This is a genomic window from Aerococcus agrisoli, assembly GCF_003797145.1.
GTDB lineage: Bacteria > Bacillota > Bacilli > Lactobacillales > Aerococcaceae > Aerococcus > Aerococcus agrisoli.
Genome location: NZ_RKMG01000013.1, coordinates 1 through 55,321, shown reverse-complemented (window position 1 = coordinate 55,321; position 55,321 = coordinate 1). Strand labels below are relative to the sequence as shown.

The following is a 55,321-nucleotide window of genomic DNA, read 5'->3' as shown; positions in this document are numbered from 1 at the left end:
ATATATAAAGCTTGTGTGATTTCTTGATAAAGATTAGGAGAACGCCATTCGCGTTCATATGCTAGTGAATTGCTGATGAAGTGGCTGCCGTTTTTATCTATCTGATGGCGGATATGTACGTGGCCCATAATGCTATGGCTGATTGGATATGCTTCATAGAATGGTAGAAAATCATCAGTTGCGATATAAGCATTAAAGAAATCAAAAACGCGATTAGGCATGGGAATGGTAAATTCTGGGATCGTGATGACGTGGGTCATCAGCAGAATGTTTTTTGCGTGAAGATCTTCTAAGGCATGGCTGAGTGTTGCCTGAGTTTCTTGGGCAAAGTATTGGGATACTTCCTTATCAGATGCTTGCCAGTCTAATCGATTCTTATCTTGCCAAGTCACTAATTTGTATCGACCCTTGTCTAATTGGTTTTCGGTAAAGTTCGGCGCATGATAGGCATGGTTATACCATCCGCTATGGCCAACGATTGCTGTATCTTTATTTAGCATGAGTGCTTTATTTTGCAGGCTTTGAGGATGATTTTTGAAGATGTCGTTAATGGCCAGTGTGGTTTTCTTGGCATGTTGATCTTGCCAAAAATCATGGTTGCCCGGAATAAAGTAAATTTTACTATGCGATAATTCTTGCAAGTTTTCGACAAAGTTCAGGGTGTCCTGATAGTGGTTGGAAATATCGCCACCAATGTAGAGCTGGTTTAATTCCTTATCCTGAATGATCTGTGTTAATGTTTGAATGAAGTCTTTGGTTTGATAGTGTTTACTTCGATCAATATGTAAGTCTGATATAAAACCTATATTCATTTTTTTCTCCTCGGTATAGTATCTATCTTATTCTACCAGTATTTGCCTAAAATGCATATTTGTTGAATTCTAGGGCGTAAACGCTTAGTATGAAGGTATTAATACAATACAAGGAGGCATTACCATGACTGAAAATATTCAACCAGTTAGCCAAGAAGAATTTGAGGATTTAATCAAAGAATTTAAGGAAGTTTCACCTAATGTTGCCAATAGCATGTTAGATGAAGAAGAACCAAAATTATTGTTTATTGGTCGTTCTACTTGCCAATATTCTCGTAAATATTTACCTAAGTTGATTGCTGCTTTAGGTGAAGATGTTGAAAATACTTACTTCTTAAATTCTGAAAATACTGCTACTGATGATGCTTTAGCTGATTTCCGTTTTGAAGTTGGTGCGAAGACTGTTCCTTCATTAGTATATGTTGGTGGCGATGGTCGCTTCACGAATTTAGCTGCTGATTCTTCAAACTCTGTTGAAGATATCAAAGCTTCTATTGAACGCTAAATATAGTGCTAAAATTTAACTGACCCTTGCGAAAGGATTAAGAAAGCTTTAAGGTCCCTTGAATCGTTTGAATCTACTATCTTTTTTCTTTAGACTTATAAGTAAGGAAAGGTGTGATAGTAATGAAAACGCCAAAAGTAGTAATGGGATTACTGACAGCAACGGTCTTAGTTGCTGGATACACTATTAGCCAAGTTCAAGCAGATGAGCAAGCAAATGCAATCTATGAAACAAGTCAAGTTGCTGCTTCAAGTGAAGCAAGTAGCGAAAGTGCTGTAGCAGTGAGTGAAACAGCTAGCCAAGCCTCAACTCAAGCGAGTGATGTAAGTGCATCAGCAGAAGTTGAGACGAGTGAAGTTGCTGAAACTGAGACAACTACAACTGAAGCGTCAGCTGAGAGTGAAGCTGTTATAACAGAAGCTCAAGCAAGCGCTGAGACGCCAGTAGCTGAAACAACTACTGATGTGGAAGACACTGCAACGGAGGTCGCACCGACCACAGACAGTCAAGCGACTGAAGCGAGTCTGCCGGACCAAAGTGAAAACCGACAAATCATTATTGACCGTTTAGGTTTAGCAAGTGATGCTTTAGATGCGTATAGTGATGCGCAAATTGCCCAATCACGTGCAGAAGCAGAAGCATTGGGTTCTGACCCCGGCTATTCTTATAGTTGGCTATTGAGTCAAACACCAGCAAATGCGAGCACACAATCAATGTAATCATTAATATCAGCCTACTAGGTGAGTGTTACAACTTGCTAGTAGGTTGTTTTTTTATCCAAATTGACAACGCTATCAGTTTATTAGATAATGAATGAAATATCGGGGAATGAATGTCTCCCACAGTTCTTGCTGAAACGGCATTTTTGCTGATGACTTCTACCACTTGATTTTGTGTGTAGGGGTCTTTTTTATTTAAAATCAACTGCTTATCAATTTTTATGGCATAATGAATTGATGGGTTTAAAAAATTTCATAAAAAGGAGGAGAGCTTGTATGAACATTAATATCAGTATGAAGCATATGGCACAAGTGGCCTATCTTATCGCAATGAGTATCTTTATTGGGATAGCCGTGGGTGCTTTTGAAACACTATTTGGTAAAGTAATTGTAGAATTATCGGCCTTTCGTTTAACGCATTTTTATTACTTGGTGCCATTCTTACCAGTTGCAGGTATGATATTTGTTTACTTTTTATATAAGTATGGCAAAACAAGTAATAAGGGAATAGCCTTACTTTTCTTGGTAGACCAGGGTAAAGAAGACAAAATTCCCTTGCGCTTGGTGCCTTTTGCACTTTTGGGCACATGGATGACGCATTTATTTGGTGGTAGTGCGGGTCGTGAAGGTGTGGCTGTTCAAATCGGTGGTACGATTGCTAACTGGTTTGACCGTACTTTTAAATTAGCCCAAAATGCAGGGGATATCATTGTGATTGGGGTAGCTGCTGGGTTTGCAGGTTTGTTTGGTACACCGATTGCTGCAACCTTTTTCGCAATGGAAATGCTAGAAAAAGGGAAATTACGTTACCAAGTCATGGTGCCGACCTTTATTGCTGCATTTGTGTCTAGTAGTACCTCTGAGTATTTAGGGTTGAAAACCTTCAAAATGCCTTTGCATTTACATGTTGAATTAGACTACATCCTACTATTAAAACTATGTGTAATCGGGATTATATTTGGTTTTGTGGGTGCAAGTTTTGGCCGTATCTTAGTGAAAAGTAAACACTACTTTGCGGAAAAAATCCCTAACCCAGTCATTCGTATTGGTCTTGGTGGGATTGCTGTAGCACTTTGTATCATTTTGCTTCATGAAGGACGCTATGCAGGTACGGGGAGTAATTTGATTTTAGCAAGTTTTGGTAGTGAAAAGGTTTATATTTATGACTGGTTGCTAAAAATGTCCCTAACAATTTTAACCGTAGGTGTAGGCTTCTGGGGTGGTGAGGTAACACCACTATTCTCAATTGGGGCATCACTAGGTGCAGTGATCGCGCATGTTGTAGGATTGCCAATTCCTTTTGCTGCAGCATTAGGTTACACGAGTGTATTTGGTTCAGCAACTAACACTTTGATTGCACCGATTTTCATTGGTGGTGAAATCTTTGGTTTTGAATACACACCTTACTTTGTGATTACGAGTGCGGTGGCTTATGTATTTAGTCGACACCATTCAATTTATCCACTGCAAATTATCGACAATCGAAATTTATAAGCATGTAAAATCAGGGCTGCTATGAAAAATAGCGGCCCTGTTCTTTTTATTTTTTATCTAAAAATGCTTCCATACGTTGAATGAAGTCTTTAAGGACGGCAATGCGCGCATGGCGTTTGTCGACACCGGAAATCAATTTCCACGGTGCTTCAGGTGTAGATGTTTTCAGCACCATGTCATTCATGGCTTGGACATATTCATCGAATTTGTCACGGTTACGCCAATCTTCTTCGGTGATCTTATATTGTTTGTCAGGGTCTTTTTCCCGACCCATGAAACGGTCATATTGGGTGTCCTTATCAATCACAATCAAGTATTTTAAGAGTAAATAATTTTGCTCGGTTAAGTTGTGTTCCATTTGGTTGATCTCATCGTAGGCTTCTTGCCAACGATAGGTCGGGGTGAAGTTTTCTATGCGCTCAACTAAAACCCGGCCGTACCAGGTTCTGTCAAAAATAGTCATGCGACCTAGGCTAGGGAAGTCACGGTAGAAACGCCATAGGTAATGATGGCTTGTTTCTTCGGCATTGGGCGCAGAAACAGTCGACACGTCATAGCCACGGGGATCCATGAGACGTGTTAGTCGTTGATAGTTGCCACCCTTACCAGCAGCATCGCTACCCTCGTAGGCCACGATGACTCCTTTGTTCATTTTGTATGCTTTGTATAAAAGGTCAGCTGCTTGTTGTTGCAGATCCTCTTTTTCCAATTCATAGTCAGTTTCCGATAAAGTGACGCTATGATTGATTTGACTCAGGGGCGCTACGGATGTCTCTAAACCGGATAGGAAGTCTTTTTGTGCCGGACGGGTTAAGTCAGCTGCCAACCATTGTTCAAGTTTATCAATAGAAATTTTTAAGGCTTCCCTAGATTGGTCTTTTTGGCCATCCACGTATAAGATATGCCATGGGATATCTTCGGAATTCGTTTTTTCTAGGATGTTTGAAAAATGCTTGCGATAGGCTTTATAGTTTTCTAGTTGATGTTGATCATCTTTGGTTGCTAGAGCATCGTAGTCTGGTTTGTCGCTCAGGTCTTTAATGCGGTCTGCCATTTCGTCTTTGGTTTGATGGATGAAGAATTTTAAGACTAGAGTGTCATCGTCATGAAGCGCTTTTTCGACGAATGAAATGTCATGCAACAAATGGTCTAGGCGTTTTTCTTTGATGTCTAAATTATGGAAGAGTTCATAATAGAATGAACGGTCGAAGAAAACGATTTGGCCACGTTTAGGTGAGCGCATGAAAAAGCGGTATAAGTAAGGTCGTTTCTCATCTTGGAGTACGGTTTCATTGAAGACGGCTACTTCATAGTGTTTGGGGTCTAGTTCACGGGTCAGGTCTTTCAGTAAGAAGCCTTTGCCACTAGATTCCCAACCATCGATAATGACCAACATGCTTTTATCGGTTTCTTGGAGTTGGCGGTGGAGTTCAGCAAATTTCTCGCCAAGTACCGTGCGACTAGTGTTTTGCAATTCTTTGGGGATACTTGTTCGTTTGATAGATTTGTTTGGTAACATGTGTCCACTTCCTTTTTATGTGTGAAAAATACGTGCGAATGATTAACATACATTATAAATCATAAATACAAATTTACATAGCGATTGTGCTATTTTCACATAAACAGTAGTTATTTTAGAAAAGGACTAGATTTTTATGATAAAATAATTAGGATATTTCAATAAGGGAAGGAATCGTTAAATGAAAGATTTTAAAAAAGCAATCCAACTATTTCATGACACTGATTTTCAAACACACCGAGAAACTTATGAAGCCTTGGCACAAAAACATGCACCACATACCATGGTGATCACCTGTGGGGATTCACGTATTAATGTTGAAAGTTTGTTACAGGCTGGTCCAGGGGAAGTGTTCCAAATGAGAAACATTGCGAATATCGTACCTGCCTATGATGATCCAGATCCACTACCATCAATTCAAGCAGGGTTAGATTTTACGGTAACTTCTCTACAAGTAGAGGATATTATTCTTTTAGGTCATATTAACTGTGGTGGCTGCAATACTTGCTTACACCCACCAGTAAATATTGACGATATGCCTCATTTGAAAAATTGGGTGAGTCGTTTGAACCCAGTGAAGGAATCAATTGCAGATCAATTGGCAGACCTTGAACATGATCCAGTTGCGCAAAGTGACTTAATGGAAAAAACAAATATCATCGCCCAATATGAACACTTATTGACACATCCAGTAGTAGCGAATCGCATTGCTGAAGGAAAATTACGTGTACACGGTTGGCATCTCCATACAGATAAAGGCTTTGTTGAAGCTTATGACCCTGAGACAAAGACATTTGTCAGAATTTAATGTAAAATAGCATTACCAGAACGTCCTTTTGACTAAAAGGGCGTTTTATGTTGAGTAGGAAATGAGGAAGATTTCATGAGCAATCAAAAGACGCCCCAACAAATACTAGAATTATTGAAAAAACCAAAGAGTCGCGCAGGTTTAGTGATTGTTGTGTTAGGTTTGGTCGCCACACAAGATCCTATGCAATTGTTTGAAAGTTTTACAAATCCCGACCAAGCGACAAGCCAAAGCAGTCAACAGGTATCGAGTAGCCAAACCACAGTATCAAGTGCGAGTGGACAAAGTGAAACGAGCAATTCGACTTCAACCAACAGCAGTGATGTGGTCGTTGAGGAAGGCCAAGCTTATTCGAGTCCAGAAGAAGTGGCTGCCTATATCGACCAATATGATGAATTGCCAGTGAATTATATTACCAAAGATGAGGCCGAGGAATTGGGCTGGGTGTCTAACCAAGGGAATCTTTGGGAAGTGACGGACCAAATGTCAATCGGTGGCGATTATTTTGGTAACTATGAAGAAGTGTTGCCAACGGATGATGAATACCGTGAAGCCGATGTCAATTATGAGGGTGGTTTCCGTGGTTCAGAACGTTTGATTTATTCGGATGATGGCGACATCTATTATACCGACGATCATTACGAAAGCTTTGAACAGTTATATTAAGCAAATGGGAAAACGAGGAAGGAGCTAGCCAATGTACAGAATTTCGATTGATGGACAAGATATTTTTGACCGTACAGATTTACACGATTACCTGGCCTATGCCTTAGATTTTCCAGAGTATTATGGGCGCAATCTTGATGCCCTACATGATTTACTTATGGCTCACCAAGACAGACTTGAGATTCAAATCGTTCATTTTGATGAATTACATGATCATTTGGGCCATTATGCTGACCGCTTCCTAAAATTACTATTAGATGTTGCAGAAAAGAATGCATTTGTGACCGTTCTTCGGTAAGATGAAAGTAACATTTGCACAACATAATGACATAAATATATGAAAAAGGAGGGAAGATATGGGCGTAATGCTAACAACAGCTTATCAAGTAGATGGCGCTGACCAAGAATTAGCTGTTGAAATTATTAACCAAGCGCATGGCATGATACAAGGGAAGTTTGAACCATCTTTGCTATCAGATTATCAAGCCCTTGATCAATTGGTACACAAGCAATCCATTTTATTTCGCGATGCCATGACAGCCGTATTGTATTATCGACTATTACAAGAGGCAATTTATCCGATTCAAATCAATGGTGGTTTGGGTCTATCGGAGGATATTGCACAATCCTTAACCTTCTCCGATGCAGCCTTATCTCAAGCAAGCGACTTAGGTCCGGGCTATGTGCTCTATAATGCAAATTTTATGGAGGACAACCTGTTAAATATGCATCTGATTAATTGGCAACGTACGGTTCAAGACCAAAACCCTGTCGCACGTGTCGTAGCGTTTTTATATGAAATCCAAGCCCCATTGTGGATTAAAGGTGCCATGGTAGCAGAGGATTTCCTTGGGGATGACTTGATGGCCATTAATGCGGTGAAACAAGTTTTATATGCCAAGGAAGAAAAGCTATTATCGATGACGGATATTACTTTTTCAGCCCGTAAACCGACCAAATGGGTGGATATTTTCCAAGAGCTAGATAGCAAGAAATTTTATGTGACAGGTTTGTTTAAACGCGGATACGCAACAGCTATCGCGGATATGACCTATATGACCCGTCAAAATATCGATTATCATTTTAAATCAGGTCGCTTTGCCTTTGAACGCGATATGTTTGCAACGATTGTCTTACAGATGGATCGTGAGCAAGCAGCCTTAGGTGGTTAATTGCATCTTAATGATATCAAAAGTACAAGGTTTAGATCGGATATGTGCCGGTGCTAAGCCTTTTTGATTGTAAATTTCCTGTAAAAACAAACTTTACGAAAACGAAACGTTTCCAAGGTGCTTCTGGCTTGTGAAGCGCCGAAAAATTTCGTAAGATAAGGAAGGAAAAGACGTAGAAAAATGGGATTGAAAGTATTATGGTGGAATTATTCATGGAATCAATGGAAAAAAATGCCAGTCGCAAGGCAAAATGGCAGGCTTTGAAAGAAAAACTTTATGTAAACTGTGTAAGTATCGATGCACCCTTTATTAATGCATTTTCTACAGCCCATATTTTATACTTGGCGGCATTCTTTGCCATCCTGATTGCAATGTTTGTCTTCAGTGATTTCATCGAAGCCAATCAAGTCATAATTGGGCGTGTATTATTTGTCATCAGTATCTTACAACAAATCCTTCTATATTCTTGGTATTACTTTGAAACGAAGTTTGATTTAAAACAGGCCTTGCCACTTCATATTTGTCGTTTATCTACTATTATGGGGCTGATTTATTTAGTCACAGGGGATCAAATGATTATGCAAGTACTATTCTACTTTGGCCTTTATGCTTACTTCTCTTTCTTTATGCCAAGTCGTATTAATAAAATTTATCATGTATCTGGTTTGAGCTATTTCTTAAACCACGTGATCACAATTCTAATTCCATTCTTTGCCTACTTCACAACAGGATGGACACCTAGTCTTGAAGGTTTAGCAATTTCTTTTGTAGCCTTTATCGTATACTGGTTTGTTGCTTTGTATGTAAACCGTGCGACAGGCGGTAACTACTTCTACATGAAACATCGTCCGTTAGCGATTTTGGAAAAAGTACCGGCTGCAACATATGCGATTGGTAACTTTGTGTTTACCTTGCTTTTATTCTTCTTAGGCTATGGTTTGTTTAACCTATTCGCTTAATCATATTAGAATATGAACATCACCTGGATCCAGGCTGCTTGCTTGGCTCTGGGTATTTTTTTGCCTTAGCACAAAAGCATAGTGAGGAAGTTGATTAAGGAACCGCGAATTTCTTGAATGCAAAATATATATCCAATAAAATATAGACAGACAAAGGAAGGAATGAACAATGGGCATACTAACAACAGTTGGTCGACAAAGACGACCGAAAATCCAGCCAGACATTCGTTACTGGGAACAAGTTGAAGCGATGAAACATCGTTGTACAAAGAAGGAATTTCCAAATGGGGAGTTCATTATTAAAAAATTGCCCAATTCAGATGTCGGGGGGCAATTGGATGAACGCTTATTAGGTTCGATTAAAATTCGTCGTGACCCAACGCCAATGCTTCAATATTTGAACGATATTATTGAAAAACAATATAACCCCTTCCTCTTCTTATATCGCCGGTTGGTAGGGACAACGCTAAATCGGGATATTTCAAATGGCCGGATAACCATTCGTGAGTTTGACTTTCCGATTGAGGAACGTATGATGCATGCGCGTGTCTTTTATCCGGATGAAGTGTTTCGTGCGAAAAAGCCTGCCCCTGTGATTGTCTACTTACATGGCGGTGGTTTTATTGGCACGACCTTTGATACAATCACGAATACATGCCGAGGGATAGCCTACAAGACGGGTTCTATAGTAGTTGCTTTCCCCTACAGTTTGGCACCGGAACATCCTTTCCCACATGCCATTATTGACGGTCTGGCTATGCTAGGTTGGGTGAGAGATAATGCCACATTATTAGGTGTAGACCCAGACAGAATGGCCATCATGGGTGACTCGTCCGGCGCAAATATCGCAGCAGCCTTAACAATTTATGATATTCAAGAAGGTAATCATTGGATTAAAGAACAGATATTGTTATATCCAATTGTAAATATGGCTATGAAGGAAACGGGTAATTATAAATGGTCAATCGATGAATATGACATTAATGAGAATGATGAAATCATTACCTTTATCGTGAAATCACTTGGTATTGGTGTGCATTACATTAATAAATTGTATGCCCAAGATGCGGATTTGAAGGATCCCTTGGTGTCACCATTATTTGCACCGGATGCGATTATCAAGCAGATGCCACCAACCATTATCGTAACAGCAGAGTATGATTTCCTACGTTTGGAGTCTGAAGCCTATGCCAAACGCTTGATGACCAATGGCGTGCAGACATCGTTTTTCCGCTATCGAGGCTTGGATCATGGCTTTGTAGATAAAATTGGTATATACCCTCAATCTGAGGATGCTTTAAATGAAATTGGTATGCGTGTTAGAGAAAGATTTCATTTACCCAAAATGACAAATTAATCCCAATTCGCAAGACTTATGATTTAAGAAACGATGACTCTATCATGTATAATGAAGGCATATGATTGAATTTAGGCATGTCTAGAGGAAAGTTTCGTTGAAATTGGGTACATGGTTAACAATTTATCAAAATAAAAGGGAGTGTATTTATGAGTTATAAAATTTCAAGAACGGCTTCTAGTATTAATCAAGAAGCCAAAGCAATTCAGAAGGGAAACACCCTTCCAATTTTAGGTGCTATGATTGTCACCGGCTTAATTACAGGTTTAATTACTTGGTTAGTTAGTGTGGTAACAGGTACAGCAAATACGGATACAGCACCAACATTTATGGTTACAATCGCAAGTTTAATTTCATTCCTTGTAGCAATTTTCATTTCACAACCATTAGAATTAGGTTTAACTTGGGCGACTTTACGTCTAGTAGACGAAGATAAATTTAGATTAGGTAACATTTTTGAACCGTTCAAACGTCAATATATGCGTAATGTTTGGAACCAATTCTTATACAACTTAGTAATTACGTTATGGCAATTACTATTGGCGGCTGTTATTGGTGGTATTGGCTTCTTCTTATTCAGTGTAACAACTGATTTTGCAGCCTTATCTACTTTATTCTCAGGTACAACCATTGATGCAAGTGTTGCGACTGGTTTATTAGCAGGTAGCTTCCTTACATATGCCTTTATTGGTGGATTAATCTTTATCGTAGCCTTAACATTCATTACACTACGTTTAGTAATGAACAACTACTTAATTTACGATAATGATCGTCTATCTGGTGCTAAACCATTGAAAGTTTCTAAAACAATGATGAAAGGTAATGTTGGTAAATTATTTGTTATCGGTTTACAAAACGTTATCGTACCATTTTTAATTAGTGCAGTCCTTTCTGCAGTAGCTGGTCTAGCGTTATTTGTATTAAATTCTGACGTTTTAGCAGGTATTTTAACAGTGATTGCTGCCATTGCTACAATCGTATTGGCCGTTGTATTTACTGTTCGTCAACAAATTGCAACAGCTTTATTCTACCGTTTATTAACGGATGAGCATGGTGCTGAATTAGATGCACAATTCTCAGAATTAGATTTAACACCGGATACACCAGCAAATGAATACCATACTGAAGCTCGTCCAGCTTTCACTGAAGATGCAACTGCTATTCATCCTGCTGAAACAGTGGCAACAGGCGTTGCGGCAAATCAAGCTGTGAATGCTGAAGATGCAAATGCAGAAGCATTAACGGCTGATGAAGTAACAAATGATGAAGAAGTATTCTCTTTAGCAGATGAAGATAATGCCGGTTCAACAGATGCAGCAACAAATGCTTCATCAGCACTTCGTGGTTCTTATGTCGTAGGTCAAGGTGCTGCAAACATTTCACAACCAGCTGTTTTAACATTTGCAGCAGGTGAAGCAGTATCATCAATTAAAGAAAGCTTCACTGTAGAAGCTAATGACTACAACCAAGCAGGTGCACCAGCGCCAGCTGAACGTATCCAATTAGATGCGAAACCAGGTTCAGAAAGTTCAGCAGTACGTGACAACTTTGTGATTGGTGCAGAAGATGCGGCAACAAGTGAAGCTGACGAAAATGCTAATGAAGAGGCATCAGCAACTTCATCAGCATTACGTGGTTCATATGTAGTTGGACAAGATGAAGCAAACATTGCACAACCAGCTGTATTAACATTTGCAGCAGGCGAAGCAGTATCAGCAATCAAAGAAAGCTTTACTGTAGAAGCTAACGACTACAACCAAGCAGGTGCACCAACGCCAGCTGAACGTATCCAATTAGATGCGAAACCAGCTTCAGAAAGTTCAGCAGTGCGCGATAGCTTTGTAATCGGTGGTAATGATGCAGCGGAATCAACTGAAGCATCAGCAACTTCATCAGCATTACGTGGTTCATATATAGTTGGACAAGACGAAGCAAACATTGCACAACCAGCTGTATTAACATTTGCAGCAGGCGAAGCAGTATCAGCAATCAAAGAAAGCTTTACTGTAGAAGCTAACGACTACAACCAAGCAGGTGCACCAACGCCAGCTGAACGTATCCAATTAGATGCGAAACCAGCTTCAGAAAGTTCAGCAGTGCGCGATAGCTTTGTAATCGGTGGTAATGATGCAGCGGAATCAACTGAAGCATCAGCAACTTCATCAGCATTACGTGGTTCATATATAGTTGGACAAGACGAAGCCAACATTGCACAACCAGCTGTATTAACATTTGCAGCAGGCGAAGCAGTATCAGCAATCAAAGAAAGCTTTACTGTAGAAGCAAACGACTACAACCAAGCAGGTGCACCAGCGCCAGCTGAACGTATCCAATTAGATGCGAAACCAGGTTCAGAAAGTTCAGCAGTACGTAACAGTTTTGTAATTGGTGGTACACAGGAGGCAGAAGTTGACCCCGAAACGGGAAAGCAAGATAAGAAACCTTACAGCATTTCAGGTTATAATACACCTGATCGCACAGATTTCGGTAAGGTGGAAAATGCGAAAGATGTTATCTTAGCAGCTGACCGTGTAGGCAATGAAGAAGCCGGTATGTTAAATCCGGATGACTTTGATGCCGAAGTCAACTATGACCCAGAAATTGATCCAAACAACAAATAATCAATAAATGTAAGATGGTAAAACGGCGAAACTTGTCGTTTTACCATCTTTTTTCGTTCTTCTTTCTAAGGAGGTGACGAAGATGGATACCATGGATGTTTGGATGCAACTGATTGGAAACGTTGGTTTTCCTATTTTTGTGTCAGTCTATTTGATGACGCGCACAGAAAAGAAAATTGATGATCTCATCGCAGCTGTCGAAAAATTAGCCCAGTAATCTTTTCACGTTTAAATTCGTAGTCAGTTAACGCGCCATTGCTGATTACAATTATGGTCACAAAAAAGCACTTAGGACATGCTTTCACGTCCTAAGTGCTTTTCTTATGCTATGTTATTCAGTCTCTTGATTCATAGCATCAGCATCTAATACCGTTTGCGCAGTATCAGCTTCCGCTTGTTCATAAGGATTATCTTTTTGCCCATCCCAAGCGACCTTGTGGATCTCAATCGCTACTTTTTCTGGAATGGATAGGGCTTGAATATCGGCGATGCTAGCATCACGGACGGCCTTCATGGTCTTAAAGTGACGTAGAACCTTCGTTCTTGTTTTAGGACCTACACCTTCGATGGCATCCATTTTAGATGTAAAGGATTGCTTACTCCGTGTTTTACGGTGGAAGGTAATGGCAAAACGGTGGACCTCATCTTGAATACGTTGTAATAGATGGAAGGCTTGTGACCTTGGATCCAAAGGCACGATTTCTAATGGGTCACCAAAAATCATATTAGCCGTTCTATGCTTATCATCTTTGACCATACCAGCCACAGGAATGTCTAAACCGAGTTCATCTTCCAAGACTTCACGGGCAGCATTGACCTCAATTGCACCACCATCCATTAGTATTAAATCAGGCATTTGCCCATTTTCTTTTAATAGACGCCCGTAACGACGACGAATGACTTCTTGGGTGGTCGCAAATTCATTGGCCCCTTCAACAGTCTTAATCTTGAATTTACGATACATAGACTTGTTGGGGCGACCATCTTCATAAACCACCATGGCTGAAACCGGGTTGGTCCCTTGGATGTTCGAGTGGTCAAAACTTTCGATGATTTTTAAGTAAGGTAGATTTAAAGCTTCACTCAATTGTTCAATGGCACCGGTTGTTTTTTGTTGCTTCATCGCCAACAAGCGGAATTTATCCAGATGGGCGATTTTCGCATTACGTTGTGCCATTTCTAAGACCTTGTGTTTTGAACCACGCTTAGGCGTTGTCGCTTTGACTTCAATTGTCTCTGACAGCAATTTATTATCCAAACCAGCTGGCACCAAAATTTCTTTAGGTTTCGTATGGTTGGCTTGTTGATAGAATTGCACGATGTAAGAAGTCAATTCCTCCAAGGGTTCTGTATAAACAGGGAATAAGGCCGAATCACGTTTGATAATCGAAAATTGTCGCAACATGAAGACTTGGATAGATATCCAACCTTTATCGAAGTAGTAAGCAAAAACGTCACGATCATTGTATTCCTTACTCATGATATTTTGTGGTTCAACCGTTTGCTCAATATAGTTGATTTGGTCGCGATATTCAGCGGCACGTTCAAATTGCAAGTCTTCTGATGCAGCGACCATTTTTTCTTTCAAGACATTCTTGATGCTACGTACATTCCCGTTCAAGAAACTACGAATCTTGGTTTTTTGTGCTTCGTATTCCTCTAGTGACACTTCATGGTCACAGCAACCGATACATTGGCCGAGATGGTAGTAAAAGCAGGCGCGTTTTTCATTTTTCCCACACTTACGCAATGGATAGGTCTTCTGCAACAAATCCAATGTGCCAGTAGCCGCATAGACATTAGGATAGGGACCAAAATATTCACCACCATCATTCTCAACGATTGATGTAATAATAATTTGCGGGTCGCGTTCATTGGTAATCTTGATATAAGGATACATGGTCCCATGCTTCAACTTGATATTGTAGTGGGGTTGGTGCTTTTGAATCAAATTGATTTCAAGCAACAAACTTTCCTTATCCGTCTGGGTCACAATATAGTCGAAATGATGAATTTCACTAACTAATTGCGCTGTTTTCCCCGTATGCGACGATTTAAAGTAAGACCGGACCCGATTCTTCAAATTCTTAGCCTTACCGATATAAATAATATCATCATTGGCATTCTTCATAATATAACAACCTGGTTGGTCGGGCAGCAGCGTTAAGGCATTCTCAATACGTTCACTGGCCATTTCTTGATCTCCTTTCTCCAAAATTTACTAGGACAAATAGTCCCTTCACAATAGGCTATTATACCACGCACCTCCCAATTTTGGCACTAATAAGCCAGCTGTAAAAAGGACAGTCGCACCTTAAGACTAGCAAAGGTCGAAAAAATAGGGAAATGACGGGAATTATTGCCTTTGTGTTATAAGGATTAGCCCCAATATGTTAGAATAGAGAACAAAGCAAGCGATCGTCAGTCAAGACCAGTTTGCCCATTTTTCACCAACACAGAAGACAGGGACAAGCTGGGGAAGAACTATTCAGCAAACAAGGAGGATCATAATGGCAAAAAAAGGAGCTTTCAATACATTACTAGGTATGGGGACAATAGTCTTAGGGGCGGCCTATGTTTATGGACAGAATTTTTCAGTAGGGACAACGGATTATTTTGTAGAAAATCCGCGATTTGATAATGCCTTGAATGGCTTTACCATCGCCCATCTATCTGATATTCATCTACCCAACCAAATGGTGGATGTGAATGCGATTGTGAAACAAGTAGCTGAGATTCAACCAGATATCATTGCCTTATCTGGGGACATGATTGAAACGGATGCAACTGGGCTAGAAGAAGCTGAGCTATACACCTTCTTACGTGCCTTAACAGACATTGCACCAACTTTTGCGACCTTTGGCAACCATGATGCCGTATCCCTACATCAAAACATGTTGATTCGTGCCATGGCCAAAGCCGGTGTGGTACATTTAAACGACCGTGCCATCACCTATACCTATAAAGGACAAGCAATTACCTTGATGGGACTAGATGACAAAGCAAATCGACACTTCTTAAACGGCGATGCTTTACGCACAGTTTCATTAACAACTGAGCAAAAAATGCAGCCAAAGATTTTATTAGCGCACCACCCAGAAGCTTTCTTGCGTTATCATGAAAATATTGATAAATCACCAGATTTAGTCCTTTCAGGACATGCGCACGGAGGTCAAATTCGCCTACCATTTATTGGCGGACTATTTGCACCTGGTCAAGGACGTTTACCGAAGTATACATCCGGTGTGTTCTACTTACCAGGTAATCCAGCCAAACAAATGGTTGTTTCACGCGGTATTGGCGCGTCTTCATTCCCAATCCGTTTGAATAACCGTCCCGAAATCGTGGCCGTACATTTGACAACAGATATTGACCGCGCGGTTTCAGGATTAACCGAAGCGATTGATTATGTCGCTGAACAAGAAGGTGCCGTAACAAGCAATACAATCAGAGAAAATCATGCAGCTAAGCAAGCAGAACGCGCCCAAGCGCATGGCTACTTTAGCGAAAAAGAGGATCTTGATCTAGCAGAAGTCTCAGCAAGTAATCAGGCTACTGCCGCTACAACGAGTGCTTCAATTGATGCAACAGCAGACGTCATCATTTCAGAATTGAATCATAGAAAAGGTGTCGATGGCTTGCAAACAACACCAGTTCCACCAGCTCCAGTAGCAGAATACGATGACGATGTTGTAGACCGTACGAGCATTGATTTACCAAAATATGAAGTAGCTGAAGAAAAAGTAACCCATGCATCTGACCTAACAGAATCATATATTCTATTAGACCCAGAAACAAAAGAACGCACGGTCGTCGCAGAACGCGTCGATGCAGAGCAAATCTTTTCGGACAATTTGAACGAAGAGATGTTTATTGTGGCAGATCCTAAGAAAAAATAGGCGCCACAAAGCACAAGAGAGAAATTGAGGAACAAGATGAACGAAAATGAAACACAAGTAAGTGGTATTAGTGGTATTGTGGAAAAATTCCCGAAAGCCTTACAAGAAAAATGGTTAGCCAATGGTTTTGACCAAGCAACTGACATTCAAACCAATACATTTGAAGCTATGTACAATAAAGAAGCAGTGATTGGTTCAGCGCCAACTGGATCTGGAAAAACACTTGCCTACCTTTTACCAGTTTTAAGCCGAATGGCCGATGAACGTAGTACTACAGGTAATTTCCGTGGCGGCCTAAAATTAGTTGTTTTAGTGCCATCACAAGAGCTTGCTAGCCAAGTGGGTGATGTAGTCCAAGATTGGGCACGTGCCTTAAACTTTAAATCTACTAAAATTATCGGTGGGGCGAATGTGAAACGCCAAATCGAAAAATTGAAAGACCATCCAGATATTGTCGTAGGGACACCTGGTCGTATGATTGAATTAATTGATCAACGTAAGATGAAAGTCCATGAAGTGGAAACCATCATCATTGATGAAGCCGATGCTTTATTAGACGAAGAACATATTAAACAAACCAAATCATTAGTAAGAAAGATGCCTGGTAAAGCACAAGTTGCCTTATTCTCAGCAACCGTACCGGATACCTTAGCTGGGTTAGCCCAAGATATGTTGAACGGACCGGCTGTTGAAATCTCAGCGGATGCCATTGGTGACGCTTTTGAAAAACAACGTGTAGATGGTTACATTACTGTGCCAGTCCGTAAACGTGATGACATGTTGCGTCGTTTAGCCCAAGTCAAAGGCATGCAAGCCTTAGTCTTTGTACGTACCATGGCTGAAATTGAACAATTGCAACAAAAATTACAATTTAACCATATTGAAACAGCTTATTTACATTCGAAAATGGCTGCACAAAATCGTCAACAAGCAATTAATAAATTTGCGAAAGGCGAGTATACCTACCTGTTCACCACAGATGTGGCAGCACGTGGGTTAGATATCGACGAGCTACCAATGGTTATCCAATACGATTTACCGGCAACACCTGAACAGTACTTACATCGTGCTGGTCGTACGGGTCGTATGGGTAAATATGGTTTAGTGATCACTTTTGTGAATGAACGTTCATTACGTGAATTGAAGAAAAATACAGGTGAAAACATTGAATTGAAAGCCTTCTATACCTATGGCGGTCAATTAACGGATGTCTCACCAGAAGATCAACCACGTGAAGACATTGAAGGCAATGACCCGAATCATGAAGGGGAAGCGCCACGTCAACACAAACCAAAAGCCAAACCAAGCGTCCAACAAAAAGGACCAAAACCAAAAGTACGTAAGAAAAACCGTAGTCGTGATAGTAAAAATAAGGGTTACCGCAAACATAGTGGCCCTAAAACGAACCAAGAGTAATTAGACTAGTCTAGTCAGCTAATCTTGGGTTACAATGAATAAGAAAATAGAAGTTATCAAGAATGTTGAGGAGTGAAGGAAAAAGATGAGCGACCGTTATGCAGTGATTCTAGCAGCAGGAAAAGGGACTCGTATGAAGTCTAAATTATACAAAGTCTTACATCCAGTTGCAGGTAAAGCGATGGTAGACCATGTGTTAACAAGTGTAAATAATGCAGGTATTGATGAAGTGGTGACAATTGTAGGTCACGGTGCTGAAGCAGTCCAAGAATTATTAGGGGACCGTACAAGCTATACTGTACAAACTGAGCAATTGGGTACAGGTCATGCAGTACAACAAGCTGCAGATCAATTAGCTGCCAAAGAAGGTACTACTTTAGTGATTTGTGGAGACACACCTTTATTTACAGCAGAAACAATTACCCGTTTAATCGATGCCCATGAACAATCAGGTTATAAAGCAACTATCCTAACTGCACCAGCTGATGTACCAACTGGATACGGCCGTATCGTTCGTGATAAAGACGACCACGTAATGAAAATTGTGGAAGAAAAAGACGCCAACGATGCTGAAAAACTAATCACAGAAATCAACACAGGTACGTATGTCTTTGATAATGCCTTATTATTTGAAGCCTTAAACAAAGTTGGTAACGACAATGCCCAAGGTGAATACTACCTACCAGACGTAATTGAAATCTTGAAAGAAGATGGCCATGCTGTTGGTGCCTTCCAAATGGATAACTTAGACGAATCATTAGGTGTAAATGACCGCGTAGCCTTAGCGCAAGCCAACAAAACAGCTTTCAAACGTATCAACGAAAAACATATGCGTAACGGTGTAACAATCGTTGATCTGGATGCTACATACATCGAAGCTGATGTTGTCATCGGTGCAGATACGGTAATTGAACCAAATGTTTACATCAAAGGTAAAACCGTTATTGGTGAAGACAACCATATCTATGCGGGTACAACAATTCGCGATTCAATTATCGGTAACAATGTCAAAGTGCGTTCTTCAGAAATCGAAGAAAGTGAAGTCAAAGATGGCGTAGACATCGGACCTAACGCACACTTACGTCCAAACTCTATCATTGACGAAAATGCGCATATTGGTAACTTTGTAGAAATTAAAAAAGCGCATATTGGTGCTGGGACAAAAGTAGGACACCTAACTTACATCGGTGATGCTACATTAGGTAAGAATATCAACGTTTCATGCGGCGTTATTTTCGCCAACTACGACGGCGTTAACAAACACCACTCAACTGTCGGTGATAACTCATTCATCGGTTCAGATGTAACCATCGTATCACCAGTAAATATTGCTGAAAATGCCTTCCTAGCAGCAGGTTCAACCATTACAAAAGATGTACCTAGCAAAGCTTTGGGTATTGCACGATCTCGTCAAGAAAACAAAGAAGGTTTCTGGAATCACCTAGCAATATCTAAAAAAGATTAAGTTTCACAAGTTTTGTCATTGAATTCACATATTACCCTTAATTATTTCACTAACAAAGTAGGGGTTTATATGGTAGAATGGGTACGATAAAGAGTGTCTGATTATATCAGTATAGTGGAGGTAAAAATAATGTCAGTAGCAGAAGCCGATTATGGGCTAAAAATCTTTTCGCTAAGTTCAAATCAAGAACTAGCTGGGAAAATTGCAAGTTCTATGGGTGTACCTTTAGGACAAATTTCAGTATCACATTTCAGCGATGGTGAAATTAAAATTGCGATTGAGGAATCAATTCGTGGGGACAATGTTTACATTATTCAATCAACATCAGATCCTGTAAACGACAACTTAATGGAATTGTTAATTATGATTGATGCTTGTCGTCGTGCAAGTGCCAAAACAATTAACATTGTAATTCCTTACTTTGGTTATGCACGTCAAGACCGTAAAGCACAACCACGTGAACCGATTACAGCTAAATTAGTAGCACGTATGATTGAAAATGCGGGTGCAACTCGTATCTTAGCTTTAGACTTACATGCAGCTCAAATCCAAGGTTTCTTCGAAGTGCCAGTGGACCACTTATACGGTGCGCCATTATTAGCAGAATACTTCTTAAATAATGAGAAATATACTGATTCAGATGTTGTTGTTGTTTCACCAGACCACGGTGGGGTAACACGTGCACGTAAACTTGCTGAATTCTTAAAAGCGCCTATCGCTATCATCGATAAACGTCGTCCTAAAGCAAATGTTGCTGAAGTGATGAACATCGTTGGTAACGTAGAAGGTCGCCATGCGATCATCATCGATGATATGATTGATACTGCCGGTACAATTACACTTGCAGCGAAAGCAATCAAAGATGCTGGTGCCTTATCAGTTGTTGCTTGTTGTACACACCCTGTACTTTCAGGCCCAGCTATCCAACGTTTGGATGATTCTGTCTTAGACGAAGTGATCGTTTCTGACTCAATCTTCTTATCTGAAGATAAAAAAATTGATAAGATCAAACAAGTAACGGTTTCAGAATTGATTGCAGAAGCAATCGTTCGTATCCACGAAAACCGTTCAGTTTCACCATTATTCAACGAAAAATTCAAAGGTGTTCACCACGAAATCGATCGTATTGGTGAATAATCATTATTGAAACAAACTGAAAAGACCAAAGTCATATATTTTGTGGCTTTGGTCTTTTTCCTTTGCCCACGCCTTTTGTGAATATGCTACAATTGATGCAATGTTAAGAAAATATACGGATAACGTGGGGGAATTTTATGTTTGGTTATTTAATGATTGGGTTTAACGCCGTTATGCCCATGGTTATGTACATGTTGATGGGGCAAACATTTGCCAGATCAGGTATGATTCAGCAATCATCATTTAAAGAGTTTAATAAGGCAATTTTCTCGATTCTATTGCCTATCAATTTATTTACTAATATTTATATATCTGATTTTAAGCAAACCTTTAACGCATCAGCTTTGGCGTTTATTTTAATTACTGCAGGAACTTTGTATGCCATTTTAGCTTTTGTGATTCCAAAATTTGAGTCAGAGCAAAAACGCTACGGGGTAATGTTGCAAGGTTCTGTTCGGTCAAACGCCATTTTGTTTGGGTTACCCTTGGGAACAGCCTTGTTAGGTGAAAGTAATATGGGTATGGTGACCATCACGATTGCCATTATTGTGCCTTTTTGGAATATCATGTCTGTGGTAGGTTTCTCACTTTACTCAGATAGCAAAGTTTCCTTTAAACAAATGGGTAAAACGGTGATTACCAACCCAATGGTCATTGCAACGATTATTGGTATCCTAGTGGTATTATTTAATATTCAATTTCCAACATTTATCAATACGACCTTAACCAACATTAATCGTATGGTATCGCCATTAGCCTTGATGGTCATGGGTGGTACATTCTCCTTTAAAGATATTCGTAATTCAGGTAAGTCATTGATTTTCACCCTAAGCAACAAGTTGATTATCTTACCATTAATTGCCATTACTTTAGGTGCCCTTGTAGGCTTTAGAGATGATGCCATTATCTCAATTCTGATTGCCTTTGCGGGACCAACGGCAGTATCTTCATATGCCCAAGCTGTGGCAGCTGGTGGAGATGGTAAGTTAGCCAACCAAGTGGTGGTATTCTCTACAATCTTATCTATGTTCACCTTGGTAGTATGGATTACCTTGATGAAAGTATTCGGTTTGTTCTAAGGCTTTATCTTATGAATCAGTCATTTAAAGATCAAGTGATGCGTTTAGCGCGAGGTTTGATCTTTTTTTGCGGATTTTCCTAGACCTGCGCATACGTGTGCTACAATAAATGCGTTATGAAAATTTCAATTGGAGGCGTATTATGTTTGCTTATTTAATGATTGGCTTTAATGCCGTTATGCCTATGCTTGTGTATATGTTGATTGGTCTTCTGTTGGCGAAGACGGGTTTGATGAAACAGTCAACATTTCGTGATTTAAATAAAGCACTTTTTGCAATCTTATTACCCATAAATTTATTTACCAATATCTATAAATCCGACTTTCAGCAAGCTTTCAACGGGTTCGCGCTAGCCTATATTCTCATTATTGCCCTAGTGGTATTCTTTATTTTGGCCATGCTCATTCCGCGTATCGAAACAGATAAATCGCGCTACGGCCTCATGTTACAAGGTTCGGTTCGTTCCAATGCTATCCTGTTTGGTTTACCTTTGGGGACAGCCCTACTAGGGGAGAATAACATGGGTATGGTAACCATTATTATTGCCATCATCGTGCCGTTCTGGAGTATTATGTCTGTCATTGGTTTCTCTTTGTATTCAGACACCAAACTTTCGGTTAAGGATATGGCGAAAACAGTCTTCACCAATCCAATGGTGATTGCGACCATTATTGGGGTTATCGCAGTGTTATTGCATATTCAGTTTCCCGTATTTCTTGATACTTCTTTAACCAATGTGACGCGCATGGTTGCACCACTTGCCTTAATGGTTTTAGGTGGTACCTTCTCTATTGACAATATTAAAGCATCCAAGGGTGCCTTGATTTTTACCTTAACCATCAAATTAATCATCTTCCCATTAATTGCACTCACTTTGGGTGCATTACTCGGTTTTAGAAACGATGCCATTATTTCTATTTTGATTGCCTTTGCTGGACCAACAGAAGTTTCGTCATATGCCCAAGCAGTTGCAGCAGGGGCAGATGGTAAACTTGCCAACCAAATCGTCGTGATCTCAACTATCCTATCCATCATTACTTTAGTCATTTGGATTTCGTTATTAAAAGCGTTTGGCTTGTTCTAACTAGCGGCGATACTGATAATAATATATATGTAGCAAAAAAAGAAGCGTCTGGATTTGATATCCAGGCGCTTCTGTTGTTATTAAGTTTTATATGTTCTTAGATGTCTAAGTTAGCAAATGCTGTATCTAAAGTATCTTTTAATTTACCTGCAGATAGGTCCATTTGTTGTTGTTCGTGGTCGCTTAAGTCAGCTTCAATAACTGAACGAACACCTTCGCGGTTGATGATAGCTGGCGCACCAATGTAGATGTCTTTTTGGTTGTATTCGCCATCTAAATATACAGATACTGGTAAAATCGCATCTTCATCATTTAAGATTGCTTTTAAAATACGAACTAGAGAAACACCGATACCGTAGTAAGTAGCACCTTTTTTGCCGATAATCTTGTAAGCTTTGTCACGTACTTCGTAGAAGATGTTTACTAAAGTTTCTTCATCAACAGCAGATGTATTTTTCACCCATTCATGAATTGATTGGCCACCGATGTTTGCATGAGACCATACAGGGAATTCAGTATCACCGTGTTCACCCATGATGTATGCATGCACGTTACGTGCGTCAACGTTTAAGTTGTGTGCTAATTCTTGACGGAAACGAGCAGAGTCTAATGAAGTACCTGAACCGATAACACGGTTAGCAGGGAAGCCAGAGAATTTCCAAGTTGCGTAAGTCAAGATATCTACTGGGTTTGTTGCGATTAAGAAGATACCATCAAAACCTGATGCTACAATTTGATCTACCATAGATTTGAAGATACGTAGGTTTTTGTCTACTAAATCTAAACGTGTTTCACCTGGTTTTTGTGCCGCTCCAGCTGTGATGACTACAACATCTGCGTCAGCACAGTCAGCGTAAGTTGCTTTATAAATCTTTTTAGGTGCTGTATAAGCTAGGGCATCGATTAAATCTAGCACATCACCTTCAACGCGATCTTCTGCTAAATCGATAATACCTAATTCTCTACCTACACCTTGAATTGTTGCTGCGTATGCAAATGCAGAACCTACAGCGCCGTCCCCGATTAAAATAACTTTTTGACCATTTTTTGACATGATACATGCTCCTTATCTTTTTGTCCTTTTGTGATAAAGCAAACCATATGGTAAATCTTTCAATAACTCGTGCAAGCTAATGTTGTCACAACCAGAATTGATTGTGTTTTTAGTTAGTGAAATATTTAACATAATAATACCTTTAATGATTCTAAAAAGCAACAGTTTTTCGATTTATTTTTAAAATATTTTGGATGTTTTTGAAACAATAAATATTAGTAAGCTAAAAACCCTTATATTACAGTGATTTTATATTTTTAAAAATACACACGTTGTTACACTTGTTATAATCGTTCTGTTACATATTACAGCATCAGTAATTTGTGAAAAGTAACACAATATCCCAACAGAAAAATCCAAAAAAAGCGACGTAGCAACAAAGTAAACGCATACAAGAATCAAGCAAACTGTATTAGGCACTTACTTATCCTTATTATGACAAAAATGTAGGCGTTTTCCAATTGAAACGATAGCAGCTTTTCCAAAATGATAAAAATTGATAAAAGAAGCTCGAGTAAAAGGCATAGCTGTCCAGTTTTTAATCGCAAATATGATATAATAAGCCCTGTTATATAGAAAAAATGCTGTACGGGGCGCGACCAAAATGGAGGTTGTCTGCCTGTACAGGTTTTTGTGTGTTGCCAAACTTGTCAACACGACTTAGATCATCGAAAAAATGAAATAAACAGAAATAAAGGAGAACTATTGAAATGAAATTAATCGTCGGCTTGGGTAACCCAGGTAAGAAATATGAAGGTACACGTCACAATATTGGTTTTATCGCCTTAGATGAATGGGCAGCGCGTCATAATGAAGCATTCAATAAGACAGGATTTAAAGCCGATTACTTTGAAACATTTGTGAATGGCGAAAAAGTCATCTTCCTGAAACCCACAACATTTATGAATAATTCAGGGGAAGCAGTCATTGCTGTTGCCAACTACTGTGACATCGCATTAGAAGATATTGTCGTTGTATACGATGATATGGACATGGATCCAGGCCGTATTCGTTTGCGCCAAAAAGGATCTGCCGGTGGACACAATGGTGTGAAGTCCATGATTGCCTATCTAGGCACAGATAAAATTCGCCGCATCAAATTAGGTATCGGTCATCCAGGTACCAGTGGTTCAGTCGTTGACCACGTGTTAACCCGTTTTAGCACAAGTGAAAAACCAGCTATGCAAGAAGCAGTAGCTGCAGCCGTTGAAGCAATCGATTTTTGGTTAGCTGGCCACACATTTGAAGATACCATGACCAACTTTAACAACTAATCTGACAAAAAGGAGGTGGCAAGCTTGGATTTACAAAGCTTTTTCTTAAATGAAGCCCACAACAAAGAACTCAAACAGCAAGCCAAAAATGGGCGTTCTGTTCTATATTTAGGCTTACAAGGACCTAGTCGGGCATATGTAGCCAAAACCTTGCTGAACCTAGCAACAGAGCAAAAAGTAGTCATCGTCACCAATAATTTATTACAGGCCGATCATTTCTATAGTGATTTGCAAAACTATTTCGATGACGACCAGTTACATCTATACAATGTACCTGAATCAGTAGCAGCAGACTGGGCCATTGCCAGTCCCGAAGCCCTAGCAGACCGTCTAACCGTCTTGAACTGGGCACGCGACCCTAAAGCATCCGGTGTTTTAATCACACCAATGTTTGGTTTAAAACGCCTACTCGCACCAACAGATATCTGGGATCAAACCCGTATTCGTCTAAAACTAGGTGATGAAATCGAGCCCATCACGCTGGTACAAAAACTGGTTTACCAAGGCTATCACCAAGCAGAAATCGTCATGACACCAGGTGAAATGAGTCATCGTGGGGATATCGTTGACTTCTACCCATTGAACGCCGAATACCCAATTCGTGTATCACTCGGTTTCGATGAAGTCGAACGGATTTCAACCTTCGACCCCAACACGCAAAAATCACTCAAAGACCAGCCAAACATTCAAATTCAACCAGCCGAAGAATTCATCGTCTTACCGCAACAACTGCAAATTCAAGCCGATGCCTTCGAAAAGCAAATGAAAAAACAAGTCGCCAAAATCAAAGACGACACCATTCGTGACATGGTAGAAGCCGTCGTAGCGGATGAGGTTTTCGCTTGGAAAAATGGCGAGACCACAAACAACTCAAGATTCTTCACCGGTTACATGTATCCACAAGCAACCACTTTATTGGATTATCTAGGAGACCAAGCCTTCCTGATTTTGGATGATTATGCACGTCTCGTTCAAGAAGAAGCCACTTGGACCAGCAACACAGAAATGTATCTTCAATCCATGGTTGAAATGGGGCAATTACCCCCTCAAGTTGACGTCTATGCCGATTTCAAAGCGGTCGCACAAGCCTTTGAAGGCCGCAAATTCTACTTTTCTATCTGGCAACAAGGCTTAAACAACTTGAAATTTGATGGCCTATATCAATTCCAAACACGTTTGATTACACAATTCTATGATCAAATGGATGCCTTAAAAGTAGAGTTAGATGCTTGGACACGGACAGGGCGTACCGTCGTCATCATGTTGAAAGACAAAGACCGTGTCAAACAAGTGCAAGCCATGTTACGGGATATTGATGTCGCAACTGAAGCGACGGATGAAGGCAACATTTTTGCCAATAAAATTAACCTGATTGCCGGTGGCTTAGCGGGTAGTGTGGAATTTGTCCAAGAACGCTTAGTCTTATTAGCGGAAGCCGATATTTTCCATACCCAAAAGAAACGCCGTAATACTAAGAAACCACTGATTTCAAATGCTGAACGAATTCAAAATTACCAACAACTAGAGGTTGGTGATTATGTCGTGCATGTTAATCACGGGATTGGTCGTTATACAGGGATTGAAACCATTGAATTTGCTGGTGTTCACCAAGACTACTTAACCGTCGTTTTTGCGGACCAAGCGGCAATCCATGTACCGATTGATCAAATTGACTTAGTCCAAAAATATGTATCTGCAGAAGGTCGCGAACCCAAGTTAAATAAAATGGGTGGTAGTGAATGGACCAAGACCAAGCAAAAAGTTTCAAGCAAGATTGAAGATATTGCGGATGAATTGATTGATTTATATGCCTCACGTGAAGCCCAAAAAGGCTTGGCTTTTGGACCGGATACACCGGAACAAGCAGAATTTGAAGCAGCCTTTCCATATACGGAAACAGATGACCAAATCCGGTCAATTGAAGAAATCAAGAAAGATATGGAGTCTGAAAAACCAATGGACCGTCTCTTAGTCGGGGATGTTGGTTTTGGGAAAACAGAAGTGGCTATGCGTGCCGTATTTAAAGCACTTATGGAAGGTAAACAAGTGGCCTTCTTGGTGCCAACGACAGTCCTTGCCCAACAACATTATGAAACATTTACGGAACGTTTTGCTGACTGGCCATTTGAAATCGGCCTCTTATCACGTTTTCGTTCTAAGGCCCAACAAAATGAGACCATCGATGGTTTGAAAAAAGGGAAAGTGGATATCGTGATTGGTACCCACCGTATTTTATCCAAAGATGTCGTGTTCCTAGATTTAGGTCTCTTAGTGGTCGATGAAGAGCAACGTTTTGGGGTAAAGGCCAAGGAGAAACTAAAAGCATTGAAAGCCAATGTGGATGTTTTAACCCTAACAGCTACGCCAATTCCACGTACCTTGAATATGTCAATGCTGGGTGTACGTGATTTATCTGTGATTGAAACCCCACCTGCCAACCGTTATCCGGTTCAAACCTTTGTGATGGAACGGAATTTTGGTGCGGTGAAAGATGCCATTGAACGAGAAATCGCGCGTGACGGTCAGGTATTCTACTTGTTTAATAATGTCGCCCAAATTGAAGAGAAGGCTGCTTTTATTAATGAATTGGTACCTGAAGCCCGTGTCGCAATTGCCCACGGCCAAATGACTGTTGTGCAATTGGAAAACGTCATGATGGACTTTATTCTAGGTGAGTTTGATGTTTTGGTGACCACGACAATCATCGAAACAGGTGTGGATATTCCAAACGCCAATACCCTAATCGTTGAGGGGGCAGACCGCATGGGGCTATCGACCTTATATCAATTACGTGGCCGTGTAGGGCGTTCAACCCGTATTGCCTATGCCTACTTCATGTATCGTCCAGACAAGATGTTGTCAGAAGTTTCTGAGAAACGCTTGATGGCCTTACGTGACTTTACGGAATTGGGTTCAGGTTTTAAAATCGCCATGCGTGATTTATCGATTCGTGGTGCCGGTAACCTATTAGGTAAGCAGCAACATGGTTTCGTGAACTCAGTCGGTTTCGATCTGTATTCACAAATGCTGCGTGAAGCCGTCCAACGTAAACGTGGTATTTTACCTGCTAAGAAAGCCGAACCAGTGGAAATCACCCTGGGTATCGATGCCTACATCCCACAATCTTATATCAAGGATGAACGTCAAAAAGTGGAAATCTATAAACGTGTCAATGCCTTGGCAAATGTCGATGCTATGTGGGACTTAGATGATGAATTAATGGACCGCTACGGTGAACCACCAGTAGAAACGCAAATGTTACTACAAGTGGGTGCCATTAAATCAGCGGCCGACAGTATTGGTGTCAGCAAAATCAAACGTAATGCCAATGATAAGACTATTGAAGTCGTCTTCCATGATGACTTGGATCAAAAAGTCATGACCCCAGCGATTTTTAAAGCCTTGGAAGACAATCCATTCCGTCTAGCCATTAAACAATCTGGTAAGGCACTGGTTGTAACCCTAGGCTTAGGCAAATTAACCACTGAAGAATGGTTGGATTACCTATTACAATTCATGACTAAACTTGCTACGGATGAAACGGTTGAACAAATGAAAGCTGATCAGTTGGCGCGTGAAAAAGAAGCCTATGAACAAGCTCAAGCCCGTCAACAAGCAGCGGAAGCCGCAGCCAATGAAGCAGCCGTTGACGCTCAAGTTAAAGCAGCACAAGCGCAAGCGGACGAAGCTGACCAAACGGAAGCATAATAGGTGGTGGAAACATGTCTAAGAAAAAAACGCATGTAACGAACAAGCAAAATACCTCGACCACCCAGAAAGCCATGCAAGGTGCGGCTATCCTGACTTTAGCAGCCTTTATCGCTAAGATTCTGTCAGCGATTTACCGCGTGCCCTTGCAAAACCTGGTAGGCAATACTGGTTTCTATGTTTATCAACAAGTCTATCCCATTTATGGGATTGGTATGACCTTTGCTTTAAATGGCTTGCCATCTTTTATCGGCAAACAAGTGGCTTTGGCGCCGGATGCTTATAGTCAAAAACGGGTCATGCAACGCTATAGTGTGATTGTATCTATTTTTGCGGCAATCTGCTTTGCCATCGTCTATTTTGGTGCCGGACAAATTGCGACCATGATGGGTGATGCTTTACTGGCACCGGTTGTGCAAAGTGTTTCCTATATGTTCTTGCTGATGCCCATTTTGTTATTAAGTCGTGGTTATTTGCAAGGACTGAATGACATGGTGCCAACAGCGATTTCGCAAGTGGTGGAGCAATTGGTGCGTGTGGCCGTTATTTTGACGGTTGCTTACTTATTTGCCCAAACACAACTTGATGGCTTACATCCAAATGTCTATACGATGGGCTTTTGGGCCATGCAGTCGGCATGGGTTGCAGCAGCGGCAGCATCTGTAGTCATGGTCTATTACTGGTTGAAAGCCCGTGAAAAAAATATGTATCAAGATTTCTTGGCTGGCCATTATGGTCTAGAACAAGCTAGCACTGGTGGTAAAAATTATCCTGGTCATGCTTGGGGGCACTTGACCAAAGCCTTTGTGACGGAAGGTTTTGTGATTTGCTTCTTCTCGGCCTTGTTGGTTTTCTATCAATTGGTCGATGCTTTTACGGTCTATGATCAATTGGTGGCCAATGGTATGCCGGATGATTTAGCTAAGAATGTCAAAGGGATTTATGACCGAGGGCAACCCATCGTCCAACTAGGCATGGTTGTAGCAACAGCTTTGGCCACTTCATTCTTGCCAACCTTAGCCAAGACCAAACAATTCGACCTTAAAGGGAGTCAACACTTCGAAGCGGTGGCCCGTCAATATTTACGGGTAACATTGGTTTTCTCTATTATTATTACCGGTGGGCTAGTGGCTATTATGCCGCAACTCAACCATTTCCTATTCGCCAGTCGTGAAGGGTCTGGCGTGCTCATGGTCTATGTATTGATGGTGGTAATGGCGAGTTATGTCTTAGCCCAAAACAATGTCTTACAGGCTATGAATCGCTGGTATGTGCCAGGGATAGCCTTTGTGATTGGTATGGTTGTGAAAATGATACTGACACCTATTTTGGTGACGGTCTGGTCTACCATGGGGGCAGCCTGGGCGACCAATATTGGCCTTTTGGTGATGGTTGTCTACTTAGAAGGTCATTTGCCAATGTCATTGCGCTTGCATACTTGGACTAAGGCCATATTGTCAGCAAGTGCCCTAGCAGTTGTTATGGTGGTGGTCACAGCCATCTTGGCCTACTTGTGGCACGGAGTCTTGGGTATGGCAGCCACTCGATTTTTGGACACTGTCTTGATGGCAGTTCAAATATTTGCGGGTGTTTTGACAGCCTGGGTCTTTTTGCGAAAAGTACCGATACTGACCCAAGAGGAGTGGTTGGCTTTGCCTAAGGGTGATTTGATTTGGCGCGTAATGCAAGGGTCGACCTTATCGAGATAATTGTGTTGCGTGTCATGGTATAATAGGATTAGAATAGATGACAATTCAAATTGAAGTAAAAAGGAGCGCGAATTTTTGCGATTAGATAAATTTTTAAAGGTTTCTCGAATTATTAAACGTCGTAGCGTTGCGAAGGAAGTTGCGGACAAGGGCCGTATTTCGATTAATGGTCGTCCGGCTAAGTCTGGTACTGATGTGAAAATCGGTGACGAGTTGTTGATTGCTTTTGGTAGCAAGGATTTGACGATTCGTGTGGATGATATCAAGGAAACAACGCGAAAAGATGAGGCAGATGATATGTTCACGGTGATTTCAGAAAACTACCGTGAAGATAAGGAAAAAGATAATTTATAATCCTGATTTTTGATGGCATAGGGTCTGAATTATTGTTATACTAAAAAGGTATAAGTGAGTCGGATTCAAAAGTATGTCAAAAGGAGGATTTTGCTATGCGGGAAACAAGTCGTCCAGATAGTGAAAATAAGAATGTAACATCATTAGCAGACCACCGCAAAGCGAAGGGCAAGAAGAAAGCAAAGCGTGTGAATTTTGGTGGCAAGGTTATGCGCGTTTTTATAGCTGCATTCGCTGTTGTGATTGCGTATTGCGGTTATGGTATGTATGACGCTAGCCAAGAGCAACAAGCTTTGCAGGAACAGATTGCCTTAACTCAAGATGAGATTACTGGTGAACAAAATGCCATTGATACATTATCACAACAAGCAACTTTGCTAAAAGATGATGAATATGTGGCAAAGTTAGCCCGTTCTCGGTATTATTTAAGTAAAGAGGGCGAAATCATCTTCAGCGTACCTGAGGATAATGCCTCTAAACAAGCTGAAATTTTGAACAAGGCATACTTGCAACAAGATACAGAAACAGATAGTGAGTAATAAACGACTCGTGTTCGATCTTTCGAGGTCACACAAAATGATTGATTGATCATTGGTTCAATCGTAACCAAGCAATTCAAGGAGGATATTTGGAATTCATGGCAATTGAAGTAGGAAATAAAATTACTGGTAAAGTAACCGGTATTACAAAATTTGGTGCATTTATTGATTTAGGCGAAGGTAAGAATGGTTTAGTCCACATTTCTGAAATTGCTGAAGGTTACGTAAAAGACATTAACGATGTACTTTCTGTTGGTGACGAGGTAACAGTTTTAGTAACATCTGTTGCAGATGATGGCAAAATTGCCTTATCTATTCGTCGTTTAAACGCTGATGGTACAGTCAAAGCTGAAGCACCAAAACGTGAATTCAGTAAACCACGTGAACGTTCAAACAATAACAACCACGGTGGTTACAACAAAGATAAAGATGACGACCGCGGTGGACACAATGGTGGTGGCTACCAAGGTAAACCGAAATCAAATTACAGCGCTGGTCGTTCGAATAATGATCGCGGGAATAGCTTCAAATCAAATGCTGGATCACAAGCGGGTACCAAAGATTTCGATAGCTTAATGAGTTCATTCCTAAAAGACAGTGATGACCGTTTGACTTCATTGAAACGCAACACTGAAGGTAAGCGTGGCGGACGTGGCGGACGTCGCAACTAATATAAACGTCAACCAAGGTCGGAGAAATCCGGCCTTATTTTAGTTGTTTGTTTTTGCGAAAAGTTGTCATCATCAAAGAAAGGAGGCGCAGATTATGGGACAAGATACGCAACTGACCAAGCATTTACTAGAATGGTTGGACCAATATGAACCGGGTCTTCGGCGCAAAATCCCACAGGCTTATCAAACACCAGTCGGTCGGCCACGTTTTTTACTGGCGGTATCTGGTGGGGTAGATTCAATGGTTTTGTTGGCGACCTTTGCTGACTTGGCCAAGCAAATTGATTTACAATTTTCCGTCATTCATATTAACCACCATTTGCGCCAGCAGTCGGACGATGAGCAAGCGATGGTCATCGACTTCTGCGAAAGTCAGGCTATCGACTTGCAAGTGGTGGAATGGTCGCATCCGGATCCAACAAATCCGGAACGATCGGAACTGGCGGCGCGCGAATTCCGTTATGCGGTTTTCGAAAAAATTATGGTCATGCGCCAAGCACCTTATTTGGTGACGGCCCATCATTTGAATGACCAGGCCGAAACAGTGCTGATGCGACTGGTGCATGGCGGTCGGATTACCAGCGTGGCGGGCATTCATCCCACACGCCCCATCGGCCTTGATAGCACTAGCAAAAGTGGCTTTGTCTTGCGCCCCTTACTGAATGTGCCAAAAGCCGACTTGTATGACTATGCAGCAAGCCATAAGATTCCTTATATGGAAGACGCCAGCAATCATGACCTAGCCTTTACCAGAAATCGCTTCAGACAGACCATCATCCCGGTACTGACAGCTGAAGATGACAATCTCTTAGACCACCTGGGTCACTTTGCTGAGGCTAGTCAGGCCAGTCAGGACTTCGCCCAAGCCTATATGGCCCAAATCTTGAAAGACATGGCAATGAAACGTGACGAGACTTGGAAAATTGATTTGGGGAAAATGACGGCCTTTAGCCAAGCACAACAAATCCTTTTATGGCAGAGTCTTTTTGATAAGATTGATGCGTCTCTGGTCAGTTTTACACAGGTGGGCTTCGAGCGGATGGTCAACTTCCTTAACCAAGATACAGGTCAGGGGGAATGGCAATTGCCTGGAGATTTCCGTCTGGTCAAGGTTTACGATACGGCCTATATCCTACCCAAAACACAAGTAGATTTTTTTGAGGGTAACCTAAATCAACATGACTATCACCACCAAAGACTGCTATTGAACACTTGGGTCCAACTTGGGAATGACGTCCAGCTTGGTCGCTTTGACCAGGAAATCGCGGTTGGTTCGGATGTACAGGTCATTACCCAGGTGCCTGCAGGGGTTGATCTGGTGGTGAGAGGGCGACAAACAGGTGATTTTATCCAGCTATCCAATGGCCATAGTCAAAAGCTAAATCGTTTTTTTATCAATGAAAAGATTCCGGCGGGTGTACGAGATCAGCTGGTGGTGGTTGCGGACGCGGACCAAGTGGTTTGGGCGGTCCTTGATGGCGATACTGTTTTGTACGCGAATCCGAGTCAGACCGGAGATAAAGTATTGGTAAAATTTTGATTGAATTTAACGCAAATGTTGGCTAATAATGTTAAGATTGATATAATACTTTCCTAATTAATGAAATAGTGAGTGAGATTGACAGCATTTTGTGCTTTTCAATCGTTATAATTGCTATTAAATCAAGTTGTTTGCTAAAATAACTTAGAATTATGAGAAATGAAATGTGGAGGACTATCGAATGCATAACGATGTAGAAGAAATATTATATTCAGCGGAGGACATTGCCGCTCGTATTAAAGAGCTAGGGCAAGAGCTTACGGCTGAGTATCAAGATAAAAACCCAATTGTTGTTGGGATTTTGAAAGGGTCAGTTTTATTCATGTCAGACCTTGTACGTGAAATGGATGTGAAGTTGCAATTAGACTTTATGGATGTTTCTAGCTACGGTTCTGGTGTTGAATCTTCTGGTCATGTAAAAATTATCAAAGATTTAGATGCTGATGTGGCTGACCGTCATGTCATTATTATTGAAGACATTGTTGATACTGGTAATACTTTGGCAAAAATTTACGACTTATTCCAACACCGTAACGCGGCGAGTGTAAAAGTGGTTGCTTTGTTAAATAAACCAGAACGTCGTGTTGCAAATGTGCAAGTGGACTACACAGGTTTTGAAATTCCTGACAAGTTTGTCATTGGTTACGGTATGGACTTCGATGAAGATTACCGTCAATTGCCATACATTGGGATCTTAAAACCAAGTGTTTACGCACATTTATTACATTAAGAACAGTCTTCCAATTGTACGCTACTCAAGAATAAATAGTTAGAACGGGGAAAACGAATGCAACAAAAGAGACCTAACAGACCGAATAGAAATACCTTCATCCGAAGTGGTTTGCTATGGCTGATTATGTTCTTTGCGTTGATGGCACTAGTTAGAACGCTTACCAGCGATTCATCAAGCGGCACGACCGAAGAGTTGACACAATCAGAATTCATCCAAACGCTTTCTGATGGAGAAGTAGAATCATTTTCAATGCAATCGAATGCTGGTGCTTACCAAATTCGTGGTAGCTACAAGACTTCTGATGCAAGTTCAAGTGAAGCTTCTTCTTCAACAAGTGATGGCATCCCTATTTTCCAAGATTTACAAGCCGCAACAGCTTCTGAATTCGTGGTAAATGTTTTGCCTAACGATGATACCCTAGCACAAATTACAAATGCTGCGAATAGCACAGACACAGAAATGACTGCGCTAGAAGAAGACCAATCAGGTATGTGGTTGAGTTTATTATTCACTGCTGTACCAATCATCTTCTTTGTAGTCATCATGTATATGATGTTTAGCCAAAGCCAAGGTGGCGGCCGTAACAACCCAATGTCAATGGGTAAATCAAAAGCTGTCGACCAATCTAAGAAAGAAGTGAAAGTTCGCTTCTCAGATGTAGCCGGTGCTGACGAAGAAAAACAAGAATTAGTTGAAGTGGTAGACTTCTTGAAAGACCCACGTAAATTCCAAGCCTTAGGCGCTCGTATTCCAAAAGGGGTACTTTTAGAGGGGCCTCCAGGTACTGGTAAAACCTTACTAGCCAAAGCCGTTGCCGGTGAAGCAGGCGTGCCTTTCTACTCAATCTCAGGTTCTGAGTTCGTAGAAATGTTCGTAGGGGTTGGGGCAAGTCGTGTACGTGACTTATTCGAAAACGCTAAGAAGAGTTCACCATCTATCATCTTTATCGATGAAATCGATGCCGTTGGTCGTCGCCGTGGTGCTGGTCCAGGATCAGGTCATGACGAACGTGAACAAACCTTAAACCAATTGCTAGTTGAAATGGATGGTTTCTCAGAAAAAGATAACGTCATCGTTATCGCTGCAACCAACCGTTCAGATGTCTTAGACCCAGCTTTACTTCGTCCAGGTCGTTTTGACCGTCAAGTACTTGTTGGCCGTCCTGATATCAAAGGTCGTGAAGCAATCTTGAAAGTCCACGCACGTAACAAGCCATTTGGCCCAGACGTAGACTTGAAAGTATTAGCACAACAAACACCAGGCTTTACTGGTGCTGAACTAGAAAACTTATTAAACGAAGCTGCCCTAGTAGCTGCACGTGTGGACAAACATCAAATTGACATGGTTGATATTGATGAAGCTCAAGACCGTGTAATTGCTGGTCCAGCGAAAAAAGATCGCGTGATTTCAAAACAAGAACGTCGCATGGTTGCTTACCACGAAGCCGGACATACAATTGCTGGTTTAGTCTTAAGCGATGCACGTGTTGTACATAAAGTGACGATTGTCCCTCGTGGTAAAGCCGGTGGTTATGCCATCATGCTGCCACGTGAAGACCAAAGTCTTTACACAACCAAAGATTTACGCGAACAAGTTATTGGTCTATTAGGTGGACGTGCTGCTGAACAATTAGTCTTCAACACACAAACATCTGGTGCCTCAAACGACTTCGAACAAGCCACAGGTATTGTTCGTGCAATGATTACTGAATACGGTATGAATGACGTTTTAGGACCAATTTCTTACGAAGGTAACCACTCAATGCGTGGTGCTTCAAGCGGATACGCAGCAAACAAAACATATTCAGAACGCACTGCCGGTCAAATTGATGACGAAGTACGTAAATTCATGGAAGAAAGCCTAGAAGAAGCAGAACGCATCTTGGCTGAACACCGTGACAAATTGGATATCATTGCTGAGAAATTATTAGAACTAGAAACATTAGACGAACGCACAATCAAAGCATTGTTCGAAACTGGTGAAATGCCAGAATCACATGACGCTGACAAAGACCGTGAACCCGAAGCAAAATCTTTTGAAGAAGTGAAAAAAGACTTGCAACGCGGAGCGGAACAACGTCAATTACGTAACGACGACTGGAAAGCCGACGAAACTGATGCTGATTCAACTACTGGTGAATCTGATGACAATGCAGCGGATGACCAAGAAGAAGGTCGCAACGCACACATTCATCAAGACCGTGACGATCAATAATAGAGTGTGACAAAATACGTTAAGATTGGAAAAATCTAAATAGCCTCGAAGTTCTAGTGACTTCGGGGCTATTTTTTTCGAAATCATGACATGCCTTTGAAGAGTAGTTTTGAAATATTGCGTATTTAAGGCTTAAAAAAGGCGAAATCTGACAACTTGAAGGGGCTGTGTGAACTTTTATGAGAAAAAATGCGTCACACAACGCCGTGTGTGATTCGCCTTTAAAACCACGGCATCACACAGCCCTCTGTGTGACGCAAAATTGCTCATTTTTGAAAGCACAGGCCCCTGAAGTGTTCAAATCGCGGTTATTTTAGGTTTAATAAATACAATCCCCACTTCACCTGGATAAAATATTTTACGCGAGTGTAATACGCTTCCGAGTACGATCTCAAAACACCAAAATGAAAAGAGGGCTCGGCCCTCTTTATTCATTATAGAAAAACCCCCACCAGGATGAGAAAGTCATAGGCAGGTCATTACCCAAATTAGGGAAGCCCCACTAGTGGTTGGCGAGTAAGGAGATATTTCTTCTGTCGGGGCTGGTTTTTTGTTAAAATGGGTCAGTGAGCCATTCGAAGGGTGCTTATATTTTTACAAAAGCGCTAGATGGATTAAAATGAGAATGGATACCGAGTATCTGGTTGATAGTTCGTCCAGGACGCAGGCAAATATGAAGATTGATGGAGTGAAGTCAAATGATAGATAAATTAGTAAAAGCTGTTGCTTTAGATGGACAAGTGAGGGTTTCAGCGGTAGACGCGACAGGTGTTGTACGCGAGGCGCAAACCAAACATGATACGTGGTCTGCTTCCAGTGCGGCATTAGGACGTACCTTAGTCGGAACCCTATTGTTAGGTTCTGATATTAAGGACGATGCGCGTATTTCAGTACAAATTTCTGGTGACGGTCCAGCGGGTAAAATTATTACAGCTGTTGACGGTGAAGGTCATGTGAAAGGTTACGTGCAAAATCCGCATGTGAGCTTAGCGCCAAATGAAAAAGGTAAAATCGATGTCCGCGGTGCGGTTGGGACAAATGGTGTCTTCAAAGTCACCAAAGACTTAGGTTTGAAAGAACCCTTCTCAGGTCAAGTGCCAATTGTATCAGGTGAAATTGCGGAAGACTTCACCTACTACTTAGCTTATTCAGAACAAACACCTTCAGCGGTTGCCTTAGGTGTCTTGGTAGATACAGATGAAACCATCATCAACGCTGGTGGTTGGATGTTGCAATTGATGCCAGGTGCTACAGAAGAAACAATCGTAGCAGTGGAAAAAGCCATTGCGGATATTCCACAAGTGACCCAATTATTGAGCGAAGGGGATACACCTTCAGACATGATCAACCGTTTATTCGGCGAAGACAATGTCAAATTCTTAGATGAACGTGATGTTGCCTTCCAATGTGACTGTAGCAAAGAACGCTTTGCAGCTGGTTTAGCAACCTTACACGGCGACGAAATTACAGCCATGATTGAAGAAGACGGTGGCGCAGAAATCGTATGTCAATTCTGCAACAACCATTACCACTTTTCAGCCGATGACTTGCGCGAAATTCACGCCCACGCATCAAAATAAATCGTCGCAAGATCCATACCCTTCAAGTCGCCATATAGCGGCTGAATTTGTTATACTATATAAAGAATAACATCGTCGCTTGTCGCAAATCGCAACAAGCAAACTAAGAGAAAGGTTCGTGATCGACCGATGGAAGTCACAAAATATACGAGTAGCTTGATTGGAGAAACACCACTAGTACAATTACAACGTTCTGTTCCCTACAAGGCCGCACAAGTTTTCGTAAAATTGGAAACAGCCAACCCAACCGGATCTATCTACGACCGCGTGGCTTTAAACCTGATTGAAGTAGCGGAAAATGACGGCCGCTTAACAAGTGGACAAAAAGTTGTCATCGCAACAACTGCTGAAGTAGCCGCATCTTTTGCCTTACTAACGGCGAGTAAAGGGTATGACCTAGTAGCCTTTATCCCAGATACAGCTAGTCAGTATGATTTAACAGTACTTCGTGCCTATGGTGCTAAGGTGAACTTAGTTGCGGGTGGTAATGGCGTAGCCAATGCCATTACGCAAGCCCGAGATTTAGGCCAAACAAGTGGTCATGTCTTTTTGGACGTATACAATGACGAAGCCAATGCAGCTGTGCACGAACATACAACTGGTCTAGAAATTATTGAAGCCTTAGGTGGGACGCCGGATGCTTTTGTCACAACAGTGGCAACAGGTGGTACCATGACGGGTGTTGGTCGTGCCTTACGTAAGCAGAATAAGAAAGTGCAATTGTTTGCGGTTGAAGACAAGGATGCGAAGTTCCTAGGTGGTGAAGTAGCCTATCCAAGTAAAGAAACTGGGTTTAATGCAGGCATATTACCACTAAATTTGGACACAACCTTGTATGATAGTATTATTGATCTTGATTTAGCCAAAGCAGCTGAAATGACACGTCTATTAGCGATTAACGAGGGCTTGATTGTCGGTATTGCTGGTGGTGCTAGTGTAGCAGCGGCTATAGCAGTTGCACAGACACTTGGCCGCAATCAAAAGGTGGTCGCTGTGGTACCGGATGATGGCCGTCGTTATATCGCACAAGGCCTTTTTGACTTCAAACAAGAGCTTTAATGAAATGATGATAAAGGAAGTCGTACAATGAACGAAGATATGCAAGAATATGTTGTGAAGACTGGTCATGAAGAGACGGTTGATCCACAACAAATTGAACATTTGAGTAAGATGTTCAAGGCGCTAGGTGATCCGACGCGTTTACGGATTTTATATTTGTTAGGTAATGGGGAAATGATGGCGACCAAGATTTCGGAAGAACTAGGTTTGGAACAATCGGCTGTGTCGCATCAGTTGAAGAAGTTATTTGATTTGCGTTTGGTGAAACGTCGTAAGGAGCGCAATACGGTGATTTATAGCCAAGCGGATAGTCACGTCCTTCAAATTCTGACGGATGCCTTTACCCATATCAAGGAAGAAGACGAGCACTAGTCGTGTGGATATCAGAAATTTGGGTTTTCATATAGCTCAAAATTTGGTACAATGCTTGTGCTTTCCAATTCTTTTAAAAGGAAATAACAAAACCAAAACAATAGATGTAAAATGAGCAAGGCAACTTGCTTTTTTTACTTGATATTGGCAATATTAGAAAGTATTTAACGGGTTGAGATAACCGTAAATAATGATAGGAGTGTATACAGTGACTGAAGAAAATAATCAAAATCAAGCACAGGACTTAACTGAAGGCTTAAATGATCAACTACAAGTCCGTCGCGAGAAAATGCATGAATTAGAGGAAAATGGTTATAACCCATTTGCTTCAGGTTTTGAACGCGATGCTTTAGCGGCAGATTTACATGCTGATTACGAAGCTTACGACAAAGACCAATTACATGAAATGGGTAAATCAGTAGCCATCGCCGGTCGTTTGGTAACAAAACGTGGTAAAGGTAAAGCTGGTTTCGGTAACATCCAAGACATGTCAGGTAATATTCAAATTTACGTTCGTCGTGATACGATTGACGAAAATGACTATGACTTTATTTGGCGCAAAGCTGACTTAGGGGATATCGTTGGTGTTGAAGGTACTTTAATGCGTACAAACACTGGTGAGTTATCTGTTAAAGCAACAAAATTTGTGCATTTAACAAAAGCACTTCGTCCATTACCAGATAAATATCATGGTTTAACTGACGTAGAGCAAATCTACCGTCACCGTTACTTAGACTTAATTGCTAACCGTGAATCTTACGACCGTTTTGTGAAACGTTCGCAAATTATCCGCGAAGTTCGTCACTACTTAGATAGCAATAACTATCTAGAAGTGGAAACACCTGTATTACATAACATTGCTGGTGGGGCATCTGCTCGTCCGTTCATTACACACCACAATGCTTTAGATATGGAATTATACTTACGTATTGCCTTAGAGTTACATCTAAAACGTTTAGTTGTTGGTGGTATGGAACGCGTTTATGAAATCGGACGTGTATTCCGTAACGAAGGTATCGATACCACACATAACCCTGAGTTCACTATGCTAGAAGTCTATACAGCTTACAGCACAATGACTGATGTGATGGACTTAGTAGAAGGTCTATTCCAAACTGTAGCGCAAAATGTATTAGGTACAACAAGTATTGAATACGATGGACAAGCAGTTGAATTAGGCGGCAAATGGCGTCGTGCACATATGGTTGACTTAGTGAAAGAAGCATCTGGTGTAGACTTCTGGCAAGAAATGACTGACGAAGAAGCACGTGAAATTGCGAAACAACACAATGTGCCAGTTGAGAAAAACCACACAGTTGGTCATGTTATCAACGAATTCTTCGAAGAGTTTGTGGAAGATACATTAATTCAACCAACATTCGTATATGGTCATCCAACAGCAATCTCTCCATTAGCACGTAAAAATGAAGAAGATCCACGTTTCACTGACCGTTTTGAAGTATTCATCGTTGGTTCAGAAGCAGGTAACGCCTTTACAGAGTTAACTGACCCAATTGATCAACGTGAACGTTTTGAAGCACAATTGCGTGAAAAAGAACAAGGTAACGACGAAGCACATCCATTAGATGAAGAATTCTTGGAAGCTTTGGAAACAGGTATGCCACCTACGGGAGGTTTAGGTATCGGTATTGACCGTATGGTTATGTTATTAACCAACGCACAATCAATCCGTGACGTCCTATTATTCCCAACAATGCGTAACTTAGACTAAATAATGAATAGATTTCAGCCGGTTTGAGGTTGAAATCTACTATATTTAAACTTTAACGACTGAGGATTTTATCCTCAGTCGATTTTTTTACAAAAATCATAGAGAAAAAGTTGACGATTGCTTGCGGATGTGCTAAATTTATTAAGGTGCTTTTTGTATGCAGATTCCTGTATTTGTATCCAAATCGAACAGTCGTGCTGACTGGTACATTAGCACACAAACATTGAATAAAGATGAATCGTAGCGTAAAAGCGATTTTTATTTTTTCAAAAAAATTATGACACGCTTGGATGTGTGAGCATAAAAAACACAAAAAAATTCACCCATTATGGGAAGGAGGAGCTATAGTTATGCCAACTATTAACCAATTAGTACGCAAACCACGCCAAAGCTCAACTAAAAAATCTGGTTCTCCAGCATTAGGCCGTGGCTACAACTCAATGAAACGTCAAACTACAAATACAAACTCTCCTCAAAAACGTGGAGTTTGTACTCGTGTAGGTACTATGACACCAAGGAAACCTAACTCAGCGTTACGTAAATACGCTCGTGTTCGTTTATCAAACATGATCGAAGTAACAGCTTATATCCCAGGTATCGGTCACAACTTACAAGAACATAGTGTTGTTCTTATCCGTGGTGGTCGTGTTAAGGACTTAGCTGGAGTTCGTTACCACATCGTTCGTGGTGCGTTAGATACAGCTGGTGTTAATGACCGTAAACAAGGCCGTTCTAAATACGGTACTAAAAAACCTAAATAATTTAAAATTCGAAAGGAGGAACTCTAATGCCTCGTAAAGGACATATTGCAAAACGTGACGTATTACCAGATCCAATTTATAACTCAAAATTAGTTACTCGTTTAATCAACCGTATCATGGTTGATGGTAAACGTGGTAAAGCAGCTACTATTTTATATACTGCATTCGACAACATTAAAGCTGAAACAGGTAACGATCCAATGGAAGTTTTCGAACAAGCTATGGAAAACATCGCACCAGTTTTAGAAGTTAAAGCTCGTCGTATCGGTGGTTCTAACTACCAAGTGCCAATCGAAGTTCGTCCAGAACGTCGTCAAACACTAGCATTACGTTGGTTAGTATCATACGCTCGCCTACGTGGTGAAAACACAATGGAACAACGCTTAGCACATGAAATCATGGATGCTGCTAACAATACAGGTGCTTCAGTTCGTAAACGTGAAGAATCACACCGTATGGCAGAAGCCAACAAAGCATTCGCGCATTTCCGTTGGTAAGAGTTTTCTAATTGTCGATAAAAAATATTGTCGACTTTTCTCTAAAACCGTTATAATAAATGGTGTACACCAATTGTTATACGCATCAAAGAAAAAAGGAGTAAAGATAAGATGGCTAAAAGAGAATTCCCTCTTGAAAAGACTCGTAATATTGGTATCATGGCCCACATCGATGCCGGTAAAACGACTACAACTGAACGTGTCTTGTACTATACAGGAAAAATCCACAAAATCGGTGAAACACATGATGGTGGTTCACAAATGGACTGGATGGAGCAAGAACAAGAACGTGGTATCACCATTACATCTGCTGCAACAACAGCACAATGGAAAGGTCACCGTGTAAACATTATTGATACACCGGGTCACGTGGACTTCACTGTTGAAGTTGAACGTTCATTGCGTGTACTTGATGGTTCAGTTGCTTTACTAGATGCCCAATCAGGGGTTGAACCTCAAACTGAAACAGTTTGGCGTCAAGCTGATACATACAAAGTACCTCGTATCGTATTCGTAAACAAAATGGATAAAATGGGTGCAGACTTCTTATATTCTGTAGACACTATCCGTGATCGTTTACAAGCAAACGCTCAACCTATCCAATTACCAATTGGTGCTGAAGATTCATTCGAAGGTATCATCGACTTAGTTGAAATGAACGCTGAAGTTTATATCACTGAAGACGGTACTGAATATGAAGCGCGCGAAATTCCAGAAGAATACCGCGAAGAAGCTGAAAAATGGCATACTAACTTAATCGAAGCAGTTGCTGACGTTAACGAAGACATCATGGAAAAATATCTTGAAGGTGAAGAAATCACTAAAGATGAATTGAAAGCTGCAATCCGTCAAGCTACTATCGACGTTGCATTCTTCCCAGTTCTTTGTGGTTCTGCATTCAAGAACAAAGGTGTTCAATTAATGCTTGATGCTGTTATCGATTACTTACCAGCACCAACAGATGTACCAGCTATCCAAGGTCACAAAGCTGATGATCCAGAAACAGTGATTGAAGTTAAAGCTACTGATGATGCACCATTCGCAGCATTAGCGTTCAAAGTTATGACTGACCCATTCGTAGGTCGTTTAACTTTCTTCCGTGTGTATGCAGGTACATTACAATCAGGTTCATACATCCAAAATGCTACTAAAGGTAAACGTGAACGTGTTGGTCGTCTATTGATGATGCACGCAAACTCTCGTTCTGAAATTGATGAAGTATTCTCTGGTGATATCGCTGCTGCCGTAGGTCTTAAAGACACTACTACAGGTGATACTTTATCAGACATTGACCACCAAGTAATCTTGGAATCAATGGAATTCCCTGAACCAGTTATCGAAGTTGCAATCGAACCAGATACTAAAGCTGACCAAGACAAAATGTCTGTCGCTTTAGGTAAATTAGCTGAAGAAGATCCAACTTTCCGTGCGTCAACTGACCACGAAACTGGTCAAACAATCATCGCTGGTATGGGTGAGCTTCACCTTGACATCATCGTTGACCGTTTGAAACGTGAATTCAATGTTTCTGCAACAGTAGGTGCGCCTCAAGTATCTTACCGTGAAACATTTACTAAACAAACTTCTGTTCAAGGTAAATTCGTTCGTCAATCAGGTGGTAAAGGTCAATACGGTGACGTATGGATCGAATTCACACCTAACGAAGAAGGTGCTGGATTTGAGTTTGAAAATGCAATCGTCGGTGGTGTGGTTCCTCGTGAATACATTCCTGCCGTTGAAGCTGGTTTGAAAGATGCAATGGAAAACGGTGTATTAGCTGGCTTCCCATTAATCGATGTTAAGGCTAAACTATATGATGGTTCTTACCACGATGTCGATTCATCTGAAACAGCCTTCAAAGTTGCTGCTTCATTAGCATTACGTAATGCTATTAAGACTGCTGCGCCTGCTATCCTTGAACCAATGATGAAAGTTGATATCCAAGTACCAGAAGAGTACTTAGGTGATGTTATGGGTCACGTATCAGCTCGTCGTGGACGTATTGAAGGTCAAACACCACGTGGTAACGCGTTGATGATCAACTCAATTGTTCCATTATCTGAAATGTTTGGTTATGCGACTACCTTGCGTTCTGCAACACAAGGTCGTGGTACTTTCACAATGACATTCGATCATTACGAAGCTGTACCTAAATCAATTCAAGAAGATATCATTAAAAAATATGGTAAAGGTTCAGAAGATTAATTTTTAAATTAACGGATGAATCTGTCAATACTAGAGGAAATCAAGTTTAAGCCTAGGTATTCCTTATGCGGATGCTTGATTTCTGAATCTAGTTTGACTATAATTAACTTATTGAAAATCTATAAACTTAGGTTTAATATTTTCTATTCTTAGGAGGAATAATAAAATGGCAAAAGAAACTTACGAACGTACAAAACCCCATGTTAACGTGGGTACATTAGGTCACGTTGACCACGGTAAAACTACTTTATCTGCAGCAATCGCTACAGTTTTAGCTAAAAACGGTTTCGGTGAAGCTAAAGACTACGCTTCAATCGATAACGCTCCAGAAGAACAAGAACGTGGTATCACAATCAACACTTCTCATATCGAATATGAAACAGCTAACCGTCACTACGCTCATATCGATGCCCCAGGACATGCCGACTACGTTAAAAACATGATCACTGGTGCTGCTCAAATGGATGGTGCTATCTTAGTAGTATCTGCAGCTGATGGTCCAATGCCACAAACTCGTGAACACATCCTTTTAGCAGGTCAAATAGGTGTTCCTTACTTCGTAGTATTCTTAAACAAAGTTGACCAAGTTGACGATGAAGAATTACTAGAATTAGTTGAAATGGAAGTTCGTGACTTATTATCTGAATATGGTTACCCTGGAGACGATCTACCTGTAATCTCTGGTTCAGCTTTATTAGCATTGAACGGTGACGCAGAACAAGAAGCTAAAATCTTAGAATTGATGGAAGCTGTAGATACTTACATCCAAGAACCTGAACGTCAAAACGACAAACCATTCATGATGCCAATTGAAGACGTGTTCTCAATTACTGGTCGTGGTACTGTTGCTACTGGTCGTGTAGAACGTGGTGAAGTACGTACTGGTGACGAAGTTGATATCGTTGGTGTTAAAGACGAAATCGGTAAATCAGTTGTAACTGGTGTTGAAATGTTCCGTAAAACTTTAGACTACGCACAATCAGGTGACAACATTGGTGCCTTATTACGTGGTGTGCAACGTGAAGATATCGAACGTGGTCAAGTATTAGCTAAACCAGGTTCAATTACTCCACATACTAAATTTAAAGCACAAGTTTACGTATTGTCTAAAGAAGAAGGTGGACGTCATACTCCATTCTTAACTAACTACCGTCCACAATTCTACTTCCGTACAACTGACATCACTGGTGTTATTACTTTACCAGAAGATGTACCAATGGTTATGCCTGGTGATAACGTTGACATGGACGTTGAATTGATCCACCCAGTTGCGATCGAAAACGGTACTAAATTCTCTATCCGTGAAGGTGGCCGTACTGTAGGTGCTGGTACAATCACTGAAATCGAAGCTTAATTTTAAACAATTAAACTTTAAAAACTAAATTTGCAAATTGGAAGAAGACCGGGTGACGACTCGGTCTTCTTTTTTTACGCAAATATGCATTATCTTACTAAAATTTTAGACGAAATTTTGTAAATAGCATTTGTCACTTTTCACCAGATGAACGTACAAAAATTGCACATTCTATACAAAGAAGCTGTAGGGCATTTTTTGCGGATTCCTTGAGGCATTAGGTTTTATATGAGAAAATGATGAGTTTTCTGAGATATTTATTCATGAAAAATACGAAAATTTTCAATCAATGATTGACAATAGTATGTGAATAGCGTAATCTTAGAAAAAACAAAAAACCTTTAAATCAAGTCCTGTGAGGCTTTCAAGGGGTCAAGTGAAACCATGAAAATGGTTTGTTTACTATATCTTCAATTTACTTGTAGTGTCGTAAAGCGCTTAGCCCTCGGGCTGAGTGCTTTTTTTGTAAAAATCAATGGTAAAAAATTAGGTGTGTTCATTGAAGGTGAGTGGAAAAATGGAAAAAATATTGTTGTTAGAAACTGGCGAAACATTTTATGGAGAAGCTTTTGGCGCAACGAAAGAGGTCATTGGCGAAGTTGTTTTCTCAACAGGGATGACAGGCTATCAAGAATCTTTAACAGACCAAAGTTATAACGGTCAAATGTTAACATTTACTTTCCCATTAATCGGGAATTATGGTGTAAATGCGGATGATTTTGAATCTGTAGACCCAACAGTGAAAGCAATCATTTGTCGTGAAGTTGCACGTTTCCCATCTAACTGGCGATCAAAAATGAGCTTGGATGATTTCTTAGTGGAATATGATATTCCTGGTATTAAACACATTGATACACGTCAATTGACGAAAACAATCCGTAGTCACGGTACAATGAAGGCTAGTCTTCTAAATGAGGGTACTGACATTGAAGCTGCTTTAGCAACGCTTCGTGCGACTGAATTACCAACGGATCAAGTATCACAAGTATCAACGAAAACACGCTATGTAAATCCTAATGCGGGTAAAAATGTTGTCGTTGTAGACTTTGGTTTGAAACACTCTATCTTACGCGAATTAAACAAACGTGAATGTAATGTAACGGTAGTACCTTACGATACAACAGCACAAGAAATTCTACGCTTAGCACCAGATGGGGTTATGTTAACGAACGGTCCTGGGGACCCAACAAGTATTCCTGAATCATTAGATATGATTAGAGAAATTCAAGGAAAAATTCCTTTGTTTGGGATTTGTTTAGGTCACCAATTACTATGTTTAGCAAACGGTGGGGAAACATTTAAAATGAAATTTGGTCACCGTGGATTTAACCATCCAGTACGCGAACTAGCAACTGGTCGTATCGATTTCACTTCACAAAACCATGGTTATGCAGTAGACGCAGCATCAATTGCCAATACTGATTTAGAAATCACACACATCGAAATCAACGATGAAACGGTTGAAGGTGTACGCCACAAAACATTGCCTGCTTTCAGCGTGCAATATCACCCAGATGCAGCACCAGGGCCACATGACGCGGACCACTTATTTGACCGCTTTATCGATTTAATGGAAAACAACAAGAACTTGGAGGGGACTATTTAATGCCAAAACGTACTGATATTCACAAGATTATGGTCATCGGATCTGGACCAATTATCATCGGACAGGCAGCAGAATTCGACTATGCTGGTACGCAAGCATGCTTATCTTTGCGTGAAGAAGGCTATGAAGTTGTATTAGTGAACTCCAATCCAGCAACCATCATGACGGATACAGAAATTGCTGATAAAGTCTACATTGAACCAATTACGCTAGAATTTGTATCTCGCATCTTACGTAAAGAACGCCCAGATGCAATTCTACCTACTTTGGGTGGTCAAACAGGCTTGAATATGGCGATTGAATTAGCCAATGACGGTATTCTAGATGAACTAGGCATCCAATTATTGGGTACAAAATTATCTGCTATCGACCAAGCTGAAGACCGTGACTTATTCCGTAACCTAATGCGTGAATTAAATGAGCCAGTACCTGAAAGTGATATTGTACATACGGTTGAAGAAGCCTTAGCATTCGCAGACAAAGCTGGATATCCAGTAATTGTTCGTCCAGCCTTTACCATGGGTGGTACCGGTGGAGGGATTTGTAATGACCCTGCTGAGTTACGTGAAATCGTAGCAAAAGGGCTAAAATTATCTCCTGTAACCCAATGTTTGATTGAAATTTCAATCGCTGGTTACAAAGAAATCGAATACGAAGTAATGCGTGATAGCGCTGATAATGCCTTGGTTGTATGTAACATGGAAAACTTTGACCCAGTTGGTATTCATACAGGGGACTCAATCGTTTTCGCACCAACCTTAACGCTTACTGACCATGAGAACCAAATGCTACGTGATGCATCATTAAAAATCATCCGTGCTTTAGGTATCGAAGGTGGATGTAACGTGCAATTAGCCTTAGATCCAAATAGCTTCAACTACTACGTAATTGAAGTTAACCCACGTGTAAGTCGTTCTTCGGCGTTAGCATCAAAAGCAACTGGTTACCCAATTGCGAAAATTGCAGCCAAAATTGCCGTAGGTTTAACCCTTGACGAAATGATCAACCCTGTAACAGGTACAACTTTAGCTGAATTTGAACCAGCTTTAGACTACGTAGTTGCGAAAATTCCACGTTGGCCATTTGACAAGTTCGAAAAAGGTGACCGTCAATTAGGTACACAAATGAAGGCCACTGGTGAAGTAATGGCCATTGGTACCAACCTAGAAGAAGCCTTATTGAAAGCTGTTCGTTCACTAGAAATTGGTGCAGAACACATGGCAACTACAGCAAGTCGCGAAGCGGATGAAGCAACATTAGTAGATAAAATTACGCGTGCACAAGATGACCGTATCTTCTACCTGGCTGAAGCCTTACGCCGTGGCTACACGATTGAACAATTACACGACATGACCAAGATTAACCTATACTTCTTAGATGTCTTGATGCACATTGTCGAGTTAGAAAATAAACTAGCAGCGAACAAGAATGATGTTGCTGTTTTAACAGACGCAAAACGTTACGGTTTCTCAGACTTAGCCATTTCTCGTTTATGGGAAAATGACTTAGCAGATGTACGTGACTTACGTGCTGAAAACGGCATTCGCCCAGTCTACAAAACAGTAGATACCTGTGCGGCTGAATTTGAATCGAACACACCTTACTTCTACTCAACGTATAGCGCTGAAAACGAAAGTATCCCTTCAGACAAGAAAACAGTATTAGTATTAGGTTCAGGTCCAATCCGTATTGGTCAAGGGGTCGAATTTGACTACGCGACAGTGCACTCTGTAAAAGCTATCCAACAAGCCGGCTACGAAGCAATTATCATGAACAACAACCCAGAAACGGTATCTACTGACTTCTCAATTTCAGATAAACTATACTTTGAGCCACTTACCTTAGAAGACGTGCTTCATGTCATCGACCTAGAAAAACCTGAAGGGGTTATCGTCCAATTTGGTGGTCAAACAGCGATTAACTTAGCTGAACCATTGCACAAATTAGGTATTCCTATCTTAGGTACAACCGTCGAAGACCTAGACCGTGCAGAAGACCGTGACTTGTTTGAGCAAGCCTTAACAGACCTAGGTATCCCTCAACCAGAAGGATTTACTGCAATGTCAGTTGAAGATGCTTTACAAATCCCAGCTAAAATCGGCTATCCAGTCTTAGTACGTCCAAGTTACGTATTAGGTGGACGTGGTATGGAAATCGTTGATAACGACGCGGACTTACGCAGCTACATGGAAGATGCCATGATCGCATCGCCAGACCGCCCAATCTTGATTGACCACTACGTTGTCGGTACTGAAGTTGAAGTTGATGCCATTTGTGATGGTGAAAATGTCTTAATCCCAGGTATTATGGAGCATATCGAACGTTCTGGGGTCCACTCAGGTGACTCTATGGCCGTTTATCCTTCACAAAGCCTATCTGATGAAGTCAAAGCGACCATCGTCGACTATACTGAACGTCTATCATTTGGCCTAAACTGCTTGGGTATGATGAATATTCAATTCATCGTTCAAGACGAACAAGTTTACGTAATTGAAGTAAACCCACGTGCCAGCCGTACAGTACCTTTCTTAAGTAAAGTAACAGGTATTCCAATGGCCCAAGTTGCGACACGAGCTATCTTAGGTGAAAGCATTCTTGACCAAGGTTACCAACCAGGTCTTTACGCTGAAGGCGAAATGGTTCACGTAAAAGCACCAGTCTTCTCATTCACGAAATTGAACTTAGTGGACCCACAATTAGGTCCTGAAATGAAATCAACTGGTGAAGTTATGGGTTCAGATATTAACCTTCAAAAAGCTTTATACAAAGCCTTTGCAGGAAGCAATATCCATGTCAATGACTTTGGAAATGTCTTATTCACTATTACTAAAGCAGACGTTGAAGAAAGTTTGGCATTAGCACACCGCTTCCGTCAAATTGGTTTCAGCGTGATGGTAACAGGCGACATGCAAGCTGAATTTGAAGCAGCAGGCATCGACACAGTTGCTGTAACGTCAAGCGAACAAACTGATGAAAAAGAAATCGAGCAAACATTAGTAAACTTAATTACTGATGAACGCGCGCAAATCATCATTAACACTTGGGGACGTGCACGTCACGACCAAAATTCAGGTCAATTGATCCGTAAAGCAGCCATCGAACGTGGTGTGCCATTGTTAACATCAATTGATACAGCTGAAGCAATCCTATATGTATTAGAAGACCGTGGCTTCCAAATCAACGCGTTAGTGTAAACTAGCACTTTACTTGGTAAGCGAATAGTAAACTAAACATAGAAAAAGGTAGCAAACTCGTTTATTAGAACGAGTTTGCTACCTTTTTTGTTTAGCTTATTTAAATGGGTTATAGAAACGGCCACCGTTGATGAAGAATAGACTGACACCAATGGCAACCAACACGATTGTCACAAATAATGCGATGAAATCACCACGTTTGAAAGGTCGTGCACTGTACCAGGTACGGCGGTTTTCTTTCCCAAAGCGACGCAGTTCCATAGCTTGGCTAATTACCTCAATACGGTCAAGACTAGAGAATATCAAAGGCATAATCACCTGAGCCGAACGCTTCACACGTTGGATCAGGGGTGCCTTTTTTGACATCTCAATCCCACGCGCTTGTTGGCTCTGGCGAACAGCAAAGAATTGACTTTGGATGTCCGGAATATAACGCAAAGCTAGCGCTACAGCATAAGCGATGCGGTAGGAAACGCCTATTCGATTAAGTGATGAGGCAAATTCACTTGGATTGGTCGTTAAAATAAAAATCAAAGCCAAGGGAATGGTCGAGAAATATTTAACGAATAAATTGAACTCGTAGAAAAGTTGTTCCTGGGTCAGTGAATAGCGACCAATACCTTCAGCAATTACGGTACGTGAATCATACAACTGCACCCCATATTCTGGTTCGAATATATAGATGGTAATCAAATTCAAGATGGAGAAGAAGAGAATAAAGTAAATGACCGTCTTCACTTCAGACCATTGGATTTTTGATACCCAGAACAAGATTAGCGATAAAATTCCCAAGCCAATCAAAAAGCGCGTGTCATACGAAGTCATCGCGATGACTGATAGGGCGATAAAGGCAATTAGCTTGGTAGCGCCTGATAAACGGTGTAGCGGTGTATCTCGAGCAATATAGCCCAAGGTTTGTCCTTGTGTCTTAGCCAAAATCCGCCACACTCCTTTCAAGACGAACCGTCGCCAATTTATCAATTTTCAGATTTCGCTCATAACGAATGAAGGCATCGATAAAGCTTGTTGGTTCAATATTCGGTAAGGCTTTCGCTAATTGATACAAGCTAGTCGGTGCTAAATGGGCTTGTTTCATCAAATATTCATCAGCAAGCACGGCTGACGGCTTGTTATCCGCTAGAATTTGCCCATCATGTAGAACAATTGTCCGGTTGGTGTATTCTTGCATCAAATGCATATCGTGGGTAATCATCAAAATGGTGATTCCTTCATTCGCATTCAACTCTTGAATAAAGGCCATCATATCCGTGTAATGCTTGTAGTCCTGACCAGCTGTTGGTTCATCCAAAATCAATAATTTAGGATTTAAAACCAGAATGCTGGCAATCGTTGCGCGTCGTTTTTGCCCATAAGACAAAGCGGAAATCGGCCAGTTGCGGTAAGGGAAAAGACCACAAATCCGCAAAGCATGCGCCACACGTTCCAATAATTCCTCATCAGCGCCGTCCTTGTAAAGACCGCGGTTAATGAGCCCAGAAGCCACCTCATCGGCCAAAAGATTTTTCGAAATCATCAGATTCGGATTCTGCATCACATAACCAATATCATCCGCAATCTCCTTAATCGACAATTGCGCCGCATCTTGACCAAATACAGTGATTTTTCCCGCATCAGGACGCTCAAAACCACATAGCAACTTAGCTAAGGTCGACTTACCCGCACCATTCGTCCCAACCAGCGAAATCAACTCACCATCATAAATCGTCAGATTCATATCTTGAATCAAAGGCGTATCATGATAGCGAAAAGCAACATTTTCAAGTTGCACAATCGGCTTTTGTAACTGGTCACGGCTCGTATCAACCTGACTATCATACCAAGTCGTCAACTCCTGCGCCACTTTCGGTGTGATGAAGTCTGGTGTAAAAGCACCAAGCGTATCAAATTGCTTCAAAGATACCCCCGCATAATGAAAAGCATCCAGATATAAAGGCTGGCGCACACCAATACGGTCAAGTAAATCAGAACGAAGTAAATAATCAACCGTTGTATTCCCTACGAGACGACCATTTTCAATGACAATGACACGATCGATATCTGCAATTAATGTTTCTTCTAAACGGTGTTCAATGACGATAGTGGTTAACTGCTCAGAAGCATTTAACTTACCGATAAGTTCCATGGTTGCTAAACCAGATGCAGGGTCTAGGTTGGCAAGAGGTTCATCAAATAGGACAATAGGTGATTCATCAATTAAGACACCACCAATGGACACACGTTGCTTCTGACCGCCGGATAAAGCTTGAGGCTTGGCTGATAATAGGTCATGCAAATCAAGCGTAGTTGCCCAGGTATTCACCTTAGCGACCATGTCTGTTTGTGCAACGTTATCATTTTCCAAAGCGAAGGCCAAGTCTTCAGCAACTGTTAAACCAACAAATTGACCGTCTGTATCTTGTAATACAGTTCCTACCTGTAGGGAAAGGTCGAAGATTGATTGTCCCTTGATTGATTTGCCGTTAATAAAAATCTCACCGGTTAAATCACCATCAAAGGTATTGGGAATTTGACCATTGATCATTTTCCCAATCGTTGATTTACCTGAACCAGAAGGACCGATAATTAACACCTTCTCGCCAGGATAGATCGCAAAAGACAAATCGTGAAGATTTAAGTCAGCTTGACTAGCATAGCGAAAAGATACATTTTTAAATTCAATAGCCGGTGTGACATTAGAGTCCACCGGCTTAGTTGTAAATACGTTATTCATAATAAAAACTACTTTCTATTATTGCTCTTTACGTAAACTTCCTGATTTCGTACGTGTAGAGGCATATCCTTTAAGTAACAATGTACCGATAATACCTACTGATAAAGAGTTTACAAGGGCAGAAACCCCACCTTGTAGGAAAACTTTGTTCGCAGGTTCTGAATAAATTAAGATGTCTAAAACTGGTGCAATGACAACCCATGATAACACGTTCACGACTACTTGGCCAATATTGAATTGAATCGCATCTTTTGCAGTGAAAATACCTTCATTAACTTTTAAGCGACGGCCAACGATACCAAAGCCGTATCCAGCAAAACCAGATGTTAATACCCATGACCACCACAAACCATAAGTTAATAAGTCTTTTATCGCATGACCAATCAAACCAATGAATAAACCAGCGAATGGACCGAAGATAGTAGCCATTAAAGCTAGGAATGGATATGTTGTTTCAATACTTGTGTTTGGAATACCTGTAGGGATGGATAGGAAGCGACCTAAGATAAAGAATACGGCTGCACCTACACCGATGGCAACTAGGGTTGTAATAGATGATTGTTTTTTATTCATGTTTGTTCTCCTTTGAAAGTTTCTTCTATATTATAAGATTTATTTTGGTTCAAAATAGCGAATTAAATTTTACGTACTTCTATTTGCCAGTCAATACCCGTGCCCACACCGTATGTTTCGGCGAAGTTCTTTTGGTTGATCGCCACACCTAAGTTTAATAGGGAGTTGATATAGCCAATTGGTTCACCAACAGGTACATCCGCAAATGAATGGCCAAATAGAATATAGTTTTGGTAATGTTTGATGCCGTTATGGTAAATGGTCACGCTGATGGTGTCTCCATTCTCGATGCCTGCATTTTTCAAGGCACTTGAAGGGATATTAGTCCAAAGTGAGCCAAATCGGATATCTAGGATATCTACGGTACCGTGAATAACGCCGTCTGCTTCATATAATTCACCTAATTGGAAAGTCGTGATATCCTCAACAGCGACTGATTTTTCCAACTGGTTAAAATAATCTGCATTGTTCGCTAACATTGCCCCGTTGTATACATATACATCACGACCATGGAAGGTATGTGATTCTTCTGAATGCGGTAAACGGTTTTTGATTTCATCGATTTCCTTAACTGCTTCTAAACCAAGATGGGCAGCAACATGTGTTAATGTCCCGTTGTCAGGAGTAATGATGTAGTGACCAGTTTTTGTTTTTGCTACTACTGATTTACGTGCTGAACCAACACCTGGGTCTACAACGGATACAAATACTGTTTCCTCTGGCCAGTATTTAATCGTTTGTAGTAAGCGATATGATGCCGCAAAGATATCGTATGGAGGGATCTCATGCGTTAAGTTAGAAATTGTAAGACTGGGATCAACGGTATATGCTACACCGTACATAGCTGCTACAGCACCGTCCCCTAATCCAAAGTCGGTTTGTAACACTAAAAAATGATTTGCCATAAAAAAACCTCCATTATATGTATTTCCTTATAAACCAATAATACTTAATTTGTGGCCTAATAACAATTGTCAATAGTAGGTAGGTTAAAGAAAAAATAAATCGCCAGTGATAGTGGTAAGTGAACACTAGATGGCTAAAAGGTGCATAGCGGAATAGACTTTGGTAAAATGAGAACATTCCTGGGCACAAAGAAGTCTCAGATATTTACTATATATATAGAACCTGAACAATTCATACTTTTCG

General features: G+C 40.8%; 44 protein-coding genes. 36 read left to right on the top strand and 8 right to left on the bottom strand.

Annotated features, from left to right (window positions below; all coding sequences use genetic code 11):
* The coding region (locus EF384_RS05280; protein ID WP_123779973.1) for a metallophosphoesterase at positions 1-812 on the bottom strand (812 nt) is incomplete at its 3' end.
* A 124-nt stretch (positions 813-936) separates the two neighbouring features.
* Between EF384_RS05280 and EF384_RS05275 the strand changes: the two genes are divergently transcribed.
* The 3 genes from EF384_RS05275 (at position 937) to EF384_RS05265 (ending at position 3,530) form a co-directional block, all read left to right on the top strand.
* Positions 937-1,317 carry a bacterocin transport accessory protein gene (locus EF384_RS05275; RefSeq protein WP_123779971.1) on the top strand — a complete coding sequence of 127 codons (381 nt, stop codon included), beginning with the start codon at positions 937-939 and terminating at the stop codon, positions 1,315-1,317.
* A gap of 122 nt (positions 1,318-1,439) precedes the next feature.
* The gene (locus tag EF384_RS05270; protein ID WP_123779969.1) at positions 1,440-2,036 is read left to right on the top strand and encodes a hypothetical protein; all 597 of its coding nucleotides are present in this window, start codon (positions 1,440-1,442) and stop codon (positions 2,034-2,036) included.
* A 276-nt stretch (positions 2,037-2,312) separates the two neighbouring features.
* Positions 2,313-3,530 (top strand): chloride channel protein, encoded by a 1,218-nt coding sequence (locus EF384_RS05265; RefSeq protein ID WP_233570043.1) that lies wholly within the window; start codon positions 2,313-2,315, stop codon positions 3,528-3,530.
* Positions 3,531-3,576: 46 nt separating this feature from the next.
* Here the strand turns inward: EF384_RS05265 and EF384_RS05260 are convergent, their stop codons facing one another.
* Entirely contained in the window at positions 3,577-5,049 is a 1,473-nt protein-coding gene (locus tag EF384_RS05260; RefSeq protein ID WP_123779967.1) for a phosphate:AMP phosphotransferase, read from the bottom strand.
* A gap of 181 nt (positions 5,050-5,230) precedes the next feature.
* On the opposite strand from EF384_RS05260, the gene EF384_RS05255 reads away from it, so the two are divergent.
* The 8 genes from EF384_RS05255 (at position 5,231) to EF384_RS05220 (ending at position 12,849) form a co-directional block, all read left to right on the top strand.
* On the top strand, positions 5,231-5,857 hold the full coding sequence (locus EF384_RS05255) for a carbonic anhydrase (protein WP_123779965.1): 627 nt from the start codon (positions 5,231-5,233) through the stop codon (positions 5,855-5,857).
* A 75-nt stretch (positions 5,858-5,932) separates the two neighbouring features.
* Entirely contained in the window at positions 5,933-6,523 is a 591-nt protein-coding gene (locus EF384_RS05250) for a ribonuclease domain-containing protein (RefSeq protein WP_123779963.1), read from the top strand.
* A gap of 31 nt (positions 6,524-6,554) precedes the next feature.
* Positions 6,555-6,821: a barstar family protein gene (locus tag EF384_RS05245; protein WP_123779961.1), complete on the top strand. Its 267-nt coding sequence runs from the start codon at positions 6,555-6,557 to the stop codon at positions 6,819-6,821.
* A gap of 58 nt (positions 6,822-6,879) precedes the next feature.
* Positions 6,880-7,695, top strand: a complete 816-nt coding sequence (locus EF384_RS05240; protein WP_123779959.1) for a hypothetical protein — start codon at positions 6,880-6,882, stop codon at positions 7,693-7,695.
* Positions 7,696-7,907: 212 nt separating this feature from the next.
* Positions 7,908-8,654 carry a YwaF family protein gene (locus tag EF384_RS05235; protein ID WP_123779957.1) on the top strand — a complete coding sequence of 249 codons (747 nt, stop codon included), beginning with the start codon at positions 7,908-7,910 and terminating at the stop codon, positions 8,652-8,654.
* Between the two features lie 169 nt (positions 8,655-8,823).
* On the top strand, positions 8,824-10,011 hold the full coding sequence (locus EF384_RS05230) for an alpha/beta hydrolase (protein WP_123779955.1): 1,188 nt from the start codon (positions 8,824-8,826) through the stop codon (positions 10,009-10,011).
* Between the two features lie 149 nt (positions 10,012-10,160).
* Positions 10,161-12,632: a DUF975 family protein gene (locus tag EF384_RS05225; protein ID WP_123779953.1), complete on the top strand. Its 2,472-nt coding sequence runs from the start codon at positions 10,161-10,163 to the stop codon at positions 12,630-12,632.
* A gap of 82 nt (positions 12,633-12,714) precedes the next feature.
* A complete protein-coding gene (locus tag EF384_RS05220; RefSeq protein ID WP_199729725.1) occupies positions 12,715-12,849 on the top strand; it encodes a YvrJ family protein in 135 nt (44 codons plus the stop codon).
* A gap of 114 nt (positions 12,850-12,963) precedes the next feature.
* On the opposite strand, the gene uvrC is transcribed toward EF384_RS05220, so the two are convergent.
* A complete protein-coding gene (uvrC, locus tag EF384_RS05215; RefSeq protein ID WP_123779951.1) occupies positions 12,964-14,826 on the bottom strand; it encodes an excinuclease ABC subunit UvrC in 1,863 nt (620 codons plus the stop codon).
* 316 nt (positions 14,827-15,142) lie between these two features.
* Here uvrC and EF384_RS05210 point away from each other — a divergent pair, with 316 nt between their 5' ends.
* From EF384_RS05210 to EF384_RS05185, 6 genes are all read left to right on the top strand, one after another.
* Positions 15,143-16,531 (top strand): metallophosphoesterase, encoded by a 1,389-nt coding sequence (locus EF384_RS05210; RefSeq protein WP_123779949.1) that lies wholly within the window; start codon positions 15,143-15,145, stop codon positions 16,529-16,531.
* Positions 16,532-16,567: 36 nt separating this feature from the next.
* Positions 16,568-17,947 (top strand): DEAD/DEAH box helicase, encoded by a 1,380-nt coding sequence (locus EF384_RS05205; protein WP_123779947.1) that lies wholly within the window; start codon positions 16,568-16,570, stop codon positions 17,945-17,947.
* Positions 17,948-18,032: 85 nt separating this feature from the next.
* Positions 18,033-19,412 (top strand): bifunctional UDP-N-acetylglucosamine diphosphorylase/glucosamine-1-phosphate N-acetyltransferase GlmU, encoded by a 1,380-nt coding sequence (gene glmU / locus EF384_RS05200; RefSeq protein WP_123779945.1) that lies wholly within the window; start codon positions 18,033-18,035, stop codon positions 19,410-19,412.
* Between the two features lie 129 nt (positions 19,413-19,541).
* Positions 19,542-20,549, top strand: coding sequence for a ribose-phosphate diphosphokinase (locus tag EF384_RS05195; RefSeq protein ID WP_123779943.1), 1,008 nt, complete (start codon positions 19,542-19,544; stop codon positions 20,547-20,549).
* A 137-nt stretch (positions 20,550-20,686) separates the two neighbouring features.
* Positions 20,687-21,628, top strand: coding sequence for an AEC family transporter (locus tag EF384_RS05190; RefSeq protein ID WP_123779941.1), 942 nt, complete (start codon positions 20,687-20,689; stop codon positions 21,626-21,628).
* Between the two features lie 142 nt (positions 21,629-21,770).
* A complete protein-coding gene (locus tag EF384_RS05185; RefSeq protein ID WP_123779939.1) occupies positions 21,771-22,712 on the top strand; it encodes an AEC family transporter in 942 nt (313 codons plus the stop codon).
* Between the two features lie 97 nt (positions 22,713-22,809).
* Here the strand turns inward: EF384_RS05185 and EF384_RS05180 are convergent, their stop codons facing one another.
* Complete coding sequence (locus tag EF384_RS05180; RefSeq protein ID WP_123779937.1) at positions 22,810-23,766, bottom strand: L-lactate dehydrogenase; 957 nt, start codon at positions 23,764-23,766, stop codon at positions 22,810-22,812.
* A gap of 710 nt (positions 23,767-24,476) precedes the next feature.
* Between EF384_RS05180 and pth the strand changes: the two genes are divergently transcribed.
* The 19 genes from pth to carB all read left to right on the top strand — a co-directional run bounded on the left by pth (position 24,477) and on the right by carB (position 50,868).
* On the top strand, positions 24,477-25,040 hold the full coding sequence (pth, locus tag EF384_RS05175; RefSeq protein WP_123779935.1) for an aminoacyl-tRNA hydrolase: 564 nt from the start codon (positions 24,477-24,479) through the stop codon (positions 25,038-25,040).
* A 24-nt stretch (positions 25,041-25,064) separates the two neighbouring features.
* The gene (gene mfd, locus EF384_RS05170) at positions 25,065-28,748 is read left to right on the top strand and encodes a transcription-repair coupling factor (RefSeq protein WP_123779933.1); all 3,684 of its coding nucleotides are present in this window, start codon (positions 25,065-25,067) and stop codon (positions 28,746-28,748) included.
* A gap of 14 nt (positions 28,749-28,762) precedes the next feature.
* Positions 28,763-30,457 carry a putative polysaccharide biosynthesis protein gene (locus tag EF384_RS05165; RefSeq protein WP_123779931.1) on the top strand — a complete coding sequence of 565 codons (1,695 nt, stop codon included), beginning with the start codon at positions 28,763-28,765 and terminating at the stop codon, positions 30,455-30,457.
* Between the two features lie 75 nt (positions 30,458-30,532).
* The gene (locus EF384_RS05160) at positions 30,533-30,811 is read left to right on the top strand and encodes an RNA-binding S4 domain-containing protein (RefSeq protein WP_123779929.1); all 279 of its coding nucleotides are present in this window, start codon (positions 30,533-30,535) and stop codon (positions 30,809-30,811) included.
* Between the two features lie 95 nt (positions 30,812-30,906).
* Entirely contained in the window at positions 30,907-31,350 is a 444-nt protein-coding gene (locus EF384_RS05155; protein WP_123779927.1) for an FtsB family cell division protein, read from the top strand.
* Between the two features lie 98 nt (positions 31,351-31,448).
* On the top strand, positions 31,449-32,021 hold the full coding sequence (locus tag EF384_RS05150) for a S1 domain-containing RNA-binding protein (protein WP_123779925.1): 573 nt from the start codon (positions 31,449-31,451) through the stop codon (positions 32,019-32,021).
* A gap of 94 nt (positions 32,022-32,115) precedes the next feature.
* Complete coding sequence (gene tilS / locus EF384_RS05145) at positions 32,116-33,561, top strand: tRNA lysidine(34) synthetase TilS (RefSeq protein ID WP_123779923.1); 1,446 nt, start codon at positions 32,116-32,118, stop codon at positions 33,559-33,561.
* 181 nt (positions 33,562-33,742) lie between these two features.
* Positions 33,743-34,291, top strand: a complete 549-nt coding sequence (gene hpt / locus EF384_RS05140; RefSeq protein WP_123779921.1) for a hypoxanthine phosphoribosyltransferase — start codon at positions 33,743-33,745, stop codon at positions 34,289-34,291.
* 57 nt (positions 34,292-34,348) lie between these two features.
* Positions 34,349-36,508, top strand: coding sequence for an ATP-dependent zinc metalloprotease FtsH (gene ftsH, locus EF384_RS05135; protein ID WP_233570042.1), 2,160 nt, complete (start codon positions 34,349-34,351; stop codon positions 36,506-36,508).
* A 698-nt stretch (positions 36,509-37,206) separates the two neighbouring features.
* Positions 37,207-38,088, top strand: a complete 882-nt coding sequence (hslO, locus tag EF384_RS05130) for an Hsp33 family molecular chaperone HslO (RefSeq protein ID WP_123779919.1) — start codon at positions 37,207-37,209, stop codon at positions 38,086-38,088.
* A gap of 129 nt (positions 38,089-38,217) precedes the next feature.
* The gene (locus tag EF384_RS05125) at positions 38,218-39,147 is read left to right on the top strand and encodes a PLP-dependent cysteine synthase family protein (RefSeq protein WP_123779917.1); all 930 of its coding nucleotides are present in this window, start codon (positions 38,218-38,220) and stop codon (positions 39,145-39,147) included.
* A gap of 27 nt (positions 39,148-39,174) precedes the next feature.
* The gene (locus tag EF384_RS05120; RefSeq protein WP_439647009.1) at positions 39,175-39,519 is read left to right on the top strand and encodes an ArsR/SmtB family transcription factor; all 345 of its coding nucleotides are present in this window, start codon (positions 39,175-39,177) and stop codon (positions 39,517-39,519) included.
* Between the two features lie 190 nt (positions 39,520-39,709).
* On the top strand, positions 39,710-41,251 hold the full coding sequence (lysS, locus tag EF384_RS05115) for a lysine--tRNA ligase (protein WP_199729724.1): 1,542 nt from the start codon (positions 39,710-39,712) through the stop codon (positions 41,249-41,251).
* Between the two features lie 350 nt (positions 41,252-41,601).
* Positions 41,602-42,012, top strand: coding sequence for a 30S ribosomal protein S12 (gene rpsL / locus EF384_RS05110; RefSeq protein WP_069285391.1), 411 nt, complete (start codon positions 41,602-41,604; stop codon positions 42,010-42,012).
* A 26-nt stretch (positions 42,013-42,038) separates the two neighbouring features.
* The gene (gene rpsG / locus EF384_RS05105) at positions 42,039-42,509 is read left to right on the top strand and encodes a 30S ribosomal protein S7 (RefSeq protein WP_069285390.1); all 471 of its coding nucleotides are present in this window, start codon (positions 42,039-42,041) and stop codon (positions 42,507-42,509) included.
* Positions 42,510-42,620: 111 nt separating this feature from the next.
* A complete protein-coding gene (gene fusA, locus EF384_RS05100) occupies positions 42,621-44,714 on the top strand; it encodes an elongation factor G (RefSeq protein WP_123779913.1) in 2,094 nt (697 codons plus the stop codon).
* Between the two features lie 166 nt (positions 44,715-44,880).
* Entirely contained in the window at positions 44,881-46,068 is a 1,188-nt protein-coding gene (tuf, locus tag EF384_RS05095) for an elongation factor Tu (protein ID WP_123779911.1), read from the top strand.
* Positions 46,069-46,585: 517 nt separating this feature from the next.
* Positions 46,586-47,674: a carbamoyl phosphate synthase small subunit gene (locus EF384_RS05090; RefSeq protein WP_123779909.1), complete on the top strand. Its 1,089-nt coding sequence runs from the start codon at positions 46,586-46,588 to the stop codon at positions 47,672-47,674.
* Complete coding sequence (carB, locus tag EF384_RS05085; RefSeq protein WP_123779907.1) at positions 47,674-50,868, top strand: carbamoyl-phosphate synthase large subunit; 3,195 nt, start codon at positions 47,674-47,676, stop codon at positions 50,866-50,868. Before EF384_RS05090 ends, carB begins: the two co-directional genes overlap by 1 nt.
* Positions 50,869-50,964: 96 nt before the next feature.
* Here the strand turns inward: carB and EF384_RS05080 are convergent, their stop codons facing one another.
* The 4 genes from EF384_RS05080 to EF384_RS05065 all read right to left on the bottom strand — a co-directional run bounded on the left by EF384_RS05080 (position 50,965) and on the right by EF384_RS05065 (position 55,077).
* Entirely contained in the window at positions 50,965-51,804 is an 840-nt protein-coding gene (locus tag EF384_RS05080; RefSeq protein ID WP_123779905.1) for an energy-coupling factor transporter transmembrane component T family protein, read from the bottom strand.
* Positions 51,797-53,599: an ABC transporter ATP-binding protein gene (locus EF384_RS05075; RefSeq protein WP_123779903.1), complete on the bottom strand. Its 1,803-nt coding sequence runs from the start codon at positions 53,597-53,599 to the stop codon at positions 51,797-51,799. Before EF384_RS05075 ends, EF384_RS05080 begins: the two co-directional genes overlap by 8 nt.
* Positions 53,600-53,617: 18 nt before the next feature.
* Positions 53,618-54,172, bottom strand: a complete 555-nt coding sequence (locus tag EF384_RS05070) for an ECF-type riboflavin transporter substrate-binding protein (RefSeq protein WP_123779901.1) — start codon at positions 54,170-54,172, stop codon at positions 53,618-53,620.
* A gap of 62 nt (positions 54,173-54,234) precedes the next feature.
* Positions 54,235-55,077, bottom strand: coding sequence for an SAM hydrolase/SAM-dependent halogenase family protein (locus EF384_RS05065; protein ID WP_123779899.1), 843 nt, complete (start codon positions 55,075-55,077; stop codon positions 54,235-54,237).
* Between the last annotated feature and the right edge of the window lie 244 nt (positions 55,078-55,321).

What these genes read in the sequence shown, in the direction of transcription:
- tuf (WP_123779911.1), top strand. Translation starts at nt 44,881, where the DNA reads ATGGCAAAAGAAACTTACGAACGTACAAAACCCCATGTTAACGTGGGT.
- EF384_RS05210 (WP_123779949.1), top strand. Translation starts at nt 15,143, where the DNA reads ATGGCAAAAAAAGGAGCTTTCAATACATTACTAGGTATGGGGACAATA.
- tilS (WP_123779923.1), top strand. Translation starts at nt 32,116, where the DNA reads ATGGGACAAGATACGCAACTGACCAAGCATTTACTAGAATGGTTGGAC.
- hpt (WP_123779921.1), top strand. Translation starts at nt 33,743, where the DNA reads ATGCATAACGATGTAGAAGAAATATTATATTCAGCGGAGGACATTGCC.
- uvrC (WP_123779951.1), bottom strand. Translation starts at nt 14,826, where the DNA reads ATGGCCAGTGAACGTATTGAGAATGCCTTAACGCTGCTGCCCGACCAA.
- EF384_RS05065 (WP_123779899.1), bottom strand. Translation starts at nt 55,077, where the DNA reads ATGGCAAATCATTTTTTAGTGTTACAAACCGACTTTGGATTAGGGGAC.
- EF384_RS05220 (WP_199729725.1), top strand. Translation starts at nt 12,715, where the DNA reads ATGGATACCATGGATGTTTGGATGCAACTGATTGGAAACGTTGGTTTT.
- EF384_RS05195 (WP_123779943.1), top strand. Translation starts at nt 19,542, where the DNA reads ATGTCAGTAGCAGAAGCCGATTATGGGCTAAAAATCTTTTCGCTAAGT.
- EF384_RS05240 (WP_123779959.1), top strand. Translation starts at nt 6,880, where the DNA reads ATGGGCGTAATGCTAACAACAGCTTATCAAGTAGATGGCGCTGACCAA.
- EF384_RS05205 (WP_123779947.1), top strand. Translation starts at nt 16,568, where the DNA reads ATGAACGAAAATGAAACACAAGTAAGTGGTATTAGTGGTATTGTGGAA.
- EF384_RS05075 (WP_123779903.1), bottom strand. Translation starts at nt 53,599, where the DNA reads ATGAATAACGTATTTACAACTAAGCCGGTGGACTCTAATGTCACACCG.
- EF384_RS05125 (WP_123779917.1), top strand. Translation starts at nt 38,218, where the DNA reads ATGGAAGTCACAAAATATACGAGTAGCTTGATTGGAGAAACACCACTA.
- EF384_RS05245 (WP_123779961.1), top strand. Translation starts at nt 6,555, where the DNA reads ATGTACAGAATTTCGATTGATGGACAAGATATTTTTGACCGTACAGAT.
- glmU (WP_123779945.1), top strand. Translation starts at nt 18,033, where the DNA reads ATGAGCGACCGTTATGCAGTGATTCTAGCAGCAGGAAAAGGGACTCGT.
- carB (WP_123779907.1), top strand. Translation starts at nt 47,674, where the DNA reads ATGCCAAAACGTACTGATATTCACAAGATTATGGTCATCGGATCTGGA.
- EF384_RS05275 (WP_123779971.1), top strand. Translation starts at nt 937, where the DNA reads ATGACTGAAAATATTCAACCAGTTAGCCAAGAAGAATTTGAGGATTTA.
- EF384_RS05120 (WP_439647009.1), top strand. Translation starts at nt 39,175, where the DNA reads ATGAACGAAGATATGCAAGAATATGTTGTGAAGACTGGTCATGAAGAG.
- EF384_RS05070 (WP_123779901.1), bottom strand. Translation starts at nt 54,172, where the DNA reads ATGAATAAAAAACAATCATCTATTACAACCCTAGTTGCCATCGGTGTA.
- EF384_RS05270 (WP_123779969.1), top strand. Translation starts at nt 1,440, where the DNA reads ATGAAAACGCCAAAAGTAGTAATGGGATTACTGACAGCAACGGTCTTA.
- EF384_RS05260 (WP_123779967.1), bottom strand. Translation starts at nt 5,049, where the DNA reads ATGTTACCAAACAAATCTATCAAACGAACAAGTATCCCCAAAGAATTG.
- EF384_RS05255 (WP_123779965.1), top strand. Translation starts at nt 5,231, where the DNA reads ATGAAAGATTTTAAAAAAGCAATCCAACTATTTCATGACACTGATTTT.
- EF384_RS05185 (WP_123779939.1), top strand. Translation starts at nt 21,771, where the DNA reads ATGTTTGCTTATTTAATGATTGGCTTTAATGCCGTTATGCCTATGCTT.
- EF384_RS05265 (WP_233570043.1), top strand. Translation starts at nt 2,313, where the DNA reads ATGAACATTAATATCAGTATGAAGCATATGGCACAAGTGGCCTATCTT.
- rpsG (WP_069285390.1), top strand. Translation starts at nt 42,039, where the DNA reads ATGCCTCGTAAAGGACATATTGCAAAACGTGACGTATTACCAGATCCA.
- EF384_RS05180 (WP_123779937.1), bottom strand. Translation starts at nt 23,766, where the DNA reads ATGTCAAAAAATGGTCAAAAAGTTATTTTAATCGGGGACGGCGCTGTA.
- pth (WP_123779935.1), top strand. Translation starts at nt 24,477, where the DNA reads ATGAAATTAATCGTCGGCTTGGGTAACCCAGGTAAGAAATATGAAGGT.
- lysS (WP_199729724.1), top strand. Translation starts at nt 39,710, where the DNA reads ATGATAGGAGTGTATACAGTGACTGAAGAAAATAATCAAAATCAAGCA.
- ftsH (WP_233570042.1), top strand. Translation starts at nt 34,349, where the DNA reads ATGCAACAAAAGAGACCTAACAGACCGAATAGAAATACCTTCATCCGA.
- EF384_RS05090 (WP_123779909.1), top strand. Translation starts at nt 46,586, where the DNA reads ATGGAAAAAATATTGTTGTTAGAAACTGGCGAAACATTTTATGGAGAA.
- EF384_RS05165 (WP_123779931.1), top strand. Translation starts at nt 28,763, where the DNA reads ATGTCTAAGAAAAAAACGCATGTAACGAACAAGCAAAATACCTCGACC.
- EF384_RS05155 (WP_123779927.1), top strand. Translation starts at nt 30,907, where the DNA reads ATGCGGGAAACAAGTCGTCCAGATAGTGAAAATAAGAATGTAACATCA.
- EF384_RS05230 (WP_123779955.1), top strand. Translation starts at nt 8,824, where the DNA reads ATGGGCATACTAACAACAGTTGGTCGACAAAGACGACCGAAAATCCAG.
- EF384_RS05225 (WP_123779953.1), top strand. Translation starts at nt 10,161, where the DNA reads ATGAGTTATAAAATTTCAAGAACGGCTTCTAGTATTAATCAAGAAGCC.
- hslO (WP_123779919.1), top strand. Translation starts at nt 37,207, where the DNA reads ATGATAGATAAATTAGTAAAAGCTGTTGCTTTAGATGGACAAGTGAGG.
- EF384_RS05250 (WP_123779963.1), top strand. Translation starts at nt 5,933, where the DNA reads ATGAGCAATCAAAAGACGCCCCAACAAATACTAGAATTATTGAAAAAA.
- rpsL (WP_069285391.1), top strand. Translation starts at nt 41,602, where the DNA reads ATGCCAACTATTAACCAATTAGTACGCAAACCACGCCAAAGCTCAACT.
- EF384_RS05150 (WP_123779925.1), top strand. Translation starts at nt 31,449, where the DNA reads ATGGCAATTGAAGTAGGAAATAAAATTACTGGTAAAGTAACCGGTATT.
- EF384_RS05190 (WP_123779941.1), top strand. Translation starts at nt 20,687, where the DNA reads ATGTTTGGTTATTTAATGATTGGGTTTAACGCCGTTATGCCCATGGTT.
- EF384_RS05235 (WP_123779957.1), top strand. Translation starts at nt 7,908, where the DNA reads ATGGAATCAATGGAAAAAAATGCCAGTCGCAAGGCAAAATGGCAGGCT.
- fusA (WP_123779913.1), top strand. Translation starts at nt 42,621, where the DNA reads ATGGCTAAAAGAGAATTCCCTCTTGAAAAGACTCGTAATATTGGTATC.